General features: G+C 65.3%; 47 protein-coding genes and 1 tRNA gene. 31 read left to right on the plus strand and 17 right to left on the minus strand.

The window, feature by feature from the left end; genetic code table 11:
* Window positions 1–68: 68 nt before the first annotated feature.
* The gene (locus tag H7841_11605) at window positions 69–416 is read right to left on the minus strand and encodes a glycerol-3-phosphate acyltransferase (protein ID MEO5337523.1); all 348 of its coding nucleotides are present in this window, start codon (window positions 414–416) and stop codon (window positions 69–71) included.
* Here H7841_11605 and H7841_11610 point away from each other — a divergent pair.
* Both H7841_11610 and H7841_11615 read left to right on the plus strand, forming a co-directional pair.
* Window positions 378–623: a hypothetical protein gene (locus H7841_11610; GenBank protein ID MEO5337524.1), complete on the plus strand. Its 246-nt coding sequence runs from the start codon at window positions 378–380 to the stop codon at window positions 621–623. The genes H7841_11605 and H7841_11610 overlap by 39 nt on opposite strands.
* A gap of 40 nt (window positions 624–663) precedes the next feature.
* Window positions 664–2,079 carry a mannose-1-phosphate guanylyltransferase/mannose-6-phosphate isomerase gene (locus H7841_11615; protein MEO5337525.1) on the plus strand — a complete coding sequence of 472 codons (1,416 nt, stop codon included), beginning with the start codon at window positions 664–666 and terminating at the stop codon, window positions 2,077–2,079.
* 1 nt (window position 2,080) lies between these two features.
* Here the strand turns inward: H7841_11615 and H7841_11620 are convergent, their stop codons facing one another.
* Window positions 2,081–2,488: a hypothetical protein gene (locus H7841_11620; GenBank protein ID MEO5337526.1), complete on the minus strand. Its 408-nt coding sequence runs from the start codon at window positions 2,486–2,488 to the stop codon at window positions 2,081–2,083.
* Window positions 2,489–2,558: 70 nt separating this feature from the next.
* On the opposite strand from H7841_11620, the gene H7841_11625 reads away from it, so the two are divergent.
* On the plus strand, window positions 2,559–3,848 hold the full coding sequence (locus H7841_11625) for an NCS2 family permease (GenBank protein ID MEO5337527.1): 1,290 nt from the start codon (window positions 2,559–2,561) through the stop codon (window positions 3,846–3,848).
* 7 nt (window positions 3,849–3,855) lie between these two features.
* On the opposite strand, the gene H7841_11630 is transcribed toward H7841_11625, so the two are convergent.
* From H7841_11630 to H7841_11655, 6 genes are all read right to left on the minus strand, one after another.
* The gene (locus H7841_11630; protein MEO5337528.1) at window positions 3,856–4,311 is read right to left on the minus strand and encodes a MarR family transcriptional regulator; all 456 of its coding nucleotides are present in this window, start codon (window positions 4,309–4,311) and stop codon (window positions 3,856–3,858) included.
* Between the two features lie 81 nt (window positions 4,312–4,392).
* Entirely contained in the window at window positions 4,393–5,745 is a 1,353-nt protein-coding gene (locus H7841_11635) for a tetratricopeptide repeat protein (GenBank protein ID MEO5337529.1), read from the minus strand.
* A 9-nt stretch (window positions 5,746–5,754) separates the two neighbouring features.
* Window positions 5,755–6,732, minus strand: a complete 978-nt coding sequence (locus H7841_11640; protein ID MEO5337530.1) for an AAA family ATPase — start codon at window positions 6,730–6,732, stop codon at window positions 5,755–5,757.
* Between the two features lie 29 nt (window positions 6,733–6,761).
* On the minus strand, window positions 6,762–6,944 hold the full coding sequence (locus tag H7841_11645) for a Flp family type IVb pilin (GenBank protein MEO5337531.1): 183 nt from the start codon (window positions 6,942–6,944) through the stop codon (window positions 6,762–6,764).
* 46 nt (window positions 6,945–6,990) lie between these two features.
* A complete protein-coding gene (locus H7841_11650) occupies window positions 6,991–7,704 on the minus strand; it encodes a Crp/Fnr family transcriptional regulator (protein ID MEO5337532.1) in 714 nt (237 codons plus the stop codon).
* 58 nt (window positions 7,705–7,762) lie between these two features.
* Entirely contained in the window at window positions 7,763–8,536 is a 774-nt protein-coding gene (locus H7841_11655; GenBank protein ID MEO5337533.1) for a tetratricopeptide repeat protein, read from the minus strand.
* A 237-nt stretch (window positions 8,537–8,773) separates the two neighbouring features.
* On the opposite strand from H7841_11655, the gene cpaB reads away from it, so the two are divergent.
* Genes cpaB through H7841_11695 form a run of 8 tightly spaced genes read left to right on the plus strand, consistent with a single transcriptional unit; the run spans window position 8,774 to window position 17,083 of the window.
* Window positions 8,774–9,757: a Flp pilus assembly protein CpaB gene (gene cpaB / locus H7841_11660; GenBank protein MEO5337534.1), complete on the plus strand. Its 984-nt coding sequence runs from the start codon at window positions 8,774–8,776 to the stop codon at window positions 9,755–9,757.
* Window positions 9,754–11,289, plus strand: coding sequence for a type II and III secretion system protein family protein (locus tag H7841_11665; protein MEO5337535.1), 1,536 nt, complete (start codon window positions 9,754–9,756; stop codon window positions 11,287–11,289). The genes cpaB and H7841_11665 overlap by 4 nt, the downstream gene beginning before the upstream one ends.
* Window positions 11,286–12,077 (plus strand): CpaD family pilus assembly protein, encoded by a 792-nt coding sequence (locus tag H7841_11670; protein ID MEO5337536.1) that lies wholly within the window; start codon window positions 11,286–11,288, stop codon window positions 12,075–12,077. The genes H7841_11665 and H7841_11670 overlap by 4 nt, the downstream gene beginning before the upstream one ends.
* 27 nt (window positions 12,078–12,104) lie before the next feature.
* Entirely contained in the window at window positions 12,105–13,298 is a 1,194-nt protein-coding gene (locus tag H7841_11675) for a pilus assembly protein CpaF (GenBank protein MEO5337537.1), read from the plus strand.
* A gap of 9 nt (window positions 13,299–13,307) precedes the next feature.
* Complete coding sequence (locus H7841_11680; protein ID MEO5337538.1) at window positions 13,308–14,777, plus strand: CpaF family protein; 1,470 nt, start codon at window positions 13,308–13,310, stop codon at window positions 14,775–14,777.
* Window positions 14,778–14,780: 3 nt separating this feature from the next.
* Window positions 14,781–15,776, plus strand: coding sequence for a type II secretion system F family protein (locus tag H7841_11685; protein MEO5337539.1), 996 nt, complete (start codon window positions 14,781–14,783; stop codon window positions 15,774–15,776).
* Window positions 15,777–16,739, plus strand: a complete 963-nt coding sequence (locus H7841_11690; protein ID MEO5337540.1) for a type II secretion system F family protein — start codon at window positions 15,777–15,779, stop codon at window positions 16,737–16,739. It begins immediately after the preceding gene.
* A 5-nt stretch (window positions 16,740–16,744) separates the two neighbouring features.
* Window positions 16,745–17,083 (plus strand): PilZ domain-containing protein, encoded by a 339-nt coding sequence (locus H7841_11695; protein ID MEO5337541.1) that lies wholly within the window; start codon window positions 16,745–16,747, stop codon window positions 17,081–17,083.
* Here the strand turns inward: H7841_11695 and H7841_11700 are convergent.
* From H7841_11700 to H7841_11710, 3 genes are read right to left on the minus strand one after another with little or no spacing between them, the layout of a single operon-like run.
* Window positions 17,078–17,485 carry a pilus assembly protein gene (locus tag H7841_11700; GenBank protein ID MEO5337542.1) on the minus strand — a complete coding sequence of 136 codons (408 nt, stop codon included), beginning with the start codon at window positions 17,483–17,485 and terminating at the stop codon, window positions 17,078–17,080. The two genes, H7841_11695 and H7841_11700, sit on opposite strands and share 6 nt — an antisense overlap.
* Window positions 17,486–17,487: 2 nt before the next feature.
* Window positions 17,488–17,928 (minus strand): pilus assembly protein, encoded by a 441-nt coding sequence (locus H7841_11705; protein ID MEO5337543.1) that lies wholly within the window; start codon window positions 17,926–17,928, stop codon window positions 17,488–17,490.
* A 10-nt stretch (window positions 17,929–17,938) separates the two neighbouring features.
* Window positions 17,939–19,279 carry a pilus assembly protein gene (locus tag H7841_11710; GenBank protein MEO5337544.1) on the minus strand — a complete coding sequence of 447 codons (1,341 nt, stop codon included), beginning with the start codon at window positions 19,277–19,279 and terminating at the stop codon, window positions 17,939–17,941.
* Between the two features lie 145 nt (window positions 19,280–19,424).
* On the opposite strand from H7841_11710, the gene H7841_11715 reads away from it, so the two are divergent.
* From H7841_11715 to H7841_11785, 15 genes are all read left to right on the plus strand, one after another.
* Complete coding sequence (locus H7841_11715; protein MEO5337545.1) at window positions 19,425–19,967, plus strand: pilus assembly protein; 543 nt, start codon at window positions 19,425–19,427, stop codon at window positions 19,965–19,967.
* Window positions 19,964–20,494 (plus strand): pilus assembly protein, encoded by a 531-nt coding sequence (locus H7841_11720; GenBank protein ID MEO5337546.1) that lies wholly within the window; start codon window positions 19,964–19,966, stop codon window positions 20,492–20,494. The genes H7841_11715 and H7841_11720 overlap by 4 nt, the downstream gene beginning before the upstream one ends.
* A 9-nt stretch (window positions 20,495–20,503) precedes the next feature.
* Window positions 20,504–21,961, plus strand: coding sequence for a pilus assembly protein (locus H7841_11725; protein MEO5337547.1), 1,458 nt, complete (start codon window positions 20,504–20,506; stop codon window positions 21,959–21,961).
* Window positions 21,962–22,007: 46 nt separating this feature from the next.
* Window positions 22,008–24,179 carry a fused MFS/spermidine synthase gene (locus H7841_11730; protein ID MEO5337548.1) on the plus strand — a complete coding sequence of 724 codons (2,172 nt, stop codon included), beginning with the start codon at window positions 22,008–22,010 and terminating at the stop codon, window positions 24,177–24,179.
* Window positions 24,180–24,342: 163 nt separating this feature from the next.
* Window positions 24,343–24,516 (plus strand): Flp family type IVb pilin, encoded by a 174-nt coding sequence (locus H7841_11735; protein ID MEO5337549.1) that lies wholly within the window; start codon window positions 24,343–24,345, stop codon window positions 24,514–24,516.
* 303 nt (window positions 24,517–24,819) lie between these two features.
* Window positions 24,820–24,993, plus strand: a complete 174-nt coding sequence (locus tag H7841_11740; protein ID MEO5337550.1) for a Flp family type IVb pilin — start codon at window positions 24,820–24,822, stop codon at window positions 24,991–24,993.
* A gap of 129 nt (window positions 24,994–25,122) precedes the next feature.
* A complete protein-coding gene (locus H7841_11745) occupies window positions 25,123–25,641 on the plus strand; it encodes a prepilin peptidase (GenBank protein ID MEO5337551.1) in 519 nt (172 codons plus the stop codon).
* On the plus strand, window positions 25,638–26,486 hold the full coding sequence (locus tag H7841_11750) for a fumarylacetoacetate hydrolase family protein (GenBank protein MEO5337552.1): 849 nt from the start codon (window positions 25,638–25,640) through the stop codon (window positions 26,484–26,486). Before H7841_11745 ends, H7841_11750 begins: the two co-directional genes overlap by 4 nt.
* Window positions 26,474–27,304 carry a phosphodiesterase gene (locus H7841_11755; protein MEO5337553.1) on the plus strand — a complete coding sequence of 277 codons (831 nt, stop codon included), beginning with the start codon at window positions 26,474–26,476 and terminating at the stop codon, window positions 27,302–27,304. Before H7841_11750 ends, H7841_11755 begins: the two co-directional genes overlap by 13 nt.
* A gap of 63 nt (window positions 27,305–27,367) precedes the next feature.
* A complete protein-coding gene (locus H7841_11760; protein MEO5337554.1) occupies window positions 27,368–28,168 on the plus strand; it encodes a hypothetical protein in 801 nt (266 codons plus the stop codon).
* 10 nt (window positions 28,169–28,178) lie between these two features.
* Window positions 28,179–28,976 (plus strand): hemerythrin domain-containing protein, encoded by a 798-nt coding sequence (locus H7841_11765; protein ID MEO5337555.1) that lies wholly within the window; start codon window positions 28,179–28,181, stop codon window positions 28,974–28,976.
* A 61-nt stretch (window positions 28,977–29,037) separates the two neighbouring features.
* Window positions 29,038–30,387 carry an oxygen-independent coproporphyrinogen III oxidase gene (gene hemN, locus H7841_11770; protein MEO5337556.1) on the plus strand — a complete coding sequence of 450 codons (1,350 nt, stop codon included), beginning with the start codon at window positions 29,038–29,040 and terminating at the stop codon, window positions 30,385–30,387.
* A gap of 46 nt (window positions 30,388–30,433) precedes the next feature.
* Window positions 30,434–30,510: transfer RNA gene (locus H7841_11775), tRNA-Pro, on the plus strand.
* Between the two features lie 100 nt (window positions 30,511–30,610).
* The gene (locus H7841_11780; protein ID MEO5337557.1) at window positions 30,611–30,781 is read left to right on the plus strand and encodes a hypothetical protein; all 171 of its coding nucleotides are present in this window, start codon (window positions 30,611–30,613) and stop codon (window positions 30,779–30,781) included.
* Between the two features lie 510 nt (window positions 30,782–31,291).
* Complete coding sequence (locus H7841_11785; protein ID MEO5337558.1) at window positions 31,292–32,491, plus strand: hypothetical protein; 1,200 nt, start codon at window positions 31,292–31,294, stop codon at window positions 32,489–32,491.
* A 1,273-nt stretch (window positions 32,492–33,764) separates the two neighbouring features.
* Here H7841_11785 and H7841_11790 read toward each other — a convergent pair.
* The 4 genes from H7841_11790 to acsA form a co-directional block, all read right to left on the minus strand.
* Window positions 33,765–34,298: a hypothetical protein gene (locus H7841_11790; protein MEO5337559.1), complete on the minus strand. Its 534-nt coding sequence runs from the start codon at window positions 34,296–34,298 to the stop codon at window positions 33,765–33,767.
* A gap of 51 nt (window positions 34,299–34,349) precedes the next feature.
* Window positions 34,350–34,598, minus strand: coding sequence for a phosphopantetheine-binding protein (locus H7841_11795; protein MEO5337560.1), 249 nt, complete (start codon window positions 34,596–34,598; stop codon window positions 34,350–34,352).
* The gene (locus H7841_11800) at window positions 34,595–35,134 is read right to left on the minus strand and encodes a hypothetical protein (protein MEO5337561.1); all 540 of its coding nucleotides are present in this window, start codon (window positions 35,132–35,134) and stop codon (window positions 34,595–34,597) included. Before H7841_11800 ends, H7841_11795 begins: the two co-directional genes overlap by 4 nt.
* 447 nt (window positions 35,135–35,581) lie before the next feature.
* On the minus strand, window positions 35,582–37,294 hold the full coding sequence (gene acsA / locus H7841_11805) for an acetate--CoA ligase (GenBank protein MEO5337562.1): 1,713 nt from the start codon (window positions 37,292–37,294) through the stop codon (window positions 35,582–35,584).
* Between the two features lie 93 nt (window positions 37,295–37,387).
* Here acsA and H7841_11810 point away from each other — a divergent pair, with 93 nt between their 5' ends.
* Entirely contained in the window at window positions 37,388–40,069 is a 2,682-nt protein-coding gene (locus H7841_11810; GenBank protein ID MEO5337563.1) for a bifunctional acetate--CoA ligase family protein/GNAT family N-acetyltransferase, read from the plus strand.
* A gap of 14 nt (window positions 40,070–40,083) precedes the next feature.
* Here H7841_11810 and pyk read toward each other — a convergent pair whose 3' ends face one another.
* Window positions 40,084–41,496 (minus strand): pyruvate kinase, encoded by a 1,413-nt coding sequence (gene pyk, locus H7841_11815; protein MEO5337564.1) that lies wholly within the window; start codon window positions 41,494–41,496, stop codon window positions 40,084–40,086.
* Window positions 41,497–41,690: 194 nt separating this feature from the next.
* On the opposite strand from pyk, the gene H7841_11820 reads away from it, so the two are divergent.
* Window positions 41,691–42,854 carry a hypothetical protein gene (locus H7841_11820; GenBank protein ID MEO5337565.1) on the plus strand — a complete coding sequence of 388 codons (1,164 nt, stop codon included), beginning with the start codon at window positions 41,691–41,693 and terminating at the stop codon, window positions 42,852–42,854.
* Here the strand turns inward: H7841_11820 and H7841_11825 are convergent, their stop codons facing one another.
* The gene (locus H7841_11825) at window positions 42,855–44,066 is read right to left on the minus strand and encodes a glycerate kinase (GenBank protein ID MEO5337566.1); all 1,212 of its coding nucleotides are present in this window, start codon (window positions 44,064–44,066) and stop codon (window positions 42,855–42,857) included. It abuts the gene before it with no gap.
* Window positions 44,067–44,115: 49 nt separating this feature from the next.
* Here H7841_11825 and H7841_11830 point away from each other — a divergent pair, with 49 nt between their 5' ends.
* From H7841_11830 to H7841_11840, 3 genes are all read left to right on the plus strand, one after another.
* Entirely contained in the window at window positions 44,116–44,379 is a 264-nt protein-coding gene (locus H7841_11830; GenBank protein ID MEO5337567.1) for a hypothetical protein, read from the plus strand.
* On the plus strand, window positions 44,366–45,343 hold the full coding sequence (gene meaB / locus H7841_11835; GenBank protein MEO5337568.1) for a methylmalonyl Co-A mutase-associated GTPase MeaB: 978 nt from the start codon (window positions 44,366–44,368) through the stop codon (window positions 45,341–45,343). The genes H7841_11830 and meaB overlap by 14 nt, the downstream gene beginning before the upstream one ends.
* 125 nt (window positions 45,344–45,468) lie before the next feature.
* The coding region (locus tag H7841_11840) for a hypothetical protein (GenBank protein MEO5337569.1) at window positions 45,469–45,845 on the plus strand (377 nt) is incomplete at its 3' end.

A 45,845-nucleotide genomic window follows, 5' to 3' on the forward strand; every position in this document is an offset into this window, starting at 1 on the left:
GCTTTTCCGCCTGGCGGCGGAGCAGGCGTTCGGTGCGCTCGCGGCGCTCCTGCCGCGGAACCGGCGTGTCAGGATTTCGCACCTATCTTGCTCTCCTCGCCGGCGAGCAAGCGCTTGATGTTGGCGGTGTGCTTTCCAAAGATCAAAATCGTCATGATCAAAATGAACAGCATGCCTGCCTGGCCGGACACAGAATAATAAATGAAAACAGCAACCACCGCGGTGAGCGCGGCCAATGAAGAATACCGCTTCCAGGCGGCGAGGCCAGCCCAGACGAGCGCGAACACGAGGGCTGCGGGCCAGTGCATGCCGATCAGCACGCCGACCCAGGTCGCCACCCCCTTGCCGCCTTCGAATTTCAGCCACACGGGAAACATGTGGCCGAGGACGGCGCCCAGCGCCTGGCCGGCCGCCATGCCGGCCTCAAGGCCGCGGTCCTGGCTGCCGAAGTCAAGGGCAAGGCGGCCTACCGCGTCGTCGTCGGCCCTGTCGCACCATCCGAAAGCGAGGCAGTCGAAGACCGCCTGGAAGCCGCCGGCATCCGCGACGCCTGGACGTTGCGCACCAAGACATCGGCATCGCCTCGCCCCCCCTACCCCATGTTGGCCTCGCTGGACCGATAGCGCATGGACCTGGCCGCGGCGGCCGGCTATAAGATTCCCGATGCGCATCCATCCGGTCATTCTTTCCGGCGGTTCGGGGACGCGGCTTTGGCCGTTGTCGCGGGCCCTCTATCCGAAACAGCTTCTGCCCCTGGTTTCCCAGGAAACCATGTTGCAGGAGACCGTCGGGCGCGTGTCCCATCCGCCCTTCGTCGCCCCCTTGGTGATCTGTAACGGCGAACACCGCTTCATCGTCGCCGAGCAACTGCGCGCCATGGGCATCCGGCCGGCCGGCATCGTCCTGGAGCCGGAGGGCCGCAACACCGCCCCGGCGGCGGCGGTGGCCGCCCTGATGGCACAGCAGGACGATCCGGAGGCGGTGGTCATGCTGCTGCCGTCCGATCACGTGATCCGCCAGCGCCAGCGCTTCCGCGATGCCATCGAGGCCGCGGCCGCGGCCGCGGCGGCCGGCCATCTGGTGACCTTCGGCATCGAGCCCACCGGTCCCGAGACCGGCTACGGCTATATCCGGCGGGGTGGCCCTTTGGCGGGCCTGCCGGGATGCTTCGCCGTCTCCCGCTTCGTCGAAAAGCCGGATCGGACCACGGCCGAAGGCTTCCTGAAGACCGGCGAATATGCCTGGAACAGCGGCATGTTCCTGTTCGGCGCCCGCGATTTCCTGGAGGAACTGGGCCGCTTCCAGCCCGCTCTGCTGGACTCCTGCCGGGCCGCGGTCGCCAAGGGCCGGCGCGACCTGGACTTCTTCCGGCTGGACGGCGACGCCTTCGCCCACAGCCCGTCGCTGTCCATCGACGTCGCGGTGATGGAAAAGACAGACCGGGCCGCCGTGGTCCCCGCCGACCTGGGCTGGAACGACGTGGGGTCATGGTCGGCGCTTTGGGAGCTTGGCGAGCAGGACAGCGCCGGCAACGTCGTGCACGGCGACGTCTTCGCGCAGGACGTGACGGGAAGCTATCTGCGTAGCGAAGGTCCCATGCTGGCCGCCCTGGGTGTCGAGGACATGGTCGTCGTGGTGACCCAAGACGCGGTGCTGGTGGCACCGCGCGACCGCGCCCAGGACGTGCGCGCCGTGGTCGCTGGCCTTGAGGAAAAAAGTCGCGGCGAGCATATCAACCACGTCCGGGTCCACCGGCCCTGGGGCTGGTACGAAACCGTGGATGCCGGCCCCCTGTTCCAGGTCAAGCGCATCTGCGTCAATCCGGGCGCCAAGCTGTCGTTGCAGTACCACGACCATCGCGCCGAACACTGGGTGGTGGTTTCCGGCACCGCGCGCATCGTCCACGGCGTCGAGGAGATGGTGCTGGAGCACAACCAGTCCACCTACATCCCCATCGGGGTGCGCCACCGTCTGGAAAATCCGGGCGAGGAGCCTTTGCACATCATCGAGGTGCAGTCCGGCGACTACCTGGGCGAAGACGATATCGTCCGCCTGGACGACGTCTACGCAAGGACTTGATTCAGCGCTTGCCGTAGGCCTTGCGACAGGCGTCCTCGACGGCCGCCGTTTCGGGCTTGCCCAGAGGCTTGCCGTTCCACAGCACCCGCCCGCCTTCCTGGACCGTGACCTTGCCCAAGGCCGGTTCCGCCTTGATGCCCTGGGCGGACAGGCCGTACTTGGCGGCCAAGTCATAGTTCAAGTCGAAGGAAACGTCCTTGGGCAGATCGAGGCGGGGCGAATCGTCGGTTTCCGCCGGCTTGACCTTGCGACCGCGCACATCGGTACCGGGATTGTACTCGGCACTGGCCGCCGGCTGATGGCGGACGAGGCGCTTGCAGTCCTGGCGGCTCACCACAAGAGTGGTCTTGTCCGCCGCCCAGGCCGGCAGCGCCATCGACAGGGCCAACAGGAAAAGTCCCAAGCGCATGTCGGCAGTCTACCACAAGGGGCGGAGGGAAGGGTATAATTCGTCCGCCTGACAGCCAGAAGGACCCGCCATGCTCGACCGATTCTTCCGCCTTCGGGAAAACGGGACCACGGTCCGAACCGAACTGATGGCCGGACTGACCACCTTCCTGACCATGGCCTACATCGCGTTCGTCAACCCGCAGATCCTGTCCCAGGCGGGCATGGACCCCGGCGCGGTCTTCGTCGCCACCTGCTTGGGCGCCGCCTTCGGCACCCTGGTGATGGGCTTGTATGCCAACTACCCCATCGGACTGGCTCCCGGCATGGGGATCAACGCCTATTTCACCTTCGGCGTGGTGCTGGGCATGGGATTGTCCTGGCAGGTGGCGCTGGGGACCGTCTTCGTGTCCGGCATCCTGTTCGTCGCCATCAGCCTGGCGCCAGTCCGCGAATGGATCATCGACAGCATCCCGATGTCACTGAAAATTTCGATTTCCGCCGGCATCGGCCTGTTCCTGGCGGTGATCGGCCTGACCGGCGCCGGTATCGTGGTGGACCATCCGGTGACCCTGGTGGCGCTGGGCAAGCTGTCCGATGCCAAGGTGCTGCTGGCCATCGCCGGGTTCATCGCCATGGTGTCCATGAGCGCCCGCGGAGTTCCCGCGGCGGTACTGATCGCCGTGCTGGGCGTCACCGCGGCTGGCTGGGCCTTCGGGCTGATCGAATACCGGGGACTGGTGTCGCTGCCACCCAGCCTCGCCCCGACCTTCCTGAAGATGGACCTGGCGGGGGCCCTCGATCTGGCCACCCTGCCGGTGATCTTCGCCTTCCTGTTCGTCAAGGTCTTCGACACCACGGGGACCCTGATCGGCGTCGCCCACCGAGCGGGCATGCTGGACAAGGACGGCAAGCTGCCCCGCCTGCGCAAGGCGCTGCTGGCCGACAGCAGCGCGGCCACCGTGGGCGCCGTTCTGGGCACCTCGCCGGTGACCAGCTACATCGAAAGCGCTTCGGGCATCCAGGCGGGCGGGCGCACCGGCCTGACCGCGGTCGCGGTGGGCGCCTTGTTCCTGCTCTGCCTGTTCTTCGCCCCCTTGGCCGGCATGGTGCCCGCCTTCGCCACGGCGCCGGCCCTGCTTTTCGTCGCCTGCCTGATGGCGCGCGGCCTGGCGGAAATCGACTGGCAGGACATGACCGAGGCGGCGCCCGCCCTGGTCACCGCACTCGGCATTCCGCTGACCTATTCGATTTCCACCGGCATCGGCCTGGGCTTCATCACCTATGCGGCGGTCAAGATCCTGGCCGGCCGGACGCGCGAAGCCGGTACCGCCGTCCTGGTCCTGGCCGCCGCCTTCGTCGCCAAGTTCGTGGTGCTGTAGAGGGAACCTACAGACTGCCGTAGTGGATATAGTCGGTCCAGATGCGCTCGATGCGGCGCATGGCGGCGCAGATGGATTCGATTTCCTTGCCGCCCAGGTCGCGGTCGGCCAGGGCCTGGGCGTTGCGTTCCTCCAACTCGCGCACGTGCTTGACCACGGTCTGCGCCTTGGCCGTCAGGCTGATGCGCACCGAACGGCGGTCGTGCGGGCTGCGTTCCTGTTGCAGGTAGCCCATCTCGACCAGCTTCTTGATGTTGTAGGACACGTTGGAGCCCTGGTAGTAGCCCCGTTCCACCAGATCGCGGATGACGATCTCCTCCTCGCCGATATTGGCCAGCAGCAGGGCCTGGACGCCGTTGATGTCCTTGATGCCGATCCGATTGAGATCGGCACGCAGCACGTCGAGGAATCGCCGATGCAGCCGTTCGATCAGCCGCGTCAGTTCAAGGTATTCCTTCTTCACCGCAGCCCCCAACCCAGTTGTCCCCCAACCTGTATCCGGCCCCAGGCCGCCTTATAAGGCTTTTTGCCGTCCAGGGCAATTTCACTTTCCCTTTTCGAGCCTCTCAAGTTCGGTTTTCGCCGCCCAGAATTGACGGAACCCGCCGGCCTCGGTCTCCAAGGCCTTGCGGAAATGGGCGATTGCCTCGTCCTTGCGGCCGGAGATCAGAGCCGCCTGTCCCAGATAGAACCGGGCCACGCATTCCCGTTCCTTTCCGCCCTTCGCTCCCCCCTTGGCGGCCAATTCCAGAAGCCTTGCCGAATCGATGCGCCCCACCAGGTGTTCGACCACCGGGCCCGGCCATTGCGCCAAATCGAAACGCGCGGCATTGGCCTTCAGGGTATCCATGCCTCTCGCCCCACCGCGTTCGCGGCTGACGTATAGCCATAGCGCGGCATAGGGAGCTAGGCGGGAGTCCTTGCCGCGCAATGCGGTGCCAAAGTCCTCGCCAGCCTGGCCGAAGCGGCCCATCTGAAAGGATAGCACTCCCCGCCCCATGGCGGCATCGCCATGCCCGGGCGACAGCCGGAGCACCGAGCCGTAATCGTCGTGCGCCTGCAAGGCCAGCCCCTTACGTTCGCGGGCCCAGGCGCGGCCGAAGAAGGCATCGGCATTGCGTGGCGCCAAGCGGGCCGCCTGAGAAAAATCGCCGATAGCCTCATCAAGGCGATCCAGGGCGATACGACTCCACCCCCGCCCCAGGTAGGCCTCGACATTGCCGGATTCGGCGAAGATGGCCTGGTCGTATCGTTCGATGGCCAGTTCGTAGCGTCCTTCCCGCTCCAGGCGCCGAGCCTCGATGAGGTGCTGGCGGACTTCGCCGGGCTTGGCGTCGGCGGACTTGGGCTTTTCCTCCGCCTCCCGTCCCTTGACGTCCTTGAGGGCGGCGAGGGTCTGCGGCGGCAACTTGGGTTCCAACTTGGCGACGTCGACCGGAGCGGCCATCGGAGGTAAGGGTGGTGTCATCCCTGGAAGCAGCCAGGGCGGGGTGATGGCAATGGGAGGCTTTGCCACGGCCGGCGGTGGCGCGGGTGCGGGCGCCGGTTCGGGCGGCGGAGCGGAAACAGGGGCCGGGGCCGGGGCGGGTGTCGGCTCGGGCGGAGCCGGCGCCGCAGGGGCCTTCTCCTTTTCCGGTTCGGACGGTTGGGGCTGGGCAACCGCCTGCGGCGGCTGTGGCGGCGGCGCTTCCCCGCCCATGAGGAAGAAAGCGGCCCCCCCGCCCAGAATCAGGACCGCGGCCCCAACCCCGCCACCCAGAACGAGCAGACGCTTGCGCCCTCCCGCGTCGTCGGTGGGAGTCGCCGCCTTGGCGGGGTCGGCCGACACGGGGGCCGGGGCATTGCCGGTGTCCCGTTCCTTCTGCGACTTCTTCAGAGCATCCAGGATGAACGACATGCGGCCCCGCTACCGTACCGGTCCAGAAGGCGCGCCGGTCAGGGCCTGGCCGATCTTTTCGACTCCACGCGCCAAACCGAGGCCCAGAGGATCGGCCAGGACCAACCCGGCAACCAGGACGCCGGCGGCAGCGGCAGCCATCCAATGCACCAGCCGCGAGCGGCCGCGCCCGCCCCGGTCCTTGCCCAGGACCTCCCTGGCCGCCGCCCTCGCGATCCCGGCGTCGACGGCCTTGACCCCCTTGGCGTAGGCCCCAAGCAGGCAGCGGTCGCAAATCACGTTGATCAAGCGCGGTACGCCGCCGGAAGCCTTGAATATCTCCTTCACGGCAGCCGGCTTGAAGGTCCCGGGCCAGAGGCCGGCGACCTCGAGGCGGTGGCGGATGTAGCCCCCTGTCTCGTCGCGGGTCAGGGGCATCAGGTGGTAGCGCGCGGTAATCCGCTGCGCCACCTGGCGCATCTCCTGGCGACTCAGGATTTCCAGCAATTCGTGCTGGCCGACCAGGACGATCTGCAAAAGCTTGGTCGAGGCGGTTTCCAGGTTGGTGAGCAGGCGGACCTGCTCCAGCACCGCGGGTTCGAGGTCTTGCGCCTCGTCGATGATCAGCACCACGCGCCTTCCCTGGCCGTAAGATTCCAGCAGGTGTGCGTTGATGCGGTCGACAAGCTCCTTGCGGCTGTTGGGCGGTTGGGGATAGGCGACGCGCAACTCGTCGCAGATGACCGCCAGCAGTTCCAGGTCGGTCAGCTTGGGGTTGAGGCATAGGGCGACCTCGATGTCGGCCGGCATCTCGGCCAGCAGGCAGCGGCAGACCATGGTTTTGCCGGTCCCCACTTCGCCGGTCAGCATGACGAATCCGCTGCCGTCGCGGATTCCGTAGAGCAGATGCGCCAAGGCTTCCCGGTGCTTGGCGGTCAGATAGAAGAACCGCTCGTCGGGAACGATGGCGAAAGGCTTGGTCTGGATGCCGAAGAAGTCCAGGTACATCGGGAATTCGGTCGCCTCGCGCCCAACGATCAAGTGGCGTTGGTGATGTTGTTGTACATGTTGCCCACCTTGTCGACATAGTTGGTGATCGCGACCACGATCGCGATCACGATCCCGGCGGCGATCAGGGCATATTCGATCGATGTCGCCCCGTTCACGCTTCGGAACAGCCGCCGAACCTCGCCCGCCAGTCGTGTCACCGTTTTACTCATGGCCATAGATCCTATCCCATCCCGAGCCGGCGCACCACGACCCGAATCACATACTGGCCAGAAGCTGCAGCCGAGGATAATCTCGTATAATCAGTGACTTATGCTTTCTTTCGACGATTTCCCCACGTGCCAGCTCACCGATGGCGCTCCCCACTTCCTCGCGCTCGACCCCAACGATCGAGGCCAAGTCCTGGTGGTTGGGACAGGATCGGATCACCCAGGTCCCGTCGCCCTGGGGGTTGGGCTGGGCCAGACGCAGGAGTTCCATGTAGATTCTCTGGTAGGCGGTCAGGCTGCTGAGAGCGGTCACCTTGCCGTTCATGGCCCGGACAAGGCCTGCGAAACGGCGCAGCAACAACGTGGCCATCTCAGGGCAGCGAAGCAGGAGTTCGTTGAACTGGGCCGCGGACAGCGCCGCCAGCAGGGTTGGTTCGCTGGTCATTACCCGAGCCGAGCGGCGGTTGCCGTCGATGGCGGAAAGTTCGCCGAAATTGTCGCCGCTTCCCAAATCGGCCAGCACGACCTCCTGCCGCCCGTCCAGGAAGTCGACGATGCGCACCCTCCCCCGCACGATGAAATAGACATCGGTGGTCGCTTCGTTGCGATCAATCACGATCCGGTTCGCCGCCAAGTCGATCCAGCGTGCCGACCGTTCGATCTCGGCCAGGATGTCGCGCGGCACGACTTCCAACAGCCCCACGTTTCGCAAGGAACGCAGAACGCCAGCTTCCGCCTGGTGATTTGGTCTGACCGCCTGCATCGATCCCTCGTCCAACCGTCGCCGGCGATTATCGGCGCCAAACGCCACCAATTCAAGTTCAGGGGCCCTTGGTGCCCTTCTCGGCCCGGAGCGCCCGAAAGACTTCGAGGTTCCGCTGGAGAATGTCCTCGCGCAAATCCCCGCGCGCCAGGGCTTCGAACTCCTTCAGGTTCCCTTTGAACCCGTGCAGGATCGCCAGATTCTGGCGAATCTGCGGCGAACCGCGCTGGCGCGTGTCGAGAAGCCCCTGCAGGATGCGAATCGCCTCATCGATCCGGCCCGACTGGGCGAGGGAAAGAGCTTGGTTGTTGAGAATGACCGGATTGCCGGGGGCCATCTCCAAACCCGCCTTGTAGGCGGCCTGGGCAGCCGCGGAGTTGTTCAGGGCATCGTAGGCGATTCCTGTCAGGGAATAGATTTCCCAGTTGCGCGGAGCCTTGCCCCGGGCCCTGTCGAGGTCGGCCAGGGCCTGGGCCGCCTGTCCCTCCGCCAATTGGATCTTGGCCGCCGCGACCAGGAAGGCCGAATCGTCGCCAAGGGCCTCCCGCCCTCTGGCCAGTGCCGTCCGCGCCTCGTCCCAGGCGCCGATTCGGCGAAGACTGTCCAGATAGCCGACCGCGGCGTCGCGATCCGCGGCGTCGCGCTCGAATATCTTGCCGTACTGTTCGGCCGCCGTCGCGTAGTCCTTCTGGTCCCGCGCCTCGACCGCCGCCGCACGCAAGGCTTCCGAGACGGCACTTCCCCGCCCCTCCCCCGATCCGGAAACGCAGCTTCCCAGAACCGCCAGGGCCAACACCGCCCCTCCCAATCCTGCAACCCGTCGCCATGCCATCGTCTTTTACTCCGAACACCTCGCCTCATCATACGTTCCGCGGCAGCATCGGGAAACCGGCGAATCTCAGAAATCGGTTGATCTGTAATGGATTGTTTGGAAGATTGGTTCCTACTCTCCGCTCCCCTTCCCGAGCGGAAGGCGATTCGTGTCCGGAGGGCTGGTGGAGCGTCGGGGTGATTGAGATCGGGCCGCCGGGTTGTCCGGGGGCGCGGTTTGCGATGGGGTCGAGAGTTCATGAAGGTTCTCATCGTCGGCATCCTGGTTCTCGCCTTGGGCGTCGCCGCGGTCAGCACGTACTTGATCAAGAGCTTCCGCACCCCCGAGGCCATCGAGCAGCTCGAGAAGGAAAAGTCGGTCCCGAAGAAGTCGGTCCTGGTGGCGACTCGCAACATGACCACGGGTGAAACGGTGCGAGGCGAAGACTTGGTCTGGCAGGCCTGGGTCGACGAAGCCCTGCGGCCCGAATACCTGGTACGCCTTGAGGGCGGCCAGCCCGATGACGAAAGGGAGTTGATGCAACCCTATATCGGCGCCCTGGTCCGCTTTCCCATCGCGTCGGGCGAACCGGTGGTGGCCGATAAGCTGTTCCGCCGCGAGGACCCCGGATTCCTGGCCGGCATGTTGACTCCCGGCATGCGGGCCGGCACCTTGCGGGTCAGCGAGGAGAATGGCGCCGGCGGCTTCGTATTTCCGGGCGACCGCGTGGATGTCCTGTTGACCCACAACTTGGCGGCCCAGACAGCGGGAGGGCAACGGCAAGGCCGGAGCGAGGTCGAACCCGCGAGTCGGGACGTCCTGACTTGGACCACCGAAACCATCCTGGTAAATCGGCGGGTGTTGGGCATCGGCCAACAGGTGGACGGTTTCGAGACCCAAGCCAAGGTCGTCCCCACGGTGACCCTGGAATTGACCCCGCGCGAAGCCCAGGTGTTGGGCGTCGCGACATCCCTGGGGCGTCTGTCCCTGTCCTTGCGACCGCTTGCCGACGCGGCGGCGGCCGGGGACGCGGAAGGCGACCGGAGCTATACTACCGACGTGGAAGTCAGCACCTTCCTGAGCGGTCAGGCGGCGGCCAAGCGCGACGAAGAGGCCCGGCGCCGCGAGGAAGCAGCGGCGGCCTTGATGAAGGATGACCGGCCGCGGGCCTCCCGCCCGTCCGCTCCCGCCGTTACCATTTTCCGGGGCGCCGCCAAGGCAACCCAGGAGGTGGGGCGATGACGCGCCCGTCGATGTCCATCGCCCTTTGCGGACTGGCCCTGCTGGCGGCATGGAACGTCGCCACCGCCCAGGAGGTGCCGAGTCGCCATTTTCCTCAGTCGGAGATCTCGCCCCCCCCGGCCCGGCCCGGTGCGCTAGCGCCGACACCGCGCGCCATGCCCGTTCCCGGTGTCTCCGCGGCGCCCCTTGCCGCTCGCGCGGGAGCGGGAACCGACATTCCCCGCGCCGTTCCCGAGAACGGCGTACTGACCGTTCCCTTCAACAAGGCCCGAATCGTCGATCTCCCCACCGCGGCCAGCAACGTGATGATGATCAACGAGGGCATTGCCGACGTCCATATCGACTCGGCCCGCCCCACCCAGCTTCTGATCCTGGCCCGCAGCATGGGATCGACCAACCTGATGGCCCTTGACCGCCAAGGCCAAGTGATCTTCCAGACCGAGGTCCGGGTGGACGTGGACACGGCCGCGCTCAAGAGCGCCCTGGCCAAGGTCATGCCCAACGAACAGATCGAGGTCGCCCCCTACCAGGGTGCCATCTTCATGACTGGAAGCGTCCGGTCTCCGCGCGCCGCTTCCCAGGTCGTCGACTTGGCGACCCGGTTCCTGCCGGCCGGCACGGAACTGGTCAACATGCTGCAGGTCAAGGGCAGCCAGCAGGTCATCCTCAAGGTGCGGGTGGCCGAAATGTCACGCGCCGTCGTCAAGGATCTGGCCACCAGTTCTCGCTTCACCCGAACGATCAACGGGCGGGCCGTCTCCCTGTCATCGACCACATCGATGATCGCGGGCAAGACCGCGGTCGGCGCCGGGTCGGTCGCCTTGCGTCTGTTCGGGTTCAGCAACGCCTCCTTCTCGGCGTTGGAACAGGAAGGCTTGGTGCGGACCTTGGCGGAACCTACCCTGGTCGCCCTGTCCGGCGAGACCGCCAATTTCCTGTCGGGCGGCGAGACGCCTTATCCCAGCGCCATGGACGAAAACGGCAACATCACCTACGCTTTCCGTACGACGGGTATCAAGCTGAACTTCACCCCGCTGGTGATGGACGACGGGCGGATCAATCTCCAGGTCGCCTCGGAGGTCAGCGAGATCGACACCAACAACCGCGTCCAGTTCAACGCCAATTTCGTGGTCAACGGCACCAAGACCAAGCGCACGGAGACTGTCATCGACCTGTCCAGCGGCGGCAGCCTGATGATTTCCGGCCTGCTGCGCGACGAGACATCGAGCAACATCAACGGCGTGCCGCTGCTCAAGGACGTGCCCGGCCTGGGTTCCCTGTTCCGTAGTTCGGACTACACCAACACCCAGGTCGAACTGGTAGTCCTGGTCACCGCCTACCTGGCCAGCCAGGTCAACGACCCGGCGGCCATGTCCATGCCCACCGATTCCTACCTCCCGCCTTCGGACATCGACCTCTACCTGCTGGGCCGCCTGCATCGCGAATTCAATCGGGAAGGGCCCGTCCCCTTCGGCCGCATGCCCATCACCCTGGAGGGCCCCTACGGCTACATCATGGAGGCCTCGCCATGAGGACATGGATTCTGCTGGCCACCGTTCCCCTCGCCCTGGCAGCCTGCGCCGAACCGAATACCGGAACCGACTACCAGGTGAGCCATCCCCTGGTGGTTCGGGACGAAACTGTGCGCTTGACCCTGAAGACTCCGGTTTCCGCCGAAGGCATGGCCATCGAGGACCAGTTGCGCCTGCACCGCTTCGTCGACCACTTCCGGGCGCGCGGCCGTGGTTCTATCCGGGTGCAGGCCCTGGGCGGCCAGGGCGGCTACGAGACCGGGGCCTGGATGGACGGGGCGCGGGGGCTTCTGCTACGGGCCGGCCTGCGCGGCGAGGAGATCGCCCTGGCCACGGAGGGGACAGGCGACGACGGCGGCTCGCCGGTCGTCGTCCTCAGCTTCACGGGCAGCACGGTGGACGTCCCCAACTGCGGCAAGGTGTCGCTGAACATCTCCTTCAATCCCAACAATCTCCCGATGCCCGACTGGGGGTGCTCGGTGCAGCGCAACCTGGGCTTGATGGTGGAAAACCCCCGCGATCTTCTGCAGGCCCGCCCGGAAACCAGCCGCGACCCGGCGCGGACCGTCACCACCGTCAACGACTACCGGGCCGGGTCCGTGACCGCCACCTCGAAGAGCAACGAACAGCAACACGGCTTCATCGGCAGCGAAAGCACGGGGCGCGCGACGCCCGGCGGCGATACGGCGCGCTCGGTGACCCCCAGCGGCTCCACCGCCACGGCGGCACCGGCTCCGACCCCCGCACCGGCTCCGTCGCCGGCTCCCATGCCCGCACCCTCGCAATAGCCCCAGGCCCTTCGGAGTGACCGCCCCGTGATCCTGCGAACGACCATCGGCGCCTTCCTGATTTCCCCGCAAAGCACGGAGGCTTTCGAGTCCTTGCGGGAGGATCGCCTGTTCCTGCGCAGCGACATCGTCCTTCAGCAAGGCGGACTGAACGCCGCCTGTAGTTACCTGGGCGACCATGAAACGCCGCCCGTCCTGATCGTCGAGACCGAGGCGCGCGGCGAGGCGCTGCTGGCCGAACTGGCCCGCCTGGCCGAGGTCTGCGCCCCGAAGACCCGGGTCTTCGTCATCGGCCACGACAACGACATCCACCTTTATCGAACCCTGATCCGCGAGGGCGTGAGCGACTACTTCCTGGCCCCGGTGACCACCGACATGCTCCGGCAGTCCTTCCAGGACAACTTCACCGAAGCCGACGCCGCCAAGAACGCCCGCCTGATCGCGTTCCTGCCGGCGCGGGGCGGCGTGGGCAGCAGCGTTCTGGCACACCATACGGCCTTCGCCCTGTCCAAGCTCTATCACGAGCAGGTCATCGTCCTCGACCTTGACCTCCCATACGGCACCGCCGGCTTGGTGTTCAACGTGTTGGCGCGACAGTCGGTCGCCGACGTGCTAGGACAGCTCAGCCGCCTGGACGAGATGCTGCTCGAACGCTACCTGGTGCCTTACGAGCCCAGCGAGAACAAGGTCAGCGTCCTTCCCGCCCCGTCGACCCTGACCTCCGGCGTCAACGTGACATCCGAGGGCTTGGCGGTACTCCTGAAGTTCGTCCGCCGCATGGCCGGCTTCGTGGTCCTCGATCTGCCCCATGTCTGGGAGCCCTGGCTGCGCGACTTGATCGTCGAGGTCGAAGATCTGGTGATCGTCGCCGAGCCCGATCTGGCTTCCTTGCGCGACGCCAAGAACATCATCGAATTCCTGGGCCCCAACCGCGGCGAGTCGCCCACCCGGGTGGTACTCAACAAGATCGGCGAGGCCAAGCGGGCCGAACTCTCGGAGAAGGAATTCCGGGATGCCCTGGCCCTGACCCCGGCCTTGCAGATTCCGGCAGATCCCGGCGCCTTCAGCGGCGCGCTCAACAACGGCGAACTGATCTTCAAGGGCGCAGCCAAGAGCAAGGCCGCCCTCGCCATCAACGAACTGGCCAAGATGGTCAGCGCCCGCGTCGACGCAGCGGCCGAAAAGGAAAAGAAGAAGTTCTCCCTGTTCAAGAAGAAGTAGTCGAGCGCCATGTTCGGACGCAAGGGAAACGCGGACATCCCCGCCCCGAAGAAGCCCTTCGCCCCCCCGGCGCCGGAGGCCGCTCCCCCGCCGGCGCCTCCGCCCGCGGAAGACGCTTCCCGACCGGCATCGGCGTCTCCGCCCCCCCCGAAAGCTCCGCCTCCTCCCCCGCCCGCGGCGGGAACCCAGGCCCGCCAAGCCTCGGACGTGGAGCGCCTGGCGGAAATCAAGGTCACCGTATTCAACGACCTTCTGGAGGCGGTCGACCTGGGCGAGCTGTCCAAGATGAAGCCCGAACAGGTGCGCGAGGAAATCAGCGACATGGTCGCCGAGATCATCAGCATGCGCAGCTTGGTGCTCAGCGTCCAGGACCAGCAGCAGGTGGTCGCCGATATCTGCAACGACATCCTGGGCCTTGGCCCCCTGGAACCCCTGATCGCCCGCGACGACATCGCCGACATCATGGTCAACGGCCCCCACAAGGTCTACATCGAGACCGGGGGCAAGATCGAACTCACCGACGTGAAGTTCCGCGACGCGGCGCAGTTGATGAACATCTGCCAGCGCATCGTCACCGCGGTCGGCCGGCGCGTCGACGAATCCAGCCCCATCTGCGACGCCCGCCTGCTCGACGGTTCCCGCGTCAACGTGATCGCCCCGCCGCTATCCATCGACGGCGCGGCCCTCACCATCCGTAAGTTCAAGAAGGAAAAGCTCACCCTCGAGAACTTGGTCAACTTCAAGAGCATCACTCCCGAAGGCGCCACCGTGCTGAAGGTCGCGGCGGCCAGCCGCTGCAACATCCTGGTATCGGGCGGCACGGGCTCGGGCAAGACGACGCTGCTCAACTGCCTGACCCGCTACATCGACCCCGGCGAGCGCATCATCACCTGCGAGGACGCCGCCGAACTGCAACTGCAGCAGCCGCACGTGGTCCGCCTGGAAACCCGCCCGCCCAACCTGGAAGGCATGGGCGAGATCACCATGCGCGACCTGGTGAAGAATTGCCTGCGCATGCGCCCGGAACGGATCATCGTCGGCGAGGTGCGCGGCGCCGAATCCTTCGACCTCCTTCAGGCGATGAACACCGGCCACGACGGGTCCATGGGCACGGTGCACGCCAACAACCCGCGCGAGGCCATCTCGCGCATGGAAAACATGATCGCCACCGGCGGCTTCAACCTGCCCGCCAAGGCGGTACGCGAACAGATCGCCGCGGCGCTGGACGTCATCGTCCAGGCGCAACGCCTGCGCGACGGCTCGCGCAAGATCACCCACATCACCGAGGTGGTGGGCATGGAAGGCGAAGTGGTCATCCTGCAAGACCTGTTCGTCTTCGAGTTCCAGGGGGAAGACGAGCACGGCAAGCTGATCGGCCGCCACCGCCCCACCGGGCTGCGCCCCGTCTTCTGGGACAAGGCGCGCTATTTCGGCCTGGACCGCCAATTGGCCGAAGCCCTGGGCATGGGAGCGCTCTAGCCCATGGGCCCCTCCCTCGACGATTTCATCATCAAGGTCATCGTCGGTTCGGTGATCGGGATGGTCATGATCGGCTTGGGAATCGTGCTGACCACTTACGTGGTTCGGCCGCGCATTTTGTTGCGTCGGCGCCTGGCCGCCATCGGGGTGCTGGGGGACGGCCGCGAGGGCTCGGAGAAGGCAGAGACCCGTCGCCAGAAGCGCATCCAGGAAAAAATCAAGCAGTTGGAACAGAAGGGCGGCAAGAAGGGCTTCGTCGACCAGGTGCGCCTCAGCCTGTTGCAGGCCGGACTGGAAGTTCCGGCTTCGGCCTATTTCATCGCCTGCGGCATCGGCGCGGTCTTCCTGCCGATCTTCTATTTTCTCACCGGCCTGCCGGTGGAAGGCGCGGCGCTCGCGGCCCTGATCGGCGGTTTTGGACTGCCGCGCTGGGTACTCGGCTACCTCGCCCACCAGCGCCAGAAGCGCTTCACCCAGCAGTTCGCCGACGCCATCGACGTGGTGGTCCGCGGCATCCGCTCCGGCCTGCCCGTTTCCGAATGCTTCAATGTCATCGCCCGCGAGTTCCAGGACCCCGTATCCACCGAGTTCCGCATGATTATCGAGGGCCAGAAGCTGGGCCTGACGCTGGAGGACCTGATGCGCCGGGGCCTGGAACGGATCCCCACCTCCGAGTATAACTTCTTCGCCATCGTGCTGCAGATCCAAAAGCAGACCGGCGGCAACCTGGCGGAAACGCTTTCCAATCTCTCGGCGGTGATCCGCGAGCGCAAGAAACTGCGGGACAAGGTCCAGGCGCTGTCCAGCGAGGCCAAGTCGTCGGCCATGATTATCGGCAGTCTGCCCTTTCTGGTGGGCGGCATCCTGGCCCTGGTCAACTGGTCCTATCTGTCGGTCTTGTTCAACGATCCCATCGGGCACATCCTGATAGGCGGCGGCCTGGCCTGGATGGCCATCGGCGTCCTGGTGATGGCCAAGATGATTAATTTCGAGGTGTGAATGGGCAACCTGGACCAGACCCAGTTGATTCTGCTCGGTTCCGCCGTCCTGGCGGTGCTGGCCGTGGCGTCCTTCGCCCTGCCTTTCCTGAAGGGCCGCAAGCGCGCCCAGCGCATCGAATCCGTAGTCACCCGACGGCGCGGCGAACTGAGCCGGCAGCTTCTCGACAACTATTCCCAAGCCGGCAAGCAGCGCAAGCCGCGCCAGCAGGCGGTGATGGAAGTGATCCAGCAGGTGTCCCGCAAGCTGCGGCTGGAAGGAGCCCTGACCCAGGACAAGACCAAGATCTTCCTGGCCCAAGGCGGCTTCCGCAGCCGTTCGGCCCTACCGACCTACGCGGTGGCGCGCATCGCCGGCATCTTCGCCGGCATTCCCATCGCCATGGTGCTGCTGTCTTTGATGGATAGCGGCGATACGGGCATCGCGCTCAAGATGGGCATCTGGGTGCTTGGGGGATTCGTCGGCTTTAATATGCCGAAGATCCTGGTTTCCAACGTGACCCAGAAGCGCCAGCAGGAAATGGGCCGGGCCTTTCCCGATGCCCTGGACCTGATGGTCATCTGCGTCGAGGCCGGCCTGTCCATCGAAGGCGCCTTCGACCGCGTGACCCGCGAAATCGCCGAGGCCTCGCCCATCCTGGCCCAGGAAATCGGACTGACCAGCGCCGAACTGGCCTTTTTGGGCGACCGCTCGCGGGCCTACCAGAACTTCGCCGACCGCACCGGCCTGCCGGCCGTCAAGTCCCTGTCCACCACCTTGATCCAGACCGAGCGCTACGGCACTCCGGTCGGCGTCGCGCTCCGCGTGCTGTCCCAGGAAAAGCGCCACGACCGCATGTCGACCGCGGAAAAGAAGGCAGCATCGCTGCCGGCCAAGCTCACGGTGCCGATGATCGTCTTCTTCCTGCCTGTGCTGTTCGTCGTGGTGCTGGGCCCCGCCATCATCCAGACCACGAGGATGTAGGCGCCGTGACCTCCGACCCGCCCGCCGCCACCGACAACCGCGTCGCCCCCCGCCGCAAGGCCCTGTTCGGCGGCCGCATCTTCGCCGAAGGGCTCGGAGCCTGGGACTGCCTGATCCGCGACATTTCGGCAAGCGGCGCCAGGGTCCGGGTCGACGACCGGACTCCCCTGGTCGCCGGCACCTCCGTCGACCTGAAGGTCAACAAGTTCGAAGACCTGCGCCGGGCCGAAATCATGTGGATCCGAGGCCAGGAAATGGGCCTGCGCTTCCTGGTTCCCCTGACCCGTGTCCCCAAGGCCATGGAACGCTTCTTCACCCTGGTCCGAAGCCAGGACGGATCATGACAGCGGCACCATGGATTTTGCCTGCAGGTTGATGGTGGGAATCCCGGCGATCGGTATCACCGAATTGAAGCTGTAGCTGGCCGTGATCGAGACGTAGGTTACGCCGGCGACGATCGATGTGGCGGGCAAGGGCACCGTGACCGCGCCGCTGTCGACGAAGGACTCCGCCATCTTCGACTTGGCATATGTCTGCAGCGTCGCCATGGAAGCCGAGGTATTGACGATGGCGTAGCGGGTCGTCTCCTCCAAGGCGTATTGCAGGACGCTTTTTATCCACATCGCGCGCCCCACCTCGAAGATGCCGAAAACCATGGCGAGGAAGACCGGCGCGACCAGCGCGAATTCGAGCGCCGTTGCCCCCTTCCGACATCGCCCGACGGCCCGGAGAAGCGACCATCCCATCCCTATTCCTCTCGCACCGTGACGGTCTCGGCCAAGCTGTAGGTCGGCTTGAAGTAGGCGAAGATCGGCGTATAGCTGTAGGAAGCGGTCACGGAAATGAACTTCTGCACCGTGACTCCCGATCCGCTGCATGTGCAACTGGGAGCCGTTCCGGAAGGCGTGCTGCCGTTGGAGCACTCGCAGGAGCGGCTGCTGACGACCGTGATGCCGGTCAGGTTGGTCGATCCCTGCACGACCGTCTGGATGGTGCTGGAACTGTACCCCTTGAGGATCGCGTATTGGGCACCGGCCCGCGCCGCACCGGCCAATTCCATCTTGTGGAACATGCCGAGCCCCAGGTCGATCACTCCCATCGCGACCACGAGCAGCGTCGGGGCCAGCAGAGCGAACTCGACGGCCGAAGCGCCCCGTTCGTTCCCAACCCATCGACGAATTATGCCCATGAAGCAGCCCCTACTCCACCAGAGTCGACAAATTCGCACCAGCAAGGGTCACGCCTGCCGATCCGCAGTTGCTGCTGTTGGCGCCCGATGTTCCCGTAAACTCGACAGTATCTCCGATCAACTGAACGCAACTGGTTCCACCACCCGAGTTCCCGGAATAATCGATCTTACGCTTCGGCGTATAGACGGCACCGGTAATGTTGAAATTCGTACCGCCAGTGATGCGGTTGGTGCCGCTCGAACTCGCGGCCTCGCTTTGATAGAACAACATACCAGAATATGCCCCGGACGTTGGGGCGCTCATGTTTACTGTTCTCGTGCCAGTAAAATCAATATTACCAACGTTAGAGGCACTGCTCCCCATAAGTATTATTGATACACCATTACCTGATATTGTTCCACTCCCAGATACATTGAATGCTCCGTCGTACATCACATATGTACCTGGAGATAGATTTATCGAATTATTCCCAGACGCGGTAATTCCACCGCAGTATGTCCCCGGAGACAGATTGTTGGTTCCGGAGGAATTGATGCTCAAGTTATTGTGGTCGCATCCCGTAAATGCGGGAACACTTCTATCCTCGTAGGGATCGGCGTATTTTCTTGCGCCCTCCTGAACGCCGCCGCAGGACGTCGTGCTGAAATGCGCCTCGTCTGCAGTTGCCCCCACAGTCCGAACACAATCGGCCGTCACCAGCGTACCACCAGTGGCGATCAGCGACGTGGAACTGGAGGAATTCGTTACGACATCGCAGTTGAGGAGCGAGACGGTAACGGTGCCTGTAATGCGGAAAGCCCCGGAAGCCGAAGAGTTCAACGCAACCACGCAGCCGTTTCCGGCCTGCATCTGCATCTTCGCTACCGCCCGGGTGGACGCGGTGACGCTTGTGGACTGCACGAGATAGCGCAGGAAGAGCGTCTGGATGGGCTTGGTAAGGCGAACTTCGACCGCCAGGCTGTCCCCCGTATAGGAGCCGCTGGTGGGCGGGATGTTGACCACGATGGTTCCGCCGCCCGACGTCGTGAACCCGTTGCGCTGGGCTTCCGTGGTCGCTTCCGAAGTGATGGTGGAAGTGCTGCTGCCATTGTACTTCTCGATCGCCGCGGCGACCGCGGCGGCATCCACGGCCGACTGAAGCTCCCGTCGCGCCGCGTACCAACTGCCGACTTCCACTCCGAACCCGACGGCGCCTAGGACGACCGGCATGAGCAAGGCGAATAGAATCGCTATCGCACCAGACTCGTCGTGGCGGAACCGCTTAAGGGGTACTGGCCAAGTCATAGGACCTTCCATGCCATATCTATGACCAAAATAATATGGCTGATGGCCTATGACGAACAGTGACAAGTGTCACGCCCCCCCCAGGAAAGAGTGGAACATACTCAAGGAGTGGCTTTCGCGAACTCGCATCCCCGTGCTATTGCCAGAAGGGCATGGGGGCGCCACGACGAAGGCGGGCCGGACTCGCCCGCCCCGGGAAAAGGCCAAGCCCATGCCACGCCGCTCCGTACCGACCCCGAATGATCGATGGTTTCGGTTCCTGCGCCGCACGGCACGAGACGAGCGCGGCGCCACGGCGGTGGAATTCGCCCTCATCCTGCCGGTTTTCGCCTATCTGCTGATCGGCATCATCGAGATGGCGATGCTGTTCTTCACCACCACCGTGGTCGACGGCGCCGTGCACGAGGCCGGGCGCCGGATCCGGACCGGCCAGGCCCAATTGTCGGGCAACACCTTTTCCACCTTCCAGGCGGCGCTGTGCAACAATTTGCAGTACGTCTACAGCTGCGCCAACATCTCGCTGGACGTGCGGACATTCGGCAGCTTCTCGTCGGTGTCGGTCCCCATCCAACTGGATGCGCAAGGCAATCCGATCACCCAGTTCAACGTGGGGGGCGCCAAGGCCATCACGGCCATCCGGGTGATCTACAAGTGGACCTTCTTCACCCCGATGATCGGCTACTTCTTCGGCGACGCCGCCAACCAGCGGCAGTTGACCTCGCTGACCATCTTCCGCAACGAGCCCTACCAATGACCGCCCGTCGTATCCTCGTCCATCTTGCCGGTGACCGGCGCGGCGCCGCCGCCATCGAATTCGCCCTGATCGCTCCGGTGATGATTACCCTGCTGGCCGGCATCATGGAACTGTCTTACTTCCTGATGGCGGAACGGCGGGTCGTCGAATCTTCCCACGCGGTCGCCGACCTGATCGGCCAGGGAACCGACCTGTCCGCCGCCGAGGTGGACGACATCCTCTACGCCGCCCGCCAGATCATGACCCCCTTCCCCGACAGCGCCCTGAAGATCGGCGTGGCCAGCGTCACCTACGACGCCACCACCGGGGCCCCATCCCTGGCCTGGACGGCAAATTACAACAGCGGCAGCGTCTCCAACCCGACCACCAAGGCCACCGGCAAGGGCCAAGCCGGGGAGAGTGTGATCATCGTTACTTCCTCATACACTTACACGCCTATACTGAAGAATATTCTTACCGCCAATTTTACTTTATCGGAAACCACCTACGCTCGCCCGCGCACTTTATCATACGTGGGTAAGTACTAGAGGTTCGCCATGAAGAACTCCGCCCCCACCCGCCGTCCCGCAGCAACGTCGAATGGCCGGGCCCCGCATCTTTGGCGCGCCGAGGATGGCGTGGTCGGCATCATCTTCGCCCTGGCGCTCATTCCGCTCGGCATCGCCACCGGACTGGCCGTCGACATGGGACGGGCCTATCTGGTCGAACAGCGGCTCAACCAGGCGGCCGACGCGGCCGGCCTGGCCCTGGCGGCGGCCATGGATACGGGCCAGAACCTGCAGACCGTGCTGCAGACCATTTTCACCGCCAACTATCCGGTGACCAACCTGGGCACCACGGCGACTCCTTCCTATTCCGTCAACGGGGAAGTCATCACGGTCACCGCCCAGGCCACCGTCCCCATGGCCTTCGCCCAACTGGTCGGGATCAATTCGGTCACCGTCCACGCCACGTCCCAGATCACCCGCAAGCAGACGGGGCTGGAGGTCGCGCTGGTGCTCGACAATACCGGCTCGATGAACAGCGGCGGCAAGATCGGGCAGTTGCGGACCTCGTCGAAGGAACTGGTCAGTACCCTGTTCGGTAACCAGACAGCCCCCACCAACCTGAAGATCGGCCTCGTGCCCTTCGTGACCACGGTCAACATCGGCACGGGGAACGCCGCCTACGTCAACAACACCCACAACTACGCGCCGGACACCTGGAAGGGCTGCATCGAAGAAAGGACCTATCCCCACGACGTGCTCGACACCACGACGGGGGCGGGCGGCCTATGGCCTACCTACTATTGGCCGAAGGAAGCCAGTTCCGGGACCTGCAACAACGAATGGACGACCACGGTGGACACCACGCCCATTAACACCGAGGGCCCCAATCAGGCCTGCCCGGACCCCATCGTCCCCCTGACTAACGCCAAGGCGACCTTGATTACCGCCCTCGACAACATGGAACCCTGGATGGGCAACGGCACCATGGTCAACATCGGCGCGGTCTGGGGATGGCGCGTGCTGTCGTCGGCCCCGCCCTTCACCGAAGGCGTGGTGGAAGGAACCAGCGGCTGGAAGAAGGTGATGATCATCCTGACCGACGGCGACAACAACCTCATGCCGCCAACCTGGGGGAGTTGCAACACCAACACCGTCACCCTGGACGGCGCCGCGCCCCCGGCCAACCACAACCCGGAAGGCGTGGGGCTCAATTCGCAATACACCGGCTACGGCTATGCCTGGCAGGGCCGGCTGGGGACGTCGTTCCGCGCCGCGGCGGAGACCCAGTTGGACAACCGCCTGGCGGAAGTCTGTTCCAACATCAAGGCGGCCGGCATCACCGTCTACACCATCACCTTCGGCACCACGACGGCGACCATCCAGGGCATCATGCAGGCCTGCGCCTCGACCACCGACAAGTACTACAATTCGCCCACCAACGCGCAGCTCAGCCGGGCCTTCCGGGCCATCGCGGCCGAGCTGAAAAAAATCCATCTCAGCCAATAGAGCCTTGGTATAGTGGCGCTCCCGCAATCCCGGGAGCGCCATCGCCGTGATCGTCCTTCTGACCCTGACCTCGTTCCTGGGCGCTTTTCTGTTGTTCGCGATCCAGCCGCTGATCGCCAAGCTGCTCCTGCCCCACCTGGGCGGCGCGCCGGCGGTGTGGAACACCTCCATGGTCTTCTTCCAGGCCGCCCTGCTGGCCGGCTACGCCTACGCGCATCGGCTGGCCCAGGCCGTCGGCGACGGGCGCCGTCAGTACTTGGTGCACGGCGCCCTGCTGCTGGCTGGGCTGACGGTCTTGCCGCCGATCCTGCATACGGACTGGATTCCCGCGGCGTCCGCCAACCCCATCCTGCCGGTCCTGGCCCTGTTGGCCGCCGCGGTCGGCCTGCCGTTCCTGGCGCTGTCGGCGACGGCGCCCCTGGTGCAGCGATGGCTGGCGGGCAGCCCGCAAGGAGAAGCGGAAAACCCCTATTTCCTGTACGCCGCCAGCAACCTGGGTAGTTTTTCGGCGCTGCTGGCCTATCCGTTCCTGATCGAGCCCTGGCTCGACCTGCCCACCCAGGCGGTCGCCTGGACGGCCGGCTACGTCCTTTTGATCCCGTTGATGGGGGCGGCGGCGCTGGTCACCCGCGCCGGCCCCGTTCCCGCCCCCCCCGCCACCCAGCCGCCGGGACCGCTGCCCCGCCTGCGCTGGGTGCTGCTCGCCCTGGCACCGTCCAGCCAGTTGCTGGGGGTCACCACCCATATCACGACGGACATCGCGGCCGTGCCGCTGCTTTGGGTGGTTCCCCTGGCGGTCTATCTCCTGACCTTCGCCATCGCCTTCGCCCGCCGCCCCTTTCCGCCCCGCGAGGCCGTCCTGCGGCTGGAGGCTTTGCTGGTTCCCCTGCTCGGCATGCAGATCTTCTGGAGTTCGAGCCAGCCGGCGGTATCGATTCCGTTTCATCTCGCGACCCTGTTCGCGGTGGCCCTGGCCTGCCATGGCGAACTGGTCCGGCTGCGGCCGGCACCGGCACGGCTGACCGAGTTCTACCTCTGGATTTCCTTTGGCGGCGTACTGGGCGGCGCCTTCAACGCCTTGGCGGCGCCGCTGCTGTTTTCCAGCCCTCTCGAATATCCGCTGGCGCTGCTGCTGGCGGCTTTCCTGCGTCCCGGCGTCTGGCCGCGCGACGTCCGGTCCTGGGCCTTCCAGGGCGGCTTGCCCGTTGTCTTGGCTGCGCTTCTCGCCCTGGCCGCCGACGACGACCTTCCCGGCCTCAGGTTTTCCGATCCCTCGACGCTTGCCTTCCTGGCCCTGGCCCTGGCGGCCGCCGTCGCCGCCTATGCCAACGCGGGGCGACCGCTGCTGTTCGCCGGCTGCACCGCCGCCCTGATGGCGGGCGGATGGACCGCCCAGAGCGGACAGGACGAGGTGGTGGCCAGGGTCCGCAGCTTCTTCGGCATCCATCGGGTCACCCGGACGGACGGCGCGGCAGGCACCTTCCACGTGCTGGCCAACGGATCCACCTTCCACGGCGCCCAGGACCGCAGCCCGGCGGGACAGTCCGAGCCGCTGGCCTACTACGGCCGCAGCGGCCCCCTGGGCCAGGCGTTCGATGCCCTGGCGCCGGCGCGCCATGTGGCGCTGGTCGGGCTGGGTACCGGCAGTTCGCTCTGCCATCGGGCCGAAGGCCGCCGCTGGACCATCTACGAGATCGACCCCACGGTCGTGGATATGGCCCGCGACGCCCGCCTGTTCAGCTTCTTCGGGCAGTGCGCGCCCGATGCCGCCGTGGTGCCGGGGGACGCCCGGCGACGGCTGGCCGAATCCGCGCCGGGCGCCTTCGACCTGCTGATCCTGGACGCCTTCAGTTCGGATGCCATCCCGGTCCACCTGCTGACCCGCGAGGCCATGGCCGTCTATTGGCGGACCCTGGCGGAAGGGGGCGTCCTGGCCTTCCACCTGTCGAACCGCTACCTGGACCTGGAACCCCTGATCGCCGCCCTGGCGGCCGATGCCGGCCTGTCGGTTCGCTGGCAGGAATACAACCCCGACCGGGAGGAATCGGCCCGCCGCCATACCCCAAGCAACTGGGCGGTGCTGGCCCGGCGCGACGCCGACCTGGGGCGGATGGCCGCCGACCCTCGTTGGCGGCTTCCGGTCGCCGACCCCGCCGTCGAAGCCTGGACCGACACCCGAAGCGATCTCGCCACCTTGCTGATCCGGGGCCGGAAATAGGGATATGGCGGCTGCGGGTACCATTCAATAGAGCGCAAAACTCGCATAAACAGCAACAATAGAGAGCAAATAGGGTTGACTTCGCCTCTGGGTTTTGACATGCTCCGAAGCGAAGTGTCGAACGAACTTCACCTCGGAACTGCTGCAATCGGAGTTTCAAACGATGGCTAGGAATCTCATCCAAGCTGCCACGGGCCTCTGGAAAGACGAGTCCGGTGCGACCGCGATCGAGTACGGCCTTATCGCCGCCGGTATCGCGGTGGCCATTCTCGTCGCGATCACCACAGTCGGCAACGGCCTGCAAAACACGTTCAACAACGTCTCCAACAAGCTGTAACCGCCTTTTGGGCGATCGACGATGGCCGCCGACCCGCGTTGGCGGCTTCCGGTCGCCGACCCCGCCGTCGAAGCCTGGACCGACACCCGAAGCGATCTCGCCACCTTGCTGATCCGGGGCCGGAAATAGGGATATGGCGGCTGCGTGCGCCATCCAACCGGGTGCGATCCCACGGGAAAATCCGTATCCCCCGTCACAATCGGGGGGCCTGAGTGTTGACTTCGCCTCTAGGTTTCGACATGCTTTGAAGCGAAGTGTCGAACGGGCTTCACCTCGGAGCTGCTACAATCGGAGTTTCAAACGATGACTAGGAATCTCATGCAAGCTGCCAACCGCCTCTGGGCGGACGAGTCCGGCGCGACCGCGATCGAGTACGGTCTTATCGCCGCCGGTATCGCGGTGGCCATTCTCGTCGCGATCACCACGGTCGGCAACGGCCTGAAGAACACCTTCAACAACGTCTCCAACAAGCTGTAATCGCCTTCCCGGCGATCACGGCGGCTGGCGCGCCGGTAGCCCTCGGGGTGAAGGCGCGGTTGACGGACACGGGACGGCTTTCCTCGCGGGAGCGGGGGAAGCCGTTCCCGGTTTCGGGAGACCTTCTTCATGGCTTTCGCCCTGCAAGCGGGCCTGATGGCCCTGGCGCTGGTGGCGCTGATTGCCGCGATGTTGTCCGACTTCACCAGCATGCGCATCCCGAACCTGTTCTCGGTAGGGGTGGCCCTTCTTTTCCTTCCCGTCGCCATCCTGGCGGACCTGCCCTGGCAGGCTATCGCCATCGATCACCTGGCGACCGCCGCCGGCATTCTCCTGGTCGGCATCCTGGTCTTCGCCCGGGGCTTGATGGGGGGTGGCGACGTCAAGCTGCTGGTCGCCGTCGGCCTCTGGACCGGCTGGAAGCCGTTGCCCGAATACCTCTTGTTGACTGCCCTGCTAGGTGGAGTCGTCGCCCTGTTCGCCCTCTCCCTGCGACGCCCTCCCGGGTCGCTGCTGCTGGTCTGGCTACCGGTCCTGCGCCATGGCTTCGGCGACGGCAAGAACGTCCCCTACGGGCTTGCCATCGGTGCCGCGGCCCTCTGGATGGCGCCCCGTCTCGACACCTTCCCCAAGGCTTGGTTGCCATGAAGCTCCTGCGTTACGGCCCTCCCGGCGGCGAAAGGCCGGGCTTGCTGGCCCCCGACGGCAGCCTGCGCGACCTGTCGGCGGTGGTCGCCGACGTCACCCCGGATGTTCTGGCGCCCGAGCGGCTGGCCGCCCTGGCGGCCCTCGATCCCGCTACCCTGCCCATCGTTCCCGGCACCCCACGCCTGGGACCGCCGCTGGCCGGCATCGGCAAGATCCTCGGCATCGGCTGGAACTACGTCGAGCACTGCGCCGAAACCGGCACCCCGCCGCCCAAGGAGCCACTGGTCTTCGCCAAGGCGACCACCGCCCTGGCCGGTCCCCACGACATCCTGGTGCTGCCCCGCGGTTCCACCCATACCGACCACGAAGTCGAACTGGCCGTCGTGATCGGCCGGCGCGCCCTCTATGTGGAAGAAGCGGACGCTCTGGCCCATGTGGCCGGCTACGCGGTGATGAACGACATCTCGGAGCGGGAATACCAGAAAAAGCGCGGCGGGGAATTCCTCAAGGGCAAGAGCTTCGACGGCTTCGCCCCCCTCGGGCCCTGGCTGGTCACCCGCGACGAGGTAGCCGATCCCCAGAACCTCCCCCTGTGGCTGGACGTCAACGGCGAACGCCGCCAGGACGGCAATACCTCGGCCATGGCCTTCGGCGTAGGATTCCTGGTGTCCTACCTGAGCCAGTTCATGACCCTGATGCCGGGCGACGTGATTACCACGGGGACCCCGCCGGGCGTCGGCTGGGGCCGCGATCCCCAGGTCTTCCTGAAACCCGGCGATGTCATGACCCTGGGAGTGGCCGGACTAGGCAGCCAGCGCATCGAGGTTGCCGGATGGCCGGCATGATCGTCGCCCAGCTTTCCGATTTCCACTTCCGGAGCGACGGCATCCCCATCAAGGGCAAGGTGGACGGCGCCAAGGCGCTGGCCGCCGCCCTCGATCACATCAAGACGCTCACGCCAGGGCCCGACTTGGTTCTGGTCACCGGGGACCTGATCGACAAGAGCGGCCGCCCCGACTACGGCCCGGTGAAGGAAGGCTTGGCGAGCCTGGGCGTTCCCGTCTACGCGATCCCCGGCAACCACGACGACCGGGAAGCCATGCGGACGGCCTTCGCCGATTTGGGCTACCTGCCCGCCGAGGGCGAATTCCTCCATTACACGGTCGAAGGCCACTCCTTGCGCCTGATCGGCCTCGACACCCAGGTGCCCGGCACCTACCTCGGGGAACTCTGTCCGGCCCGACTGGCCTGGCTGGAAGACCGGTTGGCCGAGGCTCCCGATCGCCCCACCCTGCTGTTCATGCATCATCCGCCCTTCCGGACCGGCATCCATTTCATGGACCGCTCGCCCTTTCGGGGTGCCGAGCCCTTCGACGCCCTGTTGCGCCGCCATCCCCAGGTGCTGCGCCTGCTTTGCGGCCATCTCCACCGGCCGGTCGAGGCTCGTTTCGGCGGCACCGTCGCTTCCACGGCCCCGGCCATCGCCTTCCAGATGTCCCTGGATCTGCGGCCCGGGGCGGAGTCCACCTTTGTCCTGGAGCCGGCCGCCTGCCCGGTCTTCCTCTGGCGCCCCGACACCGGTCTGGTCGGCCACCTGAGCCCGATCGGCGACTACGGCCCCCGCCATCCCTTCACGAGCGGCATGACGGCCGGAACCCAATGAAACCCATTTGCATCGAATTGACGTCTACGCCATAATTTCAAATCATCCCAAACAAGGCATCTCATGCATTTTGTCGATCCCGACAGCATCCCCACCACCGGCAACGCGGCGATCGATGCCCACCATCGTCACATCGCCCACGCGGTGAACCATGTCTACGAAGCCTGGAAGGGATGGGACGGCATCGGATCGCTGGATACGAGCCTGGCGGCAGCCTTGCGCGACGTGGAAATCCACTTGACGGTGGAAGAGATCATCACCCGCGGCGCCGGATACCAGGAATGGAAGTTCCACGAAACCCTGCACGATGCGCTGCGGTCCCGCCTGCGCGACGTGGCCGAACACGCCGGGGCCGTCCCCCACCGTCACCTGAGCCTGATGCAGGCCTTCGAATTCTTCGACCAAATGATCTTCCAGCATGAATTCTTCGACGACCAGGACTTCTGGGACACCTTCCGCCGCCATGCCGAGGCCCCGCGCGGTCCGCGCTTGGTGACCTGGGATTCGCGGCTGGTCTTGGGGGAGAACGGCGTCGATTCCCGGCATTCGGAATTGGTGGCGGCGCTGAACGCCGTGCACGAGGCGATCGCCGACCGGGCCGCCTGCGATGACGTCCTGGCCCGTTTCGATATCCTGCGGGACGACTGGCTGGCCCACCTGGAGACCGAGGTCACGCGGATCGGCAGGCCGGAATCCCAACCCGCCAAGCAGGCCCGCGAAGCCATCGACATCCTGCGTGCCGACTTGGCCCTTGCCCGCCGCCATTGCGAGGACGGCGATTGCGAAGCCACGGGGGCCTTCCTGGTCAACCAGGCACGCTTCTGGCTGTTGGACCACATCACCTATCAGCACCGGCTGTTCTGAAGCGCCCGGCATGAGCTTCGTCGACCCCGACCACATCCCGAACACCGGCAACGCCGCCATCGACGCCCATCATCGGCGCATCGCCGTCCAGGTCAACGACCTGTTCGATGCCTGGAAGGCGGGGGGAGCGCCGACAGCCCTCAACAGCCGCCTTGATGAGGTGCTGCTGGAGATTTCGGATCATTTCGCCGCCGAGCGTTCCCTGGTGCGGGGGGCCGGCTACGCGGAGTGGGACACCCACGAGCCCATCCACGACACCATGCGGGAACGCATGGGGTCGATCCGCGCCGCCGTCGCCCAGGCTTCCAGCCATACCGACGGCATGATCGACGCTTTCCGCTTCTTCGAGGACCTGATCTTCAAGCACGAGTTCTTCGACGACCAGGACTTCTGGGACGCCTTCGCCCACTTGCCGCGGCGGGGAGGCGAAGACCTGATCTCCTTTGGACCGGAACACCGGATCGGCCGGACCGCCATCGACGCCGAGCACGAGGAACTGGTTCGCCTGCTCAACGGCATCCACTCGGCTCTCGCGGACGGAGAGCCGGAACCGCTGCTCTGTATTCGCGTCCAGGCCCTGCGCAACGCCGCCATCACCCATTTCACCCACGAGGAAGACACCATGCGGTCGATGGGGCATCCCGATCTCAAGGAGCACACGGTGCTCCACCGGGTCATGCTGCGCGACCTGGAGGACGCCATCCATCTCTGCCGCGAGGGCCGGCGGGACGACATGAAGGACTTGGTGTCCACCGGCATCCGTTATTGGCTGCTCGACCACATCGCCGTCTGGGACCGGCGCATCTGACGCTTGGACAGGCCCGACGTTCCAGGCTAACGTGGCGCCACCGAAGCCAAGGACGGGCACCATGACCGGCGATCTCCTGACCAAGTACGACCTGCGGGTTCCCCGCTACACCAGCTACCCCACCGCGCCCCACTTCTCCGAAGCGGTGGATGGGGATCTCTACCGGGAATGGCTGGGAACCTTGGCCCCGGAGACCGGCCTGTCGCTCTATTTCCATATCCCGTTCTGCGATTCCATGTGCTGGTTTTGCGGCTGCTACACCAAGATCGTGAAGCGCTATGAACCGGTGCGCGAGTACCTGGACAGCCTGCTGGCGGAAATCGACCTGGTGGCCGCCGCCCTGCCCGGCCGCTTCCGGGCCCGCCATCTGCACTGGGGCGGCGGCAGCCCAACCATGCTGCGGGGCGACGACTGGCTGGAGATCATCGACCGCCTGCGCGCCCGCTTCGACGTGGCGCCCGACGCAGAAATCGCCGTCGAGCTGGACCCCCGCACCGCCACCGAGGACTACGTGAAGGCCCTGGCGGCGGCCGGGGTCAACCGGGCCAGCATCGGGGTGCAGGACTTCGATGCCGAAGTCCAGGCGGCGATCAACCGCATCCAGCCCTTCGAGATGACGAAGCAGGTGGTCGACTGGCTACGCAAGCACGGCATCGCACGGGTCAACATGGACCTGATGTACGGCCTGCCCCGGCAGGACACGGCGCGGGTGCTGCGCGAGGTGGAACTGGCCGCCAGCCTGAAGCCGGCACGAGTCGCCCTGTTCGGCTACGCCCATGTCCCCTGGATGAAGAGCCACCAGAAGATGATCGACGAAGCCGCCCTGCCCGGCACCCAGGAACGCTGGGAGCAGTTTTCGGCGGCGTCGGAGCGGCTGGAGGACCTCGGATACAGGGCGGTCGGACTCGACCATTTCGCCTTGCCGGACGACAGCCTGGCGGTGGCATTGGGCGAAGGCGGGCTGCACCGCAATTTCCAGGGCTACACTACCGACCGCGGCCAGGTGCTGATCGGCATGGGCGCCTCCGCCATCGGCCAATTGCCCCAGGGCTACGTGCAGAACGCGCTGCCGCTCAAGGACTACGGCAACGCCATCGCCCAAGGCCGCTTCGCCACCCGCAAGGGCCTGGCGCTCACCGCCGAGGACCGCCTGCGGGCCGACGTGATCGAGCGCCTGATGTGCGACCTCGCCCTCGACCTGGACGCCGTCTGCGCCCGCCACGGCGTCACGCGCGACCACTTCGCCGCCGACCTGAAGAAGCTGGAACCCTTGGCCGCCGACGGCCTGCTGATCCTGGACGGCGGCAAGGTGGCCGTGACGACGGCCGGCCGCGCCTTCGTCCGCCTGGCCGCCGCCGCCTTCGACGCCTACCTGGAACAAGGCCAGAAGCGCCACTCCAAGGCCGTATGATCCCTTGGCTTGTACGGCGGCGGCCGCCGTGTTACCTCGGAGCACACGGGGCGTAGCTCAGCCTGGTAGAGCGCCTGCTTTGGGAGCAGGAAGCCGCTGGTTCGAATCCAGTCGCCCCGACCAAGCTTTTCAACAGGAAAGCGACGAACTCGTCCTCCGGAACCGGCTTGCTGAACAGGTATCCCTGGGCCCGGTCACACCCCATGGTACGCAGAATGCCGAGTTGCGCTTCGGTTTCCACGCCCTCTGCGATGACCTTGATATCGAGCGCATGGGCCATTCCGATAATGGCTGCGGCGATGGCCCGGCTGTTCTTCTCCGCTACCAGTTCCCGGACGAAAGCACGGTCGATCTTCAGGTAGTGCACCGGCATACGGAGCAACTGGCTCAATGACGAATATCCGGTTCCGAAATCATCCACCGCGATGGCCAAGCCAAGCTCTCCCAAGCCGTTCAGGGTTATCAGGTTCGCCTCGACATCGCGCATCAAGGAGGATTCCGTGATTTCCAACAGAACCCGGTCGTATGCCGTTCCGGCAGAGGCAATGGTCCTTTGGAAACGGGGGATCAGGTCCGTATCGTCCAACTGCCGTGTGGAAACGTTGACCGAGACATAAGGAGCCGCGTCCGTCCCGGCCCGCGCCTGCCAGCGGGCCTGCGCCGCACAGGCTTCCTCCAGGACCCATTGGCCGATCAGTGAAATCGCTCCCGTTTTTTCGGCCACCGGAATAAACCGGTCGGGCGATACCGGCCCGTCGGCCGGAAACCAGCGAATCAGCGCCTCGGCCCCGACGATGCACGTCGAGGCGACATCCACGATGGGCTGGTACATAAGCCGCATCTCATCTCGTTCCAGGGCGGTCCTGAGCCCATTGCCGAGAGCCAATTCGCGCTTGGCCCTTTCGTGAATCTCGTCATTGAATATCTTCCAGTTGTCCCGCCCCTGGTCCTTGGCCAAATACATGGCGGCATCCGCGTTGCGCAACAGATCTTCGGGCGTTACCGCGTCCCCAATGCCGAAGGCGATACCGACACTGGCCGAGATGTAAAGGGTCTGACCCCGGATCCGGAAGCAATTGCGCAGTTCCTCGACCACCCTTTGGGCCACGGTGGCCAGTTGGGCGTCGTCGTCGATCTGTTCGCAGAGGATGACGAATTCGTCACCGCCAAGCCGTGCCAATGTGTCGCCCGGCCGCACGATGCCGATCAGTCGTTTGCTCGCCTCAATCAGCAACTCGTCACCGACGTCATGGCCATGGCTATCGTTGACCAGTTTGAAACCATCGAGATCGATGAACAGCAGCCCCACCAATTTGGTCGATCGCTGGCCGCGGCTCAGGGCATTGGATATCCGGTCGCGAATCAAAGCCCTGTTCGGCAGGTTCGTCAGGGGATCGTGCGTCGCCTGCCAAGTCAATTCCTCCTCGATCTTCTTGCGTTCCGAGACATCTTGGAGGGTCGCGACCAGGACCCAGCCATCCTCGCCATGAACTTTGGAAATCGACGCCTGCGCCGGAAATTCGGACCCGTCCTTGCGATAGCCGGCGATGGCACCCCGGCGCCCCATGGGGATGGACATGTCGTCGGAGTGCAGAAACCGCTCAAGGAAACGGGCATGGATCTTCCGCGACTGGGGCGGCACGAGAAGGTGGACGGGCAGGCCCAGCAATTCGGATTCCGCATAGCCGAACAGGGTACAGGCACTTTCGTTGGCCTGGAGAATGTGCCCCCCTTCGTCCGTCGCGACGATCGCCGTGTCGGCAATGGAAAGAATCTGGCTCAAGGCCCGTTTGCTCGCCACGGCATGGGAATCGAGGGAAGACATGTCCAGACAGGTCAGGGCATAGCCGTTCGGCTCCTGGGCATCGTCGTGCATCGGCTCGACGCGAACGAACCGAGCTCCCGTTTCGCCGTCGAGAAGGAGGGCTTCCAGGATTCCCGACCAGGGCGCCGCGAGGGCCTTATTGTCGAGAATCTCGTCAAAAATCCCAGGGTGCTTCCAAAGGTCGCCGCCCGCACGGCCAAGAAAAGCCTGTTGATTGCGGGATCGCCAGAGGCGCAGAAATGGCTCGTTGACGTAGGCGACCGTCTTGTCCCTGGATAACAAAGCTATCCCCGTCATGTCGAACAGACGGTCGAGCGGCGGCGATGGCGGCCGAAGAGCCCGGCGTTCAACCTCATCCCCGCTCGGCAGGTCGAATAGATGACGGTAGCGCGTCGGAATCACCGGCGCGATCTGCCCGAAATTCTCGATAAGTTCGAAGGTGCCATCCTCCCGGCAGCAAGCCAGGTAACCGTTGACCGCGGCATGATGGGTCAGTGGGTCCATACTGACCTCGCCCTGAGGTCCGGTTACGGACACCTGTTCCAACGCGACGATCAGATCCTCGACACCAAGGGAGCCGGCTCGGCGAACCGCTTCGGCAAACGCCTTGACGCAGAGATACGTACCTTCGCCGAAATTGGTCAGCAGACCATTTCCCCCGGGCCAGATTCCAGTCACCCCCGGCAAGTTCGAGAGGCGTTCCAGGTAGGCCCGGTTGGCCGGCGTGTCGACGGACATGAAGTAGGTGTTACTGGAATAGAATCCCGCCCGAACCTCGGGCGGAAGATAGCCGACCATGGATTCGTCGTAATGCCCCATGACCACCGCCATGCGATCCTTAAGGCCGAGTTCCGAGAAGCGGGTCAGCAGGTTGATCTGATCGGCGCCGGCGAAATAGGGCACGAACACGTCGGCGCCCGACTTGGCGAGTTCGTCCAGCAACTCGTCGATATCCGCCGAACCGATAGGCAGATAGGTCTCGCCCACTACCTCGCCGCCAAGGCCGGCCAGTGCCATCTTGGCCGCGTCGATCGAGCCGCGCGGCCATTCGTAATTGCTGCCGGCAAAGAACATCTTTGGGCCGAAGCGATCGGCCATGTAGGGAATCATGCGGTCGATCTGCTGGTTGGGCAGGGCCGCGAAATGGAAAAAGTAGCGCGACGAGATGCTGCCCTCGTAGAAAGAGAAGTTCAAATGCGGAACCCGGCGCGGGTCGGCCACGCGGTTGGCGACGGCAATCCGCGAATTGGACAGAAGGTTGCCGATGATACCGACGCATCCCATCTCATCGACCAGACGTTCGGCCGCCGGGACTGCCGTTTCCGGAAGACTGCCATCATCCACGATCACCAGTTCCAAGGGCCGCCCCAGCAATCCCCCGGCCGCGTTCACCTCGTCGCAGGCAATGCGGCCGGCCCAAGTGATTTCCGGCCCGTACAGAGCGACCAAGCCGGTGAGCGGCGCCATCAGCCCCAAGCGAACGGTCGTGACGTCATCATGCTTTATCATGGCGCGATATTTAGCCGCCGGCAGGACGAAAAAGAAAGGTTCTTCACCCCCGCCCCTGCAACAAGGCACGGGACATGTCGCCCAGCAGGCGACGGAACGGACGGTCGTTCGGGCCCTGGATGTTGCGCGCCCAGCCCTCGGCATCCGACAGGGGATCGCCGTCGGCGCAAAGCACCGCCCGCACCGTCAGCTTGTCGGGATTGAAGGACAGTTCGGGATGCCGGCCGTCGCAAAGCCGATGGGCCGGCATGGCGGTCAAGCCGCCGAACATGACGATGACCCGGATATTGGGGTGGGGCGCCTCGGATTCGCGGCCGGTGAAGGTCACCACCCGCCCCATGACCCCATCCGGCAAGCGGTCGCGCACCAGATTTCCAAACAGGGGCTCCTCCATGCCGAAGGGATTTCCCAGTACTTGGGCCAGTATCGGCCCATCCTTCGAGGCATAGGTGAGCACGCTATCGATCAGCGCTTGGCCCTTGCTGAAATTGGAGACCACGGAGGGCCCGTTCTCACAGGCCGACAGCAAAGGAGCCAGCCCGGCGGCCAGCCACCGCAACACCCTGCCGAATTCCATCCCAGGTCCCCCGACCGGTTATCATGCGGCCTGATCGTAGCCGTCCCCTGCCTAGCGGGCAAGCAATCCGGTCAGATAGGCCGTCGCGCTGTCCAGGCTGGACAGCCTCGGGTAATCCAGTTCGGGAATGTGGATGGTGAAGGTGCGCTCCAGGGCCAGGGCGAAGTTCAGGCAGTCCACGGAATCGAATTCGAACTGGTCGCGGAAGTTCACGTCGGGCTTCAGGACGCCCTCGTCCAGGTCGGGAGCCACCTCCTTCAGCACCATCAACACCTGCGCACGGATTTCGGCTTCGGTCATGATCGTTCCTTCTCCTTCCGATCGCCCCCGGCATCCAGGAACTTTGCTACCATACCGGCGGCGGCGGCCCCGGCCAGGGCCACCCCCACTGCGGAAGCGTTGAAATAGGCACTGGCAACGGCTCCGGCGACCAGGGCAAAGCCGAGGAGCAAAGCGGATTTCATCGCCAGCTTCTGGAGGTCGCGCAGATCGTTCCGTTCCTGTCTTCGACCCTCGATCTCTTCTTCTTGACGCATCAAGTCGATCTCGGCCTGCCTGAGGGTAAGCTTGGCGACCTGATCCGCGAAATGGGCATCCGGGGCAAGCTTGTCGAGAAATTCTATCTCCTCGATATCGAACGTACCGTCGGGGACATGCCGGGTTTCCAAGCGGATCAGGTGGCTTAGATGCTCGATGACCACCGAAACCTTGTCGTCGTCGACGACGCCCCGCAAAGCCTGCTTGACTGCATCCTCGACTTCGATGGGAAGCGACACAGTATCTTCTTCCGGTGCCGGGGCGCCTGGAACAGGGTGGGTACCCTGGGACTCGGCCATCGGTTCAGCCTTCCTTTTCGGTTTCCGAAGCGGAAGGGGTCAAAGGGGTGGCATAGAGGCTGGAAAGGGCGGACAGCCCGTCGAGAAAGCCCTTCCGAAAAGCCTTCTTCCGCAGAGCTTTCCGGCTCTCGCCGCTAGCCCGGATCTGAAAGGCCCTCGACTTGTCCAATCCAAGGAATTCGCCTTTCCCCAGGCAAGCACGACGGAGTTCGCCAGCCGATGCAAGAACGGCCCCATTGAACTTGGAAGTCAGATCCAGCTTTCGGGGAAGCGCCAGTCGCAGGCCGGGCGTTCCTTCCTCTTTCGCCAGGCCGGAACGTAAGACTATGCGGCGCATTCGGGAACCATCGGTGATATGGAGCTTCTAATCCATGGATTAGGTGCGGTCATAGTACATAATCGCCGCCACCTGTCAAACCACGGTCCGGTGACAAGCCCGCCGCTCGGTCAATCGTCCAGCGTCGAGATGTCGCCTTCCGGCAGGCCCAGTTCGCGAGCCTTCAGCAGGCGGCGCATGATCTTACCCGAACGGGTGCGGGGCAGTCCATCCAGGATCGCGATCTCGCGCGGGGCCAGTGCCGCGCCCAGGCGCTTGCGGGCGAATCCCACCAACTCGCGGACCAGGGCGTCGGACGCCACCTGCCCCGCCTTCAGGGAAACGAAGGCCTTGATCGATTCGCCGGTCACCGGATCGGGCTTGCCGATCACCCCGGCCTCGGCCACCGCCGGATGTTCGAGCAGCAGGCTTTCCACCTCGAACGGGCTGACCAGATGGCCCGACGACTTGATGACATCGTCGGCCCGCCCGACGAACCAGTAATAGCCATCGGCATCCCGCTTGGCGATGTCGCCGGTCAGATACCAGCCACCGACGAAACGCTTGGCGGTACGTTCCGGTTCGTCCAGATAGCCGCGGAACTGGGACGGCCAGCCCACCTTGAGCGCCAATTCGCCCTCGGCGTCCGTCTCGGCTGCCGGTTCCAGCCCGCCGCCCGGCCCGGGCCGCAGGATGGCCGCCTCGATGCCCGGCAGGGGCTTGCCCATGGAACCGGGACGGACGTCCAGGGTGGGATAGTTGGCGATCATGATCGCCCCGGTCTCGGTCTGCCACCAAGTGTCGTGGAAGGGGGAACCGAAAACCTGTTGGCCCCAGACGACGCCTTCGGGATTGAGCGGCTCGCCGACGCTGGCCAGCAGGCGCAAAGACGAATAGTCGAAGCGGCGGAACGGCTCGACGCCTTGGCGCATCATCATGCGGATAGCGGTGGGCGCCGTGTACCAGACGGTGACGCGCTGGTCCTGCAAGACCCGGCACCAGCGCTGAGGGTCGAAATCCTCCTCGTCGACGATCAGGGTGACCCCGTTGGCCAACGGCGCCACGATCCCGTAAGAAGTCCCGGTCACCCAGCCTGGATCGGCCGTGCACCAGAAAATATCCCCAGGCCGCAAGTCGAGCGCCAGCTTGCCGGTCAGGCGATGGGCCACCACCGCCTCGTGCACGTGCAGGGCGCCCTTGGGTTTGCCCGTGGTGCCGCTGGTGAAGTGCAGCAGTGCCGGGTCCTCCGGGGCCGTCGGGGGAATGGCGAAAGTGTCCGACATCGCCGCCAGGCTGGCGTCCCAATCGGCACCGATGACGATCACCCGCTCCAGACTCGGCACCTGGTTCCGGATCGCCGCCACCTTGCGCTCGTAGAGGGCTTCCGTGGTCACCAGAACCTTGGCCTCGCCCAATTGCAGGCGGGTGAGGATGGGTTCCGGCCCGAAGGCCGAAAACAACGGACAGAAGACCGCCCCGGCCTTCAGGCTGCCCAAGGCCGCCACGTAGAGTTCCGGCACCCTGCCCGCCAGACCGAAGACCCGCTCGCCCTTCTTCACCCCGAGGGAGACCAGCAGGTTCGCGAAGCGGTTGGTGCGGGCGGCCAGGTCGGCGTAGCCGATGTCCTCGACGGTACCGCCCTTGCGCAGGCAGCGCAACGCGACCCGCCCACTCGCCGCGTGGCGGTCCACCGCCTCGAAGGCGATATTGAGGCCCCCGCCCGGCAGGCCGGCCAACTCGGCCCGCGCCGCCTCCCAGGTGAAGGATGCCCGCGCCGTCGCGTAGTCCGGCAGGTTGGGCGACACCCGATAGGGCCCTGACTTGCGGATCGTTTCCCACGCCATCTGACAGTTACCGTTCGGTCATTTGCTATTCTCCGCAATTTCGGCGATGATTTTTGCACCTGCGAAGAATTGGATCAACCAGGAACGTTTTTCATGACCGTCCGTAATCTCGACAAGCTCTTCAAGCCCAAGTCCATCGCCCTCATCGGCGCCAGCAACCGGCCGCAGTCGGTGGGTGCGGTGCTGGCGGGCAACCTCTTCCTGTCCGGATTCGAGGGACCGGTCATGCCGGTCAACCCCAAGCACCAGGCGATCCACGGCGTGCTGACCTACAAGGACGTGGCCAGCCTGCCGGTCACCCCCGACCTGGCGGTGATCAGCACCCCGCCCCACGCCATACCGGGCATCGTTGCCGAACTGGGGGCGCGCGGCACCCGGGCGGCGGTGGTCATCACCGCCGGCTTCGGCGAAGGTGCCGACGAGGCGGGACGGGCGCTGAAGCAAAGCCTGCTCGACGCCGCAAAACCCTATTCCTTCCGCATCATCGGGCCCAATTGCCTGGGCATCATGGCGCCTCGCATCGGGCTCAACGCCAGCTTCTGCCACGTCTCGCCCAAGACCGGCCCCATCGCCTTCGTCGCCCAGTCGGGTGCCATCGTCACCTCGGTGGTCGATTGGGCCCACAGCCGCGGCATCGGCTTCTCCCATCTGGTGTCGCTGGGCGACATGGCCGACGTGGATTTCGGCGACATGCTCGACTATCTGGCCAACGATCCCAACACGCGGGCCATCCTGATGTACGTGGAGGCCGTGACCAGCGCCCGCAAGTTCATGTCGGCGGCCCGCGCCGCGGCGCGCATGAAGCCGGTGATCGTGGTCAAGGCCGGCCGCTATGCCGAAGGCGCCAAGGCGGCGGCCTCCCATACCGGTGCCCTGGCCGGGCTGGATTCCGTCTACGACGCCGTGTTCAAGCGCGCCGGCATGTTGCGCGTAATCAGCCTGACCCAGCTTTTCGACGCCGTCGAGGTGCTGGCCATGATGACCCCGCCGGAGGGCGACCGCCTCGCCATTCTGACCAACGGCGGCGGAATCGGCGTGCTGGCGACCGATGCCCTGGTGGCCCTGGGCGGCCGGCTCGCCCAGTTGCAGCCCGAGACGATCCAGAAGCTCAATGCCGTGCTGCCGCCCACATGGTCGCACGGCAACCCGGTCGACATCATCGGCGATGCGCCCGGAAAGCGTTACGAGGATTCCCTGCGCATTCTCCTGGCGGACAAGGGGGTAGACACCACCCTGGTGCTCAACTGCCCGACCGCCGTCGCCTCGCCCATCGACGCCGCCCGCGCGGTCGCCACGGTGGCCGGAGAACGCAAGGGCCAACGGGTCCTGACCAGTTGGGTGGGCGACAGCGCGGCGCGCGAATCCCGCCACCTGTTCGAGGAAAAGCGCATCCCGACCTATGACACGCCGGAGCAGGCGGTGCGCGCCTTCACCTACCTCGTGAACTATAAGCGCAGCCAGGAACTGCTGATGGAGACCCCGCTCTCCATGCCGGAGGATTTCACGGTCGATGCCGACCGCGCCCGCACCATCGCCAAGCGGGCGGTCGAGGACGGCCGCGATTGGCTGACCGAACCGGAGGCCAAATCCATGCTGGCGGCCTACGGCATCCCCACGGTGCCGACCCATATCGCCTGCACGCCCGACGAAGCGGCGGGAATCGCCGCCGAACTGGGCGGCCCGGTGGTGCTGAAGGTGCTGTCGCCCGACATCACCCACAAGTCGGATATCGGCGGGGTGCTGGTGGACATCGCCGGCCCGGCTCTGGTCAAGGCGGCGGCCGCCGAGATGCTGGACCGCATCGGCAAGGCAAGGCCCGACGCCCGCCTGGAGGGCGTCACGGTACAACCCATGGTGCGTCGCCCCGGCGCCTACGAGTTGATCATGGGTGTGCTGTCCGACCCGCAGTTTGGACCGATCATCCTGTTCGGCCACGGCGGCACGGCGGTCGAGGTGATCGACGACAAGGCCCTGGGTCTGCCGCCACTCAACATGCGCCTGGCTCGCGAATTGATGTCGAACACCCGCATCTACAAGCAGTTGACCGGCTTCCGGGGCCTGAAGGCGGTCAACCTGGATGCTGTGGCACTGACGCTATTGAAGATTTCCCAACTCGTGGTCGACGTCCCGGAGATATCCGAATTGGATATCAACCCGCTGCTGGCCGACGAATGGGGCGTGGTCGCCCTCGATGCCCGCGTCAAGGTCAAGGCCGCTCACGGCTCGGGCGCCGACCGCCTGGCCATCCGGCCCTATCCGAAGGACTTGGAACAGGAGGTACCGCTGGGCGACGGGCGGCTGCTGTTCCTGCGCCCGGTGGTACCCGAGGACGAGCCCTCCCTGCAGGAGACCTTCGCCCGCCTGACGCCGGAGGAAATCCGGTTGCGCTTCTTCGTGCCCATGCAGACCATGTCGCACCTCCAGGCGGCGCGCTTCACCCAGATCGACTACGACCGCGAAATGGCGCTGATCCTCACCGAACGGGGCATCCCCGGGAAGACGCCCATCTACGGCACGGTGCACATCAACGCCGACCCAGACCTGCAGAAAGCCGAATACGCCATTATGGTGGAGCAGGAGATGACGGGCCTCGGCCTGGGCGTCTTCCTCATGCGCCGCATCATCGAATATGCCAAGTCGCGTGGCATCGGGGAAATCCACGGCGACGTGCTGCGCGAGAACGGCACCATGCTGAAGCTTTGCCGGGCCTTGGGCTTCACGCAGTCCAACAACCCCGACGACACCAGCATCGTCAAGGTGGTGCTGAAGCTGTAGAGCCGCAGAAACGACTAGACCTTGGCGATACGCAGGACGTTGGTGGCGCCGGGAGTGCCGAAGGGTACGCCCGCCGTCACCACGAGCTGCTGGCCGGCCACGGCGAATTCCTCCTTCACCGCCACCGACACCGCCTTCATCACCATGTCGTTGAAGAAACGCAGGTCGCTGGTCAGCACCGGATGCACGCCCCAGGCCAGGGCGAGACGGCGCGCCGTCGTCTGATTGGCGGTCAGGCCGAGAATGGGCACCTCCGGCCGTTCGCGGGCCGCCCGAAGGGTCGTCGAACCGGTCGAGGAAAACGCGACGATGCAAGCCGCCGAAATGGTATGGGCCACCTGGCGGGCGGCAGCGGTAATGGCGTCGGCCGCCGTCGATTCGGGCATGCGCCGTTCGGCGTCGGTCACCTTGCGGTAGAGAGGGTCACGCTCGATACGGCGGATGATGCGGTCCATCATGCGCACCGCCTCGATGGGATAGTCGCCGACCGCCGTTTCCGCCGACAGCATCACCGCGTCGGCGCCGTCATAGATGGCGGTCGCCACGTCGGAGGCCTCGGCGCGGGTGGGCATCGGCGCATGGACCATGGAGTCGAGCATCTGGGTCGCCACCACCACCGGCCTGCCCTTCTGTTGGCAGGCATGGATGATTTCCTTTTGCAGCACCGGCACGTCCTCGGCCGGAACCTCGACGCCCAGATCGCCGCGCGCCACCATGACCGCGTCGGCCAGTTCGACGATCTCGGCCAACTGGTCGATGGCCGCCGGCTTCTCGATCTTGACCAGAATCGCCGCGCGGCCGTCCACCAGCCGCCGGGCCTCGGCCACATCCTCGGCTCGCTGCACGAAGGACAGACCCACCCAGTCGACGCCCATCTGCAACCCGAATTCCAGGTCGCGGCGATCCTTGGGAGTCAGCGGGGAAAGGTCGAGCACCGCGCTGGGCACGTTGACGCCCTTGTGGTCGGAAAGCAGGCCGCCCACCACCACCTCGGTCTCCGCCCAATCGTCGCCGCAATCCAGGATGCAGAGACGGACGCGCCCGTCGTCCAGCAGCAGTTCGGTCTGCGGCGACAAGGCCTTGAAGACCTCCGGATGGGGAAGCTGGACACGCCGGGTGTCGCCCGGGTCCCTCGCCATGTCGAGGCGGAAAAGCTGTCCCGATTCGACCCGGGCCTTGCCGCCCTCGAACTTACCCACCCGCAGCTTGGGCCCCTGCAGGTCCTGCAGGATGCCGATCGGCCGTCCGAAGGACTTCTCGATGCAGCGGATGGTATCGAAGCGGGCCTTGTGGCCCTCGTGGGACCCGTGGCTGAAGTTCAGGCGAAACACATCGGCACCGACCTTGAAGAGTTCGGTCAGGCGTTCCTTGGATTCGCTAGCTGGGCCCAGGGTGGCGATGATCTTGGCATTACGGAGGCGTCGCATGGGCGGCACCATACGCCGCCCGCTCCGTCATTGCCAGCCGCCAAAATGGGTAGTCCCCGAACTATCCACAGGAGCGACCTGGACCGGCTCCACTTCCCCGATGCTATCTGGACAAGGCTGGGCTATGTTCGAGGAAGGGTTCTCCAAGGGAAGGGGCGGCACCGGCAAACCGGAAGCCGCCGGTCGGAAGCGAGATGAAGGGCGAGGGGCATGTTCCGCACGCGTCGCCGGCCTGTCGGCAATGGCAGGCCCATTTGCGTGCCGCCGCCCATCTGGAGGAACTGAAGGGCCACATCCGCCAAGCGGTCGACGAATTGATCCCGCCCGGTGTCTTGCCAACGGGCACGCGGTCGGAAATCGTTAATCTGTTCCTCGACGCCATCACCCGATCGAGGGACTTCTCGACCGCCCGCGAGAAGGCCGTCAAGGCTCTGTTGCCTCTGTCCCTGCTGGGTCAGTTGGTCGAACGCCAAGCGCCGCCGGAAGTCGCCCCCGTCCAGCCGGTCGAGCAGCCGCCCGGCTACCAGGAGAAGTTCGAGTCGGTCTTCACCGACAGTCTCTGCCAATTCCTGCGTGAGCGAATCGAGGCGCTCCATGTCCCGGAACGGGGTGGTTCCGCCCTGCCTTACCCGCTGTCGCCCACTTTCGGCGAGATCTTCATCCAGGCGGTGGCCGAGCACATCGCCCCCACCATGCTGTCGGCCCGCCGAATATCGCTGCTCGCCCAGAGCATCCCTTTCGAGGACCTGCGCCCCGAGACCTTCTACGAGCTCTTCCTGCGTCCGGAGCGGGAAAACGTGGTGCTTTTCCTCTGGGACGACCGCTGGTCCCATATCCAAACCCTGCTGACCAAGGCCGGAGGCGCCCGCGCCGCCGACAAGGGAAAGAATCGCAAGGGCCTGCTCGGCATGTTCGGCGGCAAGGACAAGAAGGAAGCGGCCAGTCCGCGCGATGCGATGGCCCTGCATGCCGAAGCCTTCTGGGAAATGCTGGAAAGCCATGCCGGCCCCGATATCTACGAGGCGCCCCGCATCTCCGACATCCCCTTTCTGAAGGTTCTGTTCCGCTACATCCCCGCCCAGATTCGCGAAGGCCAAGCCGGAATCCGCCAGATGCTCGCCCAGGAGAACGACAAGGCCCTCGATGGCCGCGAAGGCTCCAGCCGCCAATACCTCTGCAAGTTGGTGCGCGGCCTGCCCGCCCATTGCGGGGAGCTGATCGCCCTGTGGGCCTATTTCACCTGCGGCAGTGACTTCGGCCCCAAAATCCTCAAGGGATTCCGTACCAGCTACGGCAGCGGTACCGAGGAACAGGCCAAGGCCATTCCCTTCTTCGCCCGCTGGACGCCCCTGGCCTGATCACAACACCAGGATGGCGCGGAAATCGTTGACGTTGGTCAGCGTAGGCCCCGTGACCACCAGATCGCCCAGAGCCGCGAAATAGCCATGGGCATCGTTATCCGCCAGACGGGCAAGGGCATCGGGTCCGCGCCGCAGGGTGTCGGGACCGATGACGGCGCCGGCGTTGTCCTCGCTGCCGTCGATGCCGTCGGTATCGCAGGCCAGGGCGTGGATACGCGGGTGCCCGTCGAGGGCCAGGGCCAGGGCCAGCAGGTATTCGGCGTTGCGCCCGCCGCGGCCGTTGCCGGTTACGGTCACCGCGGTCTCGCCGCCCGACAGGAGCACCGTTCCCGGCGCGGCCATCATGGCGAGCCGGGACTGGGATGCGGCCAGAACCCGGGCCTCGCCTTGCAGGTCGTCGCCCAGGATCAGCGGCGAGAATCCGTCCCTGCGCACTGCGGCGGCAGCCGCTTCCAGAGCATCTCGGGCCATGGCCACGATGCGTGTCTCGCAGCCCGCCAGCCGGGGATCGCCGGGCTTGGGGCTCTCGTCGAAGCCGGGAGGCGGTGCGATCCGGTGGCGATCCAGGATGGCGCGGGCTTCGGCGACGGTGGTCGGATCGGCCACCGTCGGTCCGGAGGCGATGGTCGCCGGATGATCGCCCGGCACGTCGGAAATGGCCAGGGTCAGCACCCGGGCGGGATGGGCCGCGGCGGCCAGGCGTCCCCCTTTGATGGCCGAAAGATGCTTGCGCACGCAGTTGATTTCCGCGATAGGCGCACCCGACCGGAGAAGGGCGTCGGTGATTCGCCGCTTGTCGGCCAGCGTCACCCCCGGCGCCGGCAAGGCCAGCAGCGCCGACCCCCCGCCGGAAATCAAGGCCAGCACCAGATCATCCCGGCTCAGACCCGCCACGGCGGTCAGCATCCGGCGCGCCGCCGCCGCGCTGGCTAAATCGGGAACGGGATGGGCGGCCTCCAGAACCTCGATACGGCGGCAGGTCAGACCATGGCCGTAGCGAGTCGCCACGACGCCGCCCAGAGGGGCCGCGTCCGGCCATTCCTTCTCGACGGCCCGTGCCATGGCCGCCGCCGCCTTTCCCGCCCCGACCACAACCGTGTGGCCCGGCGGCGGCGGCGGAAGACAAGCCGGAAGGCGGCCTTCGGCGGTCACCGCCGCCAGAGCTTGGTGGAACCAGGATTCGAGAAGCCGACGCGGAGTCTTGTCCATGGGCCCATGCTAGCCGTACCATGGGCTCCTGCAAGGAGGATGCGACGCCATGGCGGGATTCTTCAGGAAGGCGATGGCCGTACTGGGCCTGGAAGCAAGGAAGCCACCAGCCCGCAAAGCAACGCCCAAGGACTCCCCCCCCAGGAAGGCGGGTCCGGAACGCCAAGCGCTGATGCGTCAGGCGCTCGATTTGCGCAAGGACAAGAAGAAGATCCTGGAAAGTCTGGGAGAGGAAGACCGCGCTCGCCTTCTCACCATGGCCATCCTGGCCTTCACCGACGCCGCGAAGGGCAAGGACAATGACGGCAAGTGACTTGGCGGCGGAGTTGCTGTCCGGAAGCCGGCGGGCCCTGGCCCGGACCATCACCCTGATCGAATCCACCCGTCCCGACCATCGCGAACAGGCGGAAGCCCTGCTACAGACCATCCTGCCCCGCACCGGCGTTTCGATACGCATCGGTATCTCGGGCATTCCCGGCGTCGGCAAGTCCACTTTCGTCGAAGCCCTGGGCCTGCACGTGGTCGAACGGGGCCACCGGGTTGCCGTGCTCGCGGTCGACCCCTCCAGCCCCCGCTCGGGCGGCTCGATCCTGGGCGACAAGACCCGCATGGTCGAACTGGCCAAGGACGACCGGGCCTTCATCCGCCCATCCCCCTCCGGTGGCACCCTGGGCGGAGTGGCGCGCCGCACCCGCGATGCCCTGCTGGCCTGCGAAGCCGCAGGATTCGACGTCATTCTGGTGGAAACCGTGGGGGTCGGCCAGTCGGAGACGGCGGTCGCCGATCTCACCGACCTGTTCCTGCTATTGCTGCCGCCGGCCGGCGGCGACGAACTGCAGGGCATCAAGAAGGGTATCGTCGAATTGGCCGACCTGATCGCCGTCAACAAAGCCGATGGCGACCTGGCGACGGCGGCCGAACGGGCGCGGCGCGACTACGCCAGCGCCCTGCATCTGCTGCGCCCCGCCACCCCCGGCTGGACTCCGGAGGTACTGAAATGCTCCGCCCTGGAAGGCAAGGGCATCGACGATATCTGGGATGCCATCCGGCGCTACCGCGCGGCCTTGGCGCCGTCGGATGCCATCGCCGCGAAGCGTGCCGCCCAGGCGCGGGCCTGGATGTGGAACGAGGTCAACGAAACGCTCTTGCACCGCCTGCACGACAGCCCCCAGGTCAAGACCCTGGTCGACGACCTGGAACCGCGCGTGGTGGACGGACGAGTCACGCCGGGCGATGCGGCAAGGAGAATTTTAGCCGCCTTTTCCGCGAAGCTGTGACGGCCGTCACCGGAAACGTTTTTTTTGCCCCTATTGTCGGTCATAATCGCGCCGTAAAAGGCACGACGATTCTGCCGGCCCCCTGGGGAACCGGCCGAACGGGGAATCGAAGGGACGATACTGGAATGGCGGACCAGCAAGAATTCGAAGCGCTGCGGCATGAATTGCTCGGCCTGTTCAATTATATGAACCGGGTCCGAACCGAAATCGCCGCCATCAGCCGTCCGGTCGAGGAGGAGTACCAGTTCGGCAGCATGGCCGAACAACTGGATGCCATCGTCAAGGCGACCGAGCGCGCTTCCAACACCATCATGGAAACCGTCGAGTTGAACGACGAACTGCTCGCCCAGTTGCGCAATTCCCTGAAGGACCCCAAGCAAACCGCCCTGATCGAGCGGATCATCGACAACAGCGCCCAGATCTTCGAGGCCTGCTCGTTTCAGGACATCACCGGCCAGCGGGTCAACAAGCTGGTCCGTTCCATCAAGTATGTCGAAGAGCG

This window comes from Magnetospirillum sp. WYHS-4, from assembly GCA_039908345.1.
Lineage (GTDB): Bacteria > Pseudomonadota > Alphaproteobacteria > Rhodospirillales > GLO-3 > JAMOBD01.

Bases quoted from the DNA above. Each gene is read 5' to 3' on its own strand.
- H7841_11605 (MEO5337523.1), bottom strand. From the start codon at position 416: ATGGCGGCCGGCCAGGCGCTGGGCGCCGTCCTCGGCCACATGTTTCCC.
- H7841_11615 (MEO5337525.1), top strand. From the start codon at position 664: ATGCGCATCCATCCGGTCATTCTTTCCGGCGGTTCGGGGACGCGGCTT.
- H7841_11620 (MEO5337526.1), bottom strand. From the start codon at position 2,488: ATGCGCTTGGGACTTTTCCTGTTGGCCCTGTCGATGGCGCTGCCGGCC.
- H7841_11625 (MEO5337527.1), top strand. From the start codon at position 2,559: ATGCTCGACCGATTCTTCCGCCTTCGGGAAAACGGGACCACGGTCCGA.
- H7841_11635 (MEO5337529.1), bottom strand. From the start codon at position 5,745: ATGTCGTTCATCCTGGATGCTCTGAAGAAGTCGCAGAAGGAACGGGAC.
- H7841_11640 (MEO5337530.1), bottom strand. From the start codon at position 6,732: ATGTACCTGGACTTCTTCGGCATCCAGACCAAGCCTTTCGCCATCGTT.
- H7841_11645 (MEO5337531.1), bottom strand. From the start codon at position 6,944: ATGAGTAAAACGGTGACACGACTGGCGGGCGAGGTTCGGCGGCTGTTC.
- H7841_11650 (MEO5337532.1), bottom strand. From the start codon at position 7,704: ATGCAGGCGGTCAGACCAAATCACCAGGCGGAAGCTGGCGTTCTGCGT.
- H7841_11655 (MEO5337533.1), bottom strand. From the start codon at position 8,536: ATGGCATGGCGACGGGTTGCAGGATTGGGAGGGGCGGTGTTGGCCCTG.
- cpaB (MEO5337534.1), top strand. From the start codon at position 8,774: ATGAAGGTTCTCATCGTCGGCATCCTGGTTCTCGCCTTGGGCGTCGCC.
- H7841_11665 (MEO5337535.1), top strand. From the start codon at position 9,754: ATGACGCGCCCGTCGATGTCCATCGCCCTTTGCGGACTGGCCCTGCTG.
- H7841_11670 (MEO5337536.1), top strand. From the start codon at position 11,286: ATGAGGACATGGATTCTGCTGGCCACCGTTCCCCTCGCCCTGGCAGCC.
- H7841_11680 (MEO5337538.1), top strand. From the start codon at position 13,308: ATGTTCGGACGCAAGGGAAACGCGGACATCCCCGCCCCGAAGAAGCCC.
- H7841_11685 (MEO5337539.1), top strand. From the start codon at position 14,781: ATGGGCCCCTCCCTCGACGATTTCATCATCAAGGTCATCGTCGGTTCG.
- H7841_11690 (MEO5337540.1), top strand. From the start codon at position 15,777: ATGGGCAACCTGGACCAGACCCAGTTGATTCTGCTCGGTTCCGCCGTC.
- H7841_11700 (MEO5337542.1), bottom strand. From the start codon at position 17,485: ATGGGATGGTCGCTTCTCCGGGCCGTCGGGCGATGTCGGAAGGGGGCA.
- H7841_11705 (MEO5337543.1), bottom strand. From the start codon at position 17,928: ATGGGCATAATTCGTCGATGGGTTGGGAACGAACGGGGCGCTTCGGCC.
- H7841_11715 (MEO5337545.1), top strand. From the start codon at position 19,425: ATGCCACGCCGCTCCGTACCGACCCCGAATGATCGATGGTTTCGGTTC.
- H7841_11720 (MEO5337546.1), top strand. From the start codon at position 19,964: ATGACCGCCCGTCGTATCCTCGTCCATCTTGCCGGTGACCGGCGCGGC.
- H7841_11725 (MEO5337547.1), top strand. From the start codon at position 20,504: ATGAAGAACTCCGCCCCCACCCGCCGTCCCGCAGCAACGTCGAATGGC.
- H7841_11735 (MEO5337549.1), top strand. From the start codon at position 24,343: ATGGCTAGGAATCTCATCCAAGCTGCCACGGGCCTCTGGAAAGACGAG.
- H7841_11740 (MEO5337550.1), top strand. From the start codon at position 24,820: ATGACTAGGAATCTCATGCAAGCTGCCAACCGCCTCTGGGCGGACGAG.
- H7841_11745 (MEO5337551.1), top strand. From the start codon at position 25,123: ATGGCTTTCGCCCTGCAAGCGGGCCTGATGGCCCTGGCGCTGGTGGCG.
- H7841_11750 (MEO5337552.1), top strand. From the start codon at position 25,638: ATGAAGCTCCTGCGTTACGGCCCTCCCGGCGGCGAAAGGCCGGGCTTG.
- H7841_11755 (MEO5337553.1), top strand. From the start codon at position 26,474: ATGGCCGGCATGATCGTCGCCCAGCTTTCCGATTTCCACTTCCGGAGC.
- H7841_11760 (MEO5337554.1), top strand. From the start codon at position 27,368: ATGCATTTTGTCGATCCCGACAGCATCCCCACCACCGGCAACGCGGCG.
- H7841_11765 (MEO5337555.1), top strand. From the start codon at position 28,179: ATGAGCTTCGTCGACCCCGACCACATCCCGAACACCGGCAACGCCGCC.
- hemN (MEO5337556.1), top strand. From the start codon at position 29,038: ATGACCGGCGATCTCCTGACCAAGTACGACCTGCGGGTTCCCCGCTAC.
- H7841_11790 (MEO5337559.1), bottom strand. From the start codon at position 34,298: ATGGAATTCGGCAGGGTGTTGCGGTGGCTGGCCGCCGGGCTGGCTCCT.
- H7841_11795 (MEO5337560.1), bottom strand. From the start codon at position 34,598: ATGACCGAAGCCGAAATCCGTGCGCAGGTGTTGATGGTGCTGAAGGAG.
- H7841_11800 (MEO5337561.1), bottom strand. From the start codon at position 35,134: ATGGCCGAGTCCCAGGGTACCCACCCTGTTCCAGGCGCCCCGGCACCG.
- acsA (MEO5337562.1), bottom strand. From the start codon at position 37,294: ATGGCGTGGGAAACGATCCGCAAGTCAGGGCCCTATCGGGTGTCGCCC.
- H7841_11810 (MEO5337563.1), top strand. From the start codon at position 37,388: ATGACCGTCCGTAATCTCGACAAGCTCTTCAAGCCCAAGTCCATCGCC.
- pyk (MEO5337564.1), bottom strand. From the start codon at position 41,496: ATGCGACGCCTCCGTAATGCCAAGATCATCGCCACCCTGGGCCCAGCT.
- H7841_11820 (MEO5337565.1), top strand. From the start codon at position 41,691: ATGAAGGGCGAGGGGCATGTTCCGCACGCGTCGCCGGCCTGTCGGCAA.
- H7841_11825 (MEO5337566.1), bottom strand. From the start codon at position 44,066: ATGGACAAGACTCCGCGTCGGCTTCTCGAATCCTGGTTCCACCAAGCT.
- H7841_11830 (MEO5337567.1), top strand. From the start codon at position 44,116: ATGGCGGGATTCTTCAGGAAGGCGATGGCCGTACTGGGCCTGGAAGCA.
- meaB (MEO5337568.1), top strand. From the start codon at position 44,366: ATGACGGCAAGTGACTTGGCGGCGGAGTTGCTGTCCGGAAGCCGGCGG.